Raw genomic sequence first — 43,293 nt, forward strand, 5'->3', positions numbered from 1 at the left:
CCAAAGCTGTTCCCACATGCAGATGCGCGTAGCTGGTTCACCGGCAGTCCAGCCTTTGCGGAAACGACTGCGCTGCGCAACAGCAGCTTGCAGGCGGGCTATCTGATTTTGGCCGCACGTTCACTGGGTCTGGATGCAGGTCCGATGTCCGGCTTCGATCCGGCAAAAGTGAATGAAGCATTTTTCGCAGGCACGAAGTATAAAGTTAACCTGCTGATTAACCTGGGCTACGGCGAGAGCAGCAAGCTACACGACCGTTTACCACGCCTGAGCTTTGATGAAGCAGCAAAATTTGCCTGATAAGTCGCTAAACCCGTTAGCGACTGCCTGACGGGGGAGAGGACCAACCCTATACAAGTGATAGGGTTGGTTGACCCGTTATGGCTTGAGCGTATGGAAACCGCTGTTGAAGTAAACCATTGGGTCCAGCTCACCGTCCAACAGATGAATGCCAACGATATGCGCCAGCAGAATGCTGTGGGTGCTCCACTCAACAATCTTTTCCAACTGACAGTCAAACGTGACCAGCGCATCTTTCAGCGCAGGTACGCCGGTTTTCAAGGCGTGCCATTCACCACTCTGAAAACGATCTGCACGGCGAGCAGACTGGCTGAACTGAGCACAGATATCATCATGATGGCTTGCCAGCACGTTAACGGCAAACACACCCGATCCCGTAATCGGATCATGGCTGGAAGAGCTCCGATTAACACACACCAGCAGGCTTGGTGGCTCAGCGGTCAGTGAGCTAACCGACGTTGCGATCAGGCCGTGTTTCTCGCCCTGGTGCTCAGTCGTGATCAGAGACACACCTGCGGTCAGGCGACGCATACCGTGACGAAACTCATCCAGAGAGATTGGTGGTAATTTTGAACCAGTTAAAACAGACATAGCAACTCCGCAAAATGCCACCCGTGCGTGACACTATTATCAATAAATTTCCCGTGAACGAGAATCATACACGACATCGAGCGCTACGGGGGAGACGATGAAAAAAACGCTAAGCTTTCCCGCATCGCGCAAATATTGGTAGGGTTTTGCTCATTGATTCTGAAAGTGAAGCGGATACAGGCGAGGGGGAGTGCAATCGCGCCAGAAAATTCTTACAATGCCGGTGATGATTTTCTGACCATTTTCACGGAGCGACAGATGGCTGGTCATTTTGTACGCTGGATGGGTAGCAACGACCTGCCTGGCGAGGCACTTAACATCCCGCAAACCGTAATCGACAGCGCCAACCGCCTACCCGACAAACGGCGCAGCCGTTTTCTTGCGGCCAGAATTTTGCTGGCACAGCTCATGCTGCGCATCTATGGCATTGATCAACTTCCGCCGTTAATCGTCACACACTGTGGCAAACCCGCCTTTGCTGACACGATGCTTCCGGATTTCAGTATTGCCTATGCGGGTAATGTTGTTGGCGTCTTGCTGGCAGATGAAGGGGGAAAGGCGGGCCTGGATATGGAGATCGTACGGGCGCACAGCCGTCAGTCGCAGGCCCAGCTGATGCAAAGCCTCACCTCGGGTGAAATTGCCTGGATCAACGCGCAACAGGATTTTATGGAAGCCGTGACGCAAATCTGGACCTTACGCCAGAGCATCCTGAAAATCGGCGGCGATCAGCAAAATGCTATGAATCTGCTGCGCTTGCATCCGGCTGCCGGTCGCCTGCGCTCCACCCTTAATCCCGATATTCAAGCCATTTGCGATGCTGAACCCATGCTGGTGTGGTCTTGTGCGCTGTCACCTGCGACGCAGTGGCTGCATTTATGGGAGTGGAGTCAGGAACGAGGATGGCAAGATCTGCGGGACGTGGAGATGACGCGGCCCAATATTGGACCGCGCGCCTTGCGGCTAACCAGCCTGCCACAGGAACTGTGAAGCTTTAGTGGGCGTCAATAAACACGATTTTCAGCACAAACAACAGCGCCACTAGCGCCACGCACGGGCTGATTTCACGCCAGCGGCCTGTCCCCAGCTTCATCACACACCATGCAATAAAGCCCAGCGCAATGCCTTCAGTAATCGAGAAACTGAACGGCATCATCACGGCGGTGACAAAGGCCGGCACCGCTTCAGTCAGGTCGTCCCAGCGCACGCGCGCCAGGCTGGCACTCATCAGTACGCCAACATAGATCAATGCGCCAGCCGCTGCATAGCCCGGCACCATTGCCGCCAGCGGTGACAGGAACATCACCAGCAGGAACAGCAGGCCGGTCACCACCGCCATCAGGCCAGTACGTCCACCGATCGCCACGCCAGAAGAACTTTCAATGTAAGCGGTGACAGAAGATGTGCCGACAAACGCGCCACCCACTGAACTCACGCTATCCACAAACAGCGCCTGTTTCATGCGTGGGAAGGTGCCTTTCTCATCGGTCAGACCGGCTTTATCGGTAACGCCAATCAGCGTGCCTGACGAGTCAAACAGATTGACCAGCATAAAGGAGAAAATGATCCCCGCCATGCTCACGTTCAGAGCCCCTTTCAGATCGGCCTGGCCCACAATGGAACCCACTGCCGGTGGCAGAGAAAACAGCCCGGTAAACTTCACATCGCCGATCATCCAGCCGATCGCGGTAGTCACCACCATCGAAATCAGTACCGCCGCATGAATCTGTCGGGAGGCGAGGATCGCAATAATAAAGAAGCCCAGAGCGCCCAGCAGGACACTGTGCGAAGTCAGATGGCCCACCGCAACGATAGTGTCAGGGTTTGGCACAATGATACCGGCATTCTTCAGCCCCATCATGGCGATAAACAGGCCAATACCGGCGGTGATACCCACGCGCAGGCTAAGCGGGATATTGGCAATCATCCAGTAGCGCACACGCAGCAGTGTCAGGATCAGCAGTCCCAGCGCCCCCCAGAAAATCGCACCCATGCCGATTTGCCATGAGTAGCCCATCGCCCCTACCACCACGAAAGCGAAGAAGGCATTCAGCCCCATGGCAGGTGCCAGCGCAACCGGCAGATTCGCCACAACGCCCATTAAAATACTGCCCGCCGCCGCGATCAGACAGGTTGTGACAAACACCGCCTGGGTATCCATCCCGGCGACGCCAAGGATTTGTGGATTGACGAAGACGATATACACCATCGTCAGGAAAGTCGTAAAACCGGCAATCACCTCGGTGCGCACGGTGGTGCCATGTTCCTGCAGCTTAAACAGGCGCTGCAACAGGCCAGGGGAGTGACTCATACCTTATTTCCGGTCGAAAAAATTAACGGCGCGTATCCTGACGACTTTACCCCCGCAATACAACGATTTTTCGCAACCGTTTACGCCGGTTCGCATTCGGTGCATAAAGAGTTAAGGTTAAGCGTCCATAAATTGATGAGGATAGCGTTGAATGTCTGTAGCCTGCGTATTTTTCGACTGTGACGGCACCCTGGTAGACAGCGAGCGTCTCTGCACCGAAGCCTATGTCACCACTTTTGCTGCCTATGGTATTACCCTTTCGCTGGAGGCGATGTTTGAAAAATACAAAGGGGTGAAGCTGTACGATATTATTCGTGATGTGGCGGCAGAGCATCAGCGCACCCTCCCCGTAGAGGAAGTTGAAACCACTTATCGTGCAGAAGTCGCACGGCTGTTTGATCTCAGTCTGGCTGAGATCCCTGGCGCAAAACAGCTGATTGCACAGATAAAAATCCCGATGTGCGTGGTTTCAAACGGCACGGTCAAGAAGATGCAACACTCACTGGGGTTAACCGGCCTGCTGCCGTGGTTTGAAGGTCGGTTGTTTAGCGGCTACGACATCAACCACTGGAAACCCGATCCCGAACTGATGTATCACGCGGCAGAAAAGATGGACGTTGCGATCGAGCAGTGCATTCTGGTGGATGACTCTGAGGCGGGTGCGCGTGCCGGGATCGCGGCCGGTATTCCGGTCTATTACTACTGCGCTGATGCGCATAATCCGGCGCTGGATCATCCGCTGGTGACGCGCTTTACCGATCTGGCTCAGCTACCAGCACTGTGGCGTCAACACGGTTGGGAGATTCTTTAATGCGCTGCCCGTTTCGCAACGGGCAGCCAGAGAACTCAGGCAGGTTTGCTGTGGCCGTCTTCACCGGCTAACAGCTGGTCCAGTTTGTCTCCGCCCACGTGACGGAAATCCTGGCCCTTAACGAAGTAGAAGATGATTTCGCAGATGTTCTGGCAGCGGTCACCAATGCGCTCAATGGCACGGGCGCAGAACAACGCGGTCAGAACACTAGGGATCGTGCGGGGATCTTCCATCATGTAGGTCATGAGCTGACGCACAATGCCTTCGTACTCCGCATCCACTTTTTTATCTTCGCGATAGATTTCGATGGCCGCATTCAGATCCATACGGGCAAACGCATCCAGCACATCGTGGAGCATCTGTACGGTGTGACGACCCAGGAACTCCAGGCTGACTAACAGCGGCTGATGCTGCTGGCTGAACTTCTCCAGCGCGGTGCGGCTGATTTTCTCTGCCACATCACCGATACGTTCCAGTTCAGAGATGGTTTTGATGATCGCCATCACCAGACGCAAGTCGACCGCCGTTGGCTGGCGCTTAGCAATGATGCGGACGCAGGCTTCATCAATTTCCACCTCCATCATGTTGACCTTCTGGTCACCTTCGATCACGCGCTTCGCCAGCTCAGCATCCATATTGTGCATTGCGGTGATGGCATCCGTCAGTTGCTGCTCCACCATTCCGCCCATGATCATCACCTGGGTGCGGATATGTTCCAGCTCGGCATTAAACTGGCCGGAGATGTGTTTATTCAGATTTAAATTATCCATGATTCTCTCCTGCCCAATCAGCCGTAACGGCCAGTGATGTAGTCTTCGGTCTGTTTTTGTGCCGGTTTGGTGAACAGGGTATCGGTATCGCTGAATTCAATCAGCTCACCAAGATACATAAACGCCGTGTGGTCGGAACAACGAGCAGCCTGCTGCATGTTGTGCGTCACAATAACCACGGTGTAGTCCTGTTTCAACTCGGTAATCAGTTCTTCAATGCGTCCGGTGGAGATCGGGTCAAGTGCTGAGCAAGGTTCGTCCAGTAACAGCACTTCAGGACGAATAGCGATGCCGCGCGCGATACACAGACGCTGTTGCTGACCGCCAGAGAGACTGTAGCCACTCTGATGAAGCTTGTCTTTGGTTTCATTCCACAAAGCCGCTTTGGTCAGCGCCCACTGCACACGCTCATCCATATCGGCACGTGAGAGTTTCTCAAACAGGCGGACGCCAAAGGCAATGTTGTCATAAATCGACATTGGAAACGGTGTTGGCTTCTGGAAAACCATGCCAACACGGGCGCGCAACAGGGCGATATCCTGGCTGGAGGCGAGAATATTTTCTCCATCCAGCAGAATTTCACCCTCTGCACGCTGCTCTGGGTAGAGCGAGTACATTTTGTTAAAGGTACGCAGCAGGGTGGATTTACCACAGCCAGAAGGGCCGATAAACGCCGTGACCTGATTTTTCGCGATATCCAGATTAATACTTTTCAGCGCATGGAATTTCCCGTAATGGAAGTTCAGATTGCGTACCTGAATTTTACCGGAAGATGTCGTTGCCATACTCTTTGCTCATCTCTGTTGGGCAGCGCCGCCAGGGCCGCGCCGCAAAAAATTAGTGTTTGCCTTTGGAGAACACAACGCGTGCCAAAATGTTCAGCAGTAACACGCACAGGGTGATAATCAGCACCCCCGCCCACGCCAGACTTTGCCACTCGGCAAACGGGCTCATCGCGAACTTGAAGATGGTGACCGGCAGGTTGGCAATCGGCTGCATCATGTCGGTGCTCCAGAACTGGTTCGACAGCGCAGTAAACAACAGCGGTGCGGTTTCACCGGCAATACGCGCAACCGCCAGCAGAACACCGGTAATAATTCCGGAGACCGAGGCTTTCAGCGTAATCGCAGAGATCATCTTCCATTTCGGTGTGCCTAAGGCATACGCCGCTTCACGCATACTGTCGGGCACCAGGCGCAACATATTTTCGGTGGTACGAATTACGATCGGGATCTGCAACAGCGCCAGCGCTACTACGCCCGCCCAGCCGGAGAAGTGCTGCATCTGCGCCACCACCAAGGTGTAGACGAACAGACCAACTACAATCGAAGGCGCTGAGAGCAGGATGTCATTGATGAAACGGATCACCTCAGCCAGCGCAGATTTGCGACCATACTCCGCCAGATACACACCCGCCATAATCCCCAACGGCGTACCAAAGAAGGTTGACCAGAAGATCAGCAAGCCGCTACCGGCCAGGGCATTCGCCAGACCACCGCCCGCCGTATTGGGCGGCGGAGTCGATTCGGTAAACAGCGACAGGCTCAGGCCATCAATACCTTTGGTGACGGTGGTAAAGAGGATCCATACCAGCCAGAACAGGCCAAAAGCCATAGTCAGCAGAGACAGCGTTAGCGCAATTTTGTTTTTGGTACTACGCCAGGACTGCATTTTACGGCGTGAAGCTTCCAGTTCCGCCCGCGCCTGTATCTCAATCGTTGTCATGAGCGCGCTCCTTCACTTTTCGCCAGGCGTAAAATCATCAGCTTCGAAATCGCCAGGACGATAAAGGTAATCACAAACAGGATCAGACCCAGTTCCATCAGCGCAGCTACGTGCACGCCGGATTCCGCTTCAGCAAACTCATTCGCCAGCGCAGAGGTAATACTGTTGCCTGGCATGTAGAGTGAAGCGTTATCGAGCTGGTAGGTGTTACCGATGATAAAGGTCACGGCCATGGTTTCACCCAACGCGCGGCCTAATCCCAGCATCACACCACCAATCACGCCATTCCTGGTGAACGGCAGGACGATGCGCCACATGACTTCCCAGGTAGTACAGCCGATGCCGTAAGCAGACTCCTTCATCATTACCGGGGTCTGCTCAAACACGTCACGCATAACCGAAGCGATGTACGGAATGATCATAATGGCCAGGATCACACCCGCCGCCAGAATGCCGATACCAAAGGCTGGGCCAGAAAACAGCGCGCCGATAAACGGGATATTGGACAGAAGATCCCCTACCGGCGTCTGAAAATATTGAGCAAACAGAGGCGCAAAGATAAACAGCCCCCACATGCCATAAACGATACTTGGAATCGCAGCCAGCAGCTCAATCGCCGTTCCCAGCGGGCGGCGCAGCCAGTTAGGGGCCAGCTCGGTCAGAAACAGCGCAATGCCAAAACTCACCGGCACAGCGATGATCAGCGCGATAACAGAGGTCACAATGGTGCCGTAAATTGGTACCAGCGCACCAAACTGCTCGTTGGGTGCATCCCAGGTTTTGTTCCACAGGAAAGAGAAGCCAAATTTGTGGATGCTCGGCCAGGAAGAGAAGATCAGGGAGACGATGATGCCACCCAGCAGCAACAACACAATCAGCGCAGAGAGTTTAACCAGTGCACCGAAGATAATGTCACCTTGCTTACCAGGCGCTTTGAACGTCGGCTTAGTCGCAGCCATAGGAGTCTCGGTATTCAAATGGTATCAGGGCGGCTTGGCAGCCGCCCGTAACAAGGCCAGCTAACGCTGGCCGGGTATGGCACTTACTGGAACAGTGCTTTACCTGAACTGTCTTTGATATTTGCTTTCCAGGCTTCACGGATTTGCTTAGTCACTGAGTCTGGCAGTGCTGCGTAATCCAGGCTGGTCGCTGTTTTCGCGCCATCTTTGTAGGCCCAGTCAAAGAACTTCAGCACTTCAGCGCCTTTGGCGGCATCAGCCTGCTCTTTGTACACCAGGATGAAGGTGGTAGAAGAGATTGGCCATGCATCGTTGCCTTTCTGGTACGTCAGGTCCTGGGCGAAAGACTCGCTCCAGTTAGCGCCTTTAGCGGCGTTGGCGAAGCTGGTTTCGCTTGGTGCTACGGCTTTACCGTCAGCATCAACCAGTTTGGTGTAAGTCAGGTTGTTTTGTTTCGCGTAGGCATACTCTACGTAGCCAATTGAACCCGGCAGACGCTGTACGAATGCGGCCACGCCATCGTTACCTTTACCGCCCAGACCGGTCGGCCAGTTAACGGTGTTGCCTTTACCAATTTTGCTGTTCCAGTCTACATTGACTTTAGACAGGTAGCTGGTGAAGACGAAAGAAGTACCGGAACCGTCAGCACGACGCACCACGTTGATGTTGGTGTCTGGCAGTTTCACGCCAGGGTTCAATTTGGTGATAGCAGGGTCATTCCACTTTTTGATGTTACCGAGGTAGATATCACCTACGGTTTTACCGTCCAGCGTCAGTTCACCTGATTTCACGCCAGGAATGTTGACTGCCAGTACCACACCACCGATGACGGTTGGGAACTGGAACAGGCCATTTTTCTGCAGATCTTCATCTTTCAGTGGTGCATCTGAAGCACCGAAATCGACAGTTTTAGCGATGATCTGTTTCACGCCACCAGAAGAACCAATGCCCTGATAGTTTACTTTGCTACCGGTCTTCTGCTGATAATCTGCTGCCCACTTGGCATAAACCGGCGCCGGGAAGGTGCCACCTGCGCCAGTCAGGTCGGTCGCGGCAAATGCAGAAACCGCGCTGAGAGACAGGGTGGCGGCAAGAATTTGGGCTACGGTGCTACGCATCAGTGTCATATTCCCTCCACGGGAGTTAATGTCAGGCTTCTGGCCTGTATAGTAGGAGTTAGTTCATTGCTGCTGGAGGGAAAATAGGACAGTTTGGTGACAGTAAAATGTCTGAAATATGACAGTTATATGACAGCTATTCTGGCGGTAATGCATATGCTATGTTTAAGTACGGGGAGCAAAGAGATTGCCTGTGAGCTCCCCTTCAACGGTTTAGTCATCATTTCGCTTAACCCGCGACAAAAAAACATAACTTATTATTTTTTATTTAATTTTTGACCGAAAAAATACGGCTACTCATTGCCAGTGATTTAGCGGCGGCTACCCAACGTCCATCTTCTTTGTGAAGATAAATTCACGCAAGGCAGGAGTATAATGAAAAAAATTCTGTTTGGATGCACGCTGCTCGGTTTGTTATCTGCTTCGTCAATGGCGATGACTATGACTCAACCCAACGTAGACTGTAGTCAGCCATCGGTCAGTAATATTCGGTCTAATACCATCGCCTGTTATCGCCAGACTCTGGCCAGCCAACCGCTCAGTTATCAATTAGTCAGTCAGGGAACGGTTCCGGGCGCGCCATTAGTACAGGTAAAACGTTACAGTATGGTGTCGCAAAACTGGTCACCCCAAAATCTGGTGACGCCAGCAGAGTGGGATCATGATGTTAACATTTACATTCCCGATCAGCCGAAGTCTTCGCTGGCTTTGGTCACCATCGATATGGATGAAACGTTGTTAGCCGGAGTGGCGCAGTCTACGCACACTATTGTGATCAATGTGACCCATATTCCCAGCGTTGCACTAACCTATCAGGGCGATTCCTCCCCGAGAAGTGAAGATGATAGTGTGGCGCGTAGCTGGGCTTTATACCTCCAACAACCCACCGGACGATCCTTGCTACCGCTACATGTCCCGATGGCAGCAGCGATATCGCAAACTATAAGGCTCGCAAAACTGGAGCTCACTCAATGGGATATCAATAAATTTGTGGTTTCAAGCGTTTCTAAGCGCGGCTGGGCCGCCTGGCTAACCGGTATTACCGACCCTTCCGTGGTGGCAATTGTGCCTTTTGTCGCTGATGTGCTGAATACAAAGCAAGTCGTTAAGCATATGTATAAAACCTGGGGCAATAACTGGCCTATCGCTTTCCAGCCTTATTACAACAATGATATCGACCTGCATATCAATGACAGCAGTTTTACCAAAATGATGGAAATCGAAGATCCATTACAGTACCGGAATTCAGCATGGCAATCTCGTTTGAGCATCCCGAAATATATCGTGAATGCCAGCGGGGATGATTTCTTTCCGCCTGATGATTCAAGCCTTTACTACGACCAGTTGCCGGGAACGAAGTCTTTACGCATCGTGCCGAACAGCGATCACAACGGGATCTTCAATTACGAACAGGCGGCATTACAGCAATTCCTGACTCGCTTACAAAATAATAAATCACTGCCGGTTTTGACCGAAACGGTCACTCAGGGCCTGCTCGGGAAGACGTTAACGGTTAAATTCTCAGAAAAACCGACCAAAGTGGTAGCCTGGCGAGCAATAGATCTCGTAGCGCGTGATTTCCGCTATGCCTGCGACATCCGTTACGCTCCCTCAATGGTTGCCGTAAGTAGCATAACGAATAGCTCAATCGTCTCTTTGTCTTACCTTCTGACGGGCTGGCAGGCACTGTTCGTAGAAGCAACATTCAGTGATGGCTACGTAGCCACGTCTAAAGTGTACATCACACCAGACAGCTTCCCTACCACCGCCCCTCCGGCAGGAAGTGCAGCCTGCCAGACCATTGCCGGGCGAACTCCCGCACTGTGACTGAATCTGGCCATCAAATGTTGATGGCCTTTTCTACTTTTCGTGAATCCTCCGTGGTTTGTTCAGGTCGTATAAAAAATTTCTCCGATAAGCATTAATTTTTAACTCTACAGTTTTGTGGGTGTTTAAAAAATATTCAGATTTGCTAATCATCAATTAACACTCGCACCACTGCGGTAAAAAAATAAATCCTCATCATTTCCTAAAGTTCGCCAAACACCAACGAATAGAAACTAAAACCCTTTCTAATCTGATTTTAAAAAATGTTGAACTCGCACCTGTATAAGTAACTTCCCAGGAAATAGTTTCTACGGAAATTCTTCAAAACGGCTAAAATATGCACAGTTGAACTCTAATTTATCAGATTGCTTTTGGGGTTAAATTCCACCACCATTTGATAAGAACTCAGCCAAAGCCGTTAGGTTGAGCCCTCATAGCCCATACTGTGGTGGTGACCCAAAAGTCAGAAAGCATAGACAGAGCAATGTGTTTATTGGATTTACAATGCCAACACCAGGAAATTTCCAGAATTATAATAAATCAACTATAAAAAACTCGATAAATCCTATTTAGCCATAAAGTAATACATGACTATTTGTGTAAAGACGTAAGAAAAAGAAATTCATCTTATTAATATTGAAGGAGGTAGACATCGAACCTGTTTCTTTAATAACATCCAACATCTTGAATAAGCATTGAAAATTATCACCACCTACTAACAAAAAAGTCATAGAATATTTATTGTTTCTGCCGGGGGAAGTTTATATGAAAGCCCTTTTGTTAATTATTACCAGTCTGGCTGCGGCTGGCCTGTACGCACAACCCGCCATGTCGTCAGAATGCAACGCACCTTCCGACGTCATCAGCTGCTATCGCCAGTCGCTGGCGGAGCGGCCACTTGACTATGTCATGGTCAGTAAAGAGACATTGCGCGATCAACCGCCACAAAAAGAGGGCGCGCAACCCGTCAGCGCGAAAGAACTGGAAGCGCAGCCGCACGTTGATGTCACGCGGTACCGGCTGATGTCACAATCCTGGTCGCCAGATGGGCTGGTAACGCCAATGGCATGGCAACATGACGTCAATATTTATATCCCTCCAAATCCACGTGGCGATCTGGCGTTAATCGCGGTGGATCTTGATGAGCGTACCAACGCTGAAACCGCCTATTACAGCCATACCATTGTGGTTTCGCTCAACAATGTCCCCAGCGTTGATTTGACCTATCAAGGCGATAAAGCACCTCGTGAAGAAGATGACAGCATTGCCCGCAGCTGGCAGCTGTACATGGATAAACCGGCATTAAGGGCTCGGCTGCCGCTGCATGTGCCAATGGCTGCGGCGATTTCACAAACGATCCGGTTGGCAAAAGCGGAGTTAAAGCAGCAGCATATCGATAAGTTTGTCGTGACGGGCGCTTCTAAACGCGGTTGGGCAACCTGGCTGGCGGGGATTTCCGATCCTGCGGTGGTCGCAATAGTGCCGTTTGTTGCCGATGTGCTGAATACCCAGAAAATGGTCCAGCACATGTATCAGACCTATGGGGGGAACTGGCCGATTGCCTTTGGCCCGTATTACCAAAACCATACGGATATGGAATACAAAACCGCACACTTTGCCGAATTGATGAAGATTGAAGACCCGATGCAGTACATGGGCACCGATCAGCAGCAGCGGCTTGCGATTCCGAAATACATTGTGAATGCCAGCGGTGATGATTTCTTCCCGCCGGATAACGCAAAGTTTTACTACAACGCGTTGCCTGGGGTGAAGTCGCTACGCATGGCACCAAACAGTGACCATATTGGTATCAACCGCTTCTTCCGCTCTTCGCTGGTGACTTTCCTCGATCGCTTACAGGAAAAACGGCCTTTACCGGTGATTAATGAAAGCCTGGAACAGCAATCGACCTCGAAGCTGCTGCGGCTGTCATTTTCTGAAAAACCGGTGAGAATTGAAGTGTGGCGTGCAGTGAACCCGACAGCGCGTGATTTCCGCCTGGCTTGCGGCATCCGCTACGGCTCTTCTGCGCTGGTGGTGCCTGCGGATAATAAAGTGGATGTTTCGCTGGCCTATTACGGTTCCGGCTGGCAGGCCATGTTTGTCGAGGCGACATTTGACGATGGCTATGTAGCCACCTCACAGGTGTATATCACCCCGGACGATCGCTATCCCACCGTTGCCCCCATGTCTCAGGGCGGTGCCTGTACGACATTGCCGGGGCGGAGTAATTCAGCGAGTTAAGGCATAAAAAAAGGGCCATCAGGCCCTTTTTTACGCTCAGGTATGATTACTCTACGGTGACGGACTTCGCCAGGTTACGTGGCTGGTCAACGTCAGTGCCCTTGATCAAGGCCACGTGGTAAGAGAGCAACTGCAATGGCACGGTGTAGAAGATTGGCGCAATTACCTCTTCTACATGCGGCAGAGAGATAATCTTCATGCCTTCGCTGTCACTGAATCCTGCATCCTGATCGGCAAACACATACAGCAGACCGCCGCGCGCGCGTACCTCTTCGATATTGGATTTCAGCTTCTCCAGCAGTTCATTGTTTGGCGCTACCACAATCACTGGCATATCGGCATCAATCAGCGCCAGCGGGCCATGCTTCAGCTCACCGGCCGCATAGGCCTCGGCGTGAATGTAGGAGATCTCTTTCAGCTTCAGCGCACCTTCCATCGCGATCGGATACTGATCGCCACGGCCAAGGAACAGGGCGTGATGCTTGTCAGAGAAGCCTTCGGCAAGCGTTTCAATCACGCTGTCCTGCGCCAGCATCTGTTCGATACGGCTAGGCAATGCCTGCAGGGCATGCACAATCTCATGCTCTTTTTCCGCTGACATTCCGTGTAAACGACCTAACTTCGCCACCAGCATCAGCAATACCGCCAACTGAGTGGTAAAGGCTTTGGTGGAGGCAACACCGATTTCGGTACCGGCCTTGGTCATTAACGCCAGGTCAGATTCACGCACCAGCGAAGAGCCAGCAACGTTACAGATAGCCAAAGAACCGAGGTAGCCCAACTCTTTAGACAGACGCAGTGCTGCCAGGGTGTCCGCCGTTTCACCAGACTGGGACAGGGTGATCAGCAGGCTGTTTTTACGTACTGCTGATTTGCGGTAGCGGAATTCCGAAGCAATTTCGACATCACACGGAATGTTAGCCAGCGATTCAAACCAGTAGCGCGACACCATGCCGGAATTATAAGAGGTACCGCAGGCAATGATCTGGATGTGCTCAACCTGACTTAGCAGCTGTTCCGCTTTTTCACCCAGTTCACTGAGATCAATCACACCATGATTAAAACGTCCGGTGATGGTGTTTTTAATCGCGTTTGGCTGCTCGTAGATCTCTTTCTGCATGTAATGGCGATAAGTTCCCTTATCACCCGCATCGTACTGCGCGGTTGATTCGATTTCCGCGCGTTTAGCAGGCTTGCCATCACGGTCGATAATGGTGAATTCACGACGGGTAATCTCCGCGATATCACCCTCTTCCAGATAGATAAAGCGACGAGTGACCGGCAATAAAGCCAGCTGATCAGAGGCAATGAAGTTTTCACCCACGCCACGACCAATCACTAATGGGCTGCCGGAACGCGCTGCAACCAGTACGGAAGGATCGCGACTGTCCATGATCACCATGCCATAGGCACCGCGCAGCTGTGGGATCACACGCAGTACGACTTCACGCAGCGTCCCGCCCTGTTTTTGCTCCCAGTGCACCAGATGTGCAACGACTTCGGTGTCTGTTTCGGAGGCAAAGTGGTAACCACGTTCGAGCATTAACTCACGCAGCGGCTCATGGTTTTCAATGATGCCGTTGTGCACGATGATAATGTGCTCTGAGACATGCGGGTGCGCATTGGCCTCAGAAGGTTCGCCATGGGTCGCCCAACGGGTGTGCGCAATACCGGTGCCGCCAATCAGTGGCTGCCCCTCTGCGGCTTCCGCCAGGTTCTGAACTTTGCCTACACGTCGCAGGCGCGTCATATGCCCCTGACGATCGACTACCGCTAAACCTGCGGAGTCATAACCACGATATTCGAGACGACGTAATCCCTCTAACAGGATTTCAGCGATATCGCGCTGTGCTACTGCACCAACAATTCCACACATAATGTTTTCCTGACTTCATGGCTGATCGCCATTTTCATTGTCATCTGACCTGATCGTTCCCCGAGCCTTGTAGAGAGTGGGGATTATTATCGTTACTGCTCGGCCAGTCTTTGCCAGCCGTTAAAAATTAGTTTTTCTTCACAGGCCGCTGCCAGCCAGATTTTTGGTTCTGCTCTTTACGGTTATAAACCAGGTCCGCCGCAGTGACGTCTTTCATGATCGTGGTGCCAGCGGCAATAGTTGCGCCGCTCGCGACAGAAACCGGAGCCACCAATTGCGTATCAGAACCGACAAACACATCGTCACCAATGATGGTTTTCGATTTGTTCACTCCATCATAGTTGCAGGTGATGGTTCCTGCGCCGATATTCACGTTTGCCCCAATCTCGGCATCGCCCAGATAGGAGAGGTGACCGGCTTTTGAACCTTTGCCCAGCGTCGCTTTTTTCATCTCAACGAAATTGCCAACATGCGCCTGCTCAGCCAACGAGGTGCCAGGACGCAGGCGTGCAAAGGGCCCTACGGTACACTCGGCGGCCAGATTCGCATCCTCGATCACCGAATAGGGGCTGATGATGCAGTCATCGGCAATGACACTGTTTTTAATGATACAGCCCGCGCCAATCATCACCCGACTACCGAGTTGAACATCGCCTTCAATAATGACATTGACGTCGATCTCAATGTCGCGACCGTGCTGTAGGGTGCCGCGCAGATCGAAACGAGCGGGATCGCGTAGCATTACGCCAGCTAACAACAGCTTTTCTGCCTGCTCAGCCTGATACGTGCGCTCTAGTGTGGCGAGCTGCAAACGGTTGTTCACGCCATCGGTCTCGCTGGCGCGCTCAGGGTGCACGGCGTTAATTACCCGACCTTCCTGGTGGGCGAGGGCAATGATATCCGTGATGTAATATTCGCCCTGGGCGTTGTTATTGGTGAGTTGCGCCAGCCAGCGTTTAAGATCGCCGCCATTGGCAATCAGAATGCCGGTGTTGATTTCGGTAATAGCCAGTTGCTCGGCAGAAGCATCTTTCTGCTCGATAATCCCGGTAATGGTGCCGTTTTCACGTAAGATACGGCCATAGCCGCTGGGATTATCCAGGACGACAGTGAGCAGGCCAATACCCCCTTCAGGCTTGGCTGCACGCAATTGACGCAGTGTATGCTGCCCAATCAGCGGCACATCGCCATACAGCATCAGAATGTCTTCATCATCAGCAAAGAAAGGGGCAGCCTGCTGCATGGCATGGCCGGTACCTAGCTGTTCGGCCTGCAATACCCAGTTGAGTTCCGGGTTATTCAGTGCAGCTTTGAGCCGCTCGCCACCGTGACCATAAACCAGATGGACCTGTTGAGCTCCCACCCCAAGGGCGGCGTCGATCACATGCTGAACCAGCGGTTTTCCTGCCAAAGTATGCAAAACTTTTGGCAGATCGGAATACATACGGGTGCCTTTGCCGGCGGCCAGGATCACCACACTCATCGCGCTGTTGGACATAACCTTCCTGTCTGATTTTATAACTGTCGCAAGTTAAACGGTTTATCCCTGAGATTACTACATTTTTCTCAGTTCGAAATTAGCCATTTTCTGGCATCGCGCGCAGCAGGCAAAAAAAAATGCCAGCCCGAGGGCTGGCATTTCATGACGCATAAAGCCTGATTACATCGCTTTTTTGGTCAGTTCGATCACGCGCAGTTTCGCAATGGCTTTCGCCAGCTCAGCAGAGGCCTGTGCGTAGTCCACGTCGCCGTGGCTTCCGCTCATGTGCTCTTCTGCTTTGCGTTTTGCTTCCAGAGCACGTGCTTCATCCAGGTCTTCACCGCGAATCGCGGTGTCGGCCAGAACGGTCACGTTACCCGGCTGCACTTCCAGCACGCCGCCAGAGAGGTAGATATACTCCTCTTCGCCGTGCTGTTTAACGATGCGAACCATCCCAGGCTTAATGGCAGTCAGCAGCGGAGCGTGGCCAGGGAAAACACCCAGCTCACCTTCGCTACCTGACACCTGGATTTTCTGTACCAGGCCGGAGAACATTTGCTGTTCTGCGCTGACAACATCCAGATGATAAGTCATAGCCATAACTATCCTCCCGGGAAACTGTTATTACAGTTTCTTCGCTCTCTCGACCGCTTCTTCGACGGCACCAACCATGTAGAACGCCTGCTCTGGCAGATGGTCGAATTCACCTTCCATAATGCCTTTGAAGCCACGGATAGTGTCTTTCAGCGATACGTATTTGCCCGGAGCACCGGTAAATACTTCTGCTACGAAGAACGGCTGAGACAGGAAGCGCTGAATCTTACGCGCACGTGCCACCAACAGTTTGTCGTCTTCAGACAGCTCGTCCATACCAAGGATGGCGATGATGTCTTTCAGTTCCTGGTAACGCTGCAGCAGAGACTGTACGCCACGCGCGGTGTCGTAGTGCTCTTGACCAACAACCAGTGGATCCAGCTGACGGCTGGTTGAGTCCAGTGGATCAACGGCTGGGTAGATACCCAGAGACGCGATCTGACGGCTCAGTGTCACGGTTGAGTCTAAGTGAGCAAAGGTGGTTGCTGGTGACGGGTCAGTCAAGTCATCCGCAGGTACGTAAACGGCCTGTACGGAGGTGATTGAACCAGTCTTAGTGGAGGTAATACGCTCCTGCAACACACCCATCTCTTCTGCCAGAGTCGGCTGGTAACCTACTGCTGAAGGCATACGGCCCAACAGTGCGGATACTTCAGTACCGGCCAGGGTATAACGATAGATGTTATCAACGAACAGCAGAACGTCACGGCCTTCATCACGGAATTTTTCCGCCATGGTCAGACCGGTCAGCGCAACGCGCAGACGGTTTCCTGGTGGCTCGTTCATCTGACCGTAGACCAATGCTACTTTGTCGATAACGTTAGAGTCGGTCATCTCGTGGTAGAAGTCGTTACCTTCACGGGTACGCTCACCAACACCGGCAAATACGGAGAAACCTGAGTGCTCGATCGCGATGTTACGGATCAGCTCCATCATGTTTACGGTTTTACCAACACCCGCACCACCGAACAGACCTACTTTACCGCCTTTCGCAAACGGACAGATCAGGTCGATAACTTTGATACCGGTTTCCAGCAGTTCCTGAGAGCTAGCCAGCTCTTCGTAAGAAGGTGCTGCGCGGTGAATAGAGTTAATCTCTACTGCGCTGCCATCTTCATTCTGCAGGTCGCCTTTCATGTCGATTGGCTCACCCAGCACGTTCATGATACGGCCGAGAGTCGCTTGACCGACTGGTACCTGAATTGGTTTCTGCAGGTCGGCAACTTCCAGACCGCGCTTCAGGCCGTCAGAAGTACCCATGGCGATGGTACGAACCACGCCACCACCCAGCTGCTGCTGAACTTCCAGCACCAGGCGAGCATCACCGTTTTTAACCTCAAGGGCGTTGTACACTTGCGGTACCGCGTCCTGAGGGAACTCGACGTCAACTACGGCGCCGATAATCTGGACAATCTTTCCAGCTGCCATCTTGAATCCTCTACCTAATTCTTAACCTGGTTAAACCGCGGAGGCCCCCGAGACGATCTCGGTAAGTTCCTGGGTGATGCTGGCCTGACGAGCTTTGTTGTAAACCAACTGCAGCTCTTTGACCAGGTTTCCGCCATTATCGGTTGCGGCTTTCATCGCGACCATACGTGCGGCCTGTTCACTGGCCAGGTTTTCCACCACACCCTGATAAACCTGCGATTCGACATAACGACGCAGCAGGGTATCCAGCAGCGCTTTCGGATCGGGTTCGTACAGGTAATCCCAGGTCTTCGCCTTCATCTCTTGTTCACCTTCCGCAGCCGGTAATGGCAGCAGTTGGGTAACTGTCGGAGTCTGAGACATGGTGTTGATAAACTTGTTGCTGACAATAAACAGCTTGTCGATGCGGCCTTCATCATAAGCCTGCAACATCACTTTTACTGGACCAATCAGGTCAGACAGCGCAGGCTTATCGCCCATTCCGCTTACCTGGGCCACGATGTTGCCACCCACAGAGCCGAAGAATGACAGACCTTTGGAACCGACAATCGCCAGATCGCTCTGTACGCCTTTATCGGACCAGGCTTTCATTTCTGCCAGCAATTTTTTGAACAGGTTAGTGTTCAAACCACCACAAAGCCCGCGGTCAGTTGAAACGACCAGGTAGCCGACGCGCTTGACGTCACGCTCTTCCAGGTAAGGGTGCTTGTATTCCAGATTCCCTAACGCAAGGTGACCAATCACTTTACGCATGGTATCTGCATACGGACGGCTGGCTGCCATACGTTCCTGCGTTTTACGCATTTTGGACGCGGCGACCATTTCCATCGCTTTGGTGATCTTCTGCGTATTCTTAACGCTTCCGATCTTGCTACGTATTTCTTTTGCGCCGGCCATTAGCTGCTCCTCAAAGCCTTGCGGCTTGTCTCTTCAGACAAGCCGCCAGACATTACCAGGACTGGGTTGCTTTAAACGTTTCGAGGATGCCTTTCAGCTTCGCTTCGATATCGTTGTTGTAGTTACCAGTTTGGTTGATTTCCTGCATCAGCTCAGCGTGTTCGCGGTCTGCGAACGCCAGCAGTGCGGCTTCGAAGCTGCCAATTTTGGCCAGTTCAACGTCGTTCAGGAAGCCACGCTCGGCAGCGAACAGTACCAGACCCTGTTGTGCAACAGACATCGGTGCATACTGTTTCTGCTTCAGCAGCTCGGTCACTTTCTGACCGTGGCTCAGCTGTTTGCGGGTTGCTTCATCCAGATCGGAAGCGAACTGCGAGAACGCAGCCAGTTCACGATACTGTGCCAGAGCGGTACGGATACCACCGGACAGTTTCTTAACGATCTTGGTCTGAGCAGCACCACCAACACGGGATACAGAGATACCCGGGTTAACCGCAGGACGGATGCCTGAGTTAAACAGGTTAGATTCCAGGAAGATCTGACCATCGGTGATTGAGATCACGTTGGTCGGAACGAACGCAGAAACGTCACCCGCCTGAGTTTCAATGATCGGCAGAGCGGTCAGTGAACCAGTTTGGCCTTTAACGGCACCGTTAGTGAAACGCTCAACATAGTCAGCGCTTACACGTGATGCACGTTCCAGCAGACGAGAGTGGAGATAGAACACGTCGCCTGGGAATGCTTCACGGCCCGGTGGACGGCGCAGCAGCAAGGAGATTTGACGGTAAGCGATTGCCTGCTTAGACAGGTCATCGTATACGATCAGGGCATCTTCACCACGGTCACGGAAGTATTCACCCATTGCGCAGCCAGCGTACGGAGCCAGGTACTGCAGAGCAGCAGACTCAGAAGCAGAAGCAACAACAACGATGGTGTTAGACAGTGCACCGTGCTCTTCCAGCTTACGTACAACGTTAGCGATGGTAGAAGCTTTCTGACCGATAGCAACGTAAACACATTTGATGCCAGAGTCGCGCTGGTTGATGATGGCGTCGATAGCCATAGCAGTCTTACCAGTCTGACGGTCACCGATGATCAGCTCACGCTGGCCACGGCCGATTGGAATCATCGCATCGACAGATTTGTAACCGGTCTGAACAGGCTGGTCAACGGACTGACGGTCGATAACACCTGGTGCGATAACTTCGATTGGTGAGAAACCGTCGTTGTCGACAGCGCCTTTACCATCAATCGGGTTACCCAGGGTGTTGAGTACACGACCCAGCAGGCCACGGCCAACCGGTACTTCAAGGATACGGCCAGTACACTTAACCTTCATGCCTTCGGCGAGGTCAGCGTATGGGCCCATCACTACTGCACCAACCGAGTCGCGCTCGAGGTTCAGTGCGATAGCGTAACGGTTACCCGGCAGGGCAATCATCTCACCCTGCATGACATCGGCCAGGCCGTGTACGCGGATGATACCGTCACTTACAGAAACAATAGTACCTTCGTTGTGAGCTTCGCTCACTACATTGAACTGAGCAATGCGCTGCTTGATCAGTTCGCTGATTTCGGTGGAATTCAGTTGCATATGCTCCAGTCCCCTTAAGACTGCAAGACGTCTGCCAGACGCTCAAGACGGCCGCGCACGCTGCCATCAATTACCATGTCACCCGAACGGATGATCACGCCTGCGACTACAGACTTATCGATTTTGCAATTCAGCTTAACTTTGCGTGACAGACGTTTTTCCATAGCAGTGCTGATTTTGGTCAGCTGCTCGTCACTCAGCGCACCGGCAGAGATCACATCAACTTCAGCAGTCGCGTTGTACGCGTCACGCAGTTGAATGAACTGGTCCAGTACCGCTGGAAGCGCGGTCAAACGTTTGTTTTCCGCCATCACCTTAATCAGGTTTTGGGCGTGCTCATCCAGTTGATCACCACAGACTGCATTAAAAGATGCAGACAAAGCATCTGGTGCTACAGCACCAGAAAGGAGATCAGCTATCTGTTCATTACGAGACACTTCAGCCGCAAACGCCAGCATCTGCTGCCAACGTTCAATGCCCTGGTGCTCAACAGCAAAGTCAAAAGCTGCTTTGGCGTAGGGGCGAGCTACGGTAGTTAAATCAGACATCAGCCCCTCCCTCCTTACAGTTCAGCGACAAGTTTATCAACGATGTCGCTGTTAGCAGCTTCATCCACGGAACGTTCGATGATCTTCTCGGCGCCAGCGATAGCCAGCAACGCGACCTGCTTACGCAGCTCTTCACGTGCACGAGAACGCTCTGCTTCGATTTCAGCCTGAGCCTGTGCAAGGATGCGGTTACGTTCGTTTTCAGCTTCGGCTTTCACTTCATCCAAAATCTGAGTACGGCGCTTATTAGCCTGCTCGATGATAACCTGAGCTTCTTCTTTGGCTTTTTTCAGCTGGTCGGTCGCATTAGCCTGCGCGAGATCCAAATCTTTCTTCGCACGTTCAGCAGAAGCAAGGCCTTCAGCAATTTCTTTCTGGCGCTTTTCGATGGCAGCCATGATCGGTGGCCATACGTACTTCATGCAGAACGCAACAAACAGGATGAACGCGATGGCCTGGCCGAGGATTGTTGCATTAATGTTCACAGCACAATGCCTCTTCTTAAGTATTTATCGTATCTGCCGCGACCAAGAGTGATACGCGGCAGACTCTGTTCTCCACGAACACCTTACAGGTGCCGTGGATGAACTTACGGCAGGCTTTAGGCGACAGCGAACATCACGTAGAGGCCCAGACCAACTGCGATCATTGGGATTGCATCCACCAGACCCATTACAACAAAGAACTGCGTACGCAGCAGAGGAATCAGATCCGGCTGACGCGCTGCGCCTTCCAGGAATTTGCCCCCGAGGATGCCGATACCGATCGCAGCACCGATTGCCGCCAGACCCATCATCACAGCGGCAGCCATGTACAGCAGATCCATATTCAGGTTTTCCATGACAGTCTCCAGTTTGTTTCAGTTAAAAGCTTAGTGTTGAGATAAAAAATCAGTGTTCTTCTGATGCCATCGACAGATAGACGATCGTAAGAACCATGAAAATGAAAGCCTGCAGCGAAATGATCAGGATGTGGAAAATGGCCCATGGCACACTCAGAACCCACTGCGACCACCACGGTAACAGACCTGCAATCAGGATAAAGATCAGCTCACCCGCATACATGTTGCCGAACAGTCGCAGACCGAGAGATACCGGTTTAGACAGCAGGCTCACACCTTCAAGAATCAGGTTGATAGGGATGAAGATCGGGTGATTGAAAGGCTGCAGTGTCAGCTCTTTAGCAAAGCCCCCTACCCCTTTCATTTTGATGCTGTAGAACAGAATCAAAATAAATACGCCCAACGCCATGGACAGCGTTACGTTCACATCGGCAGAAGGCACGATGCGCAGTGCTGGCAGACCTAACCAGTGCTCACCGATATACGGCAGCAGATCGATAGGCAGCAGATCCATGAAGTTCATCAGGAAGACCCAGACAAAAACTGTCAGAGCCAACGGGGCGATAAGTTTGCTTTTACCGTGGTACATGTCGCGGACGTTGCCATCAACGAAGCCGACAACCAGCTCGATAGCCGCCTGCAATTTCCCTGGTACACCGCTGGTGACGCTTTTAGCCACTTTGCGGAAGATTACAAGGAACACCAGTCCCAGTAACACAGAGAAAAACATGGAGTCCAGGTTAATTGTCCAGAACGTCGCTGGCGCGTCGTGTGCATTCACCAGCTCGAAGGTACGCAGGTCCATCTGAAGATGTGTCAGGTGGTGTCCTATGTACTCCTGCGGCGTTGAGATCTCTCCTGCGGCCATGATGCCTCTTACCCTTTGTTGTTAATTACAGCCGGTGCCAACATTTGCACCACCAGCACCGATAACCAGGTTATCCCGAGAGGCCAAAAAGCCGCCCTGAATACACCCAACGCCACAACGAGAAAAATAATGGTGGCAAACACCTTTAGAACTTCACCAAGCGCGAAGCCCCAGGCTACACGCCCTTTTGCAGGTGCTTGCGCCTGCAGGCGCCAGGCTAAAAACATAAACAACACATTTGGCAGCCAGGCTGCCATGCCACCCGCAATTGCAGAGGCGCCGAGTTTCATGTCTTTTACTGCAAACACACACCCGATGATGACAAGCGCTACCAGTTGAACCAGCAACACGGCACGAGCGAGTTTTACATCGTAAAGAGACACTGACATGACGCTGATACTCCCCTGCTTTGCTTGAGGTAGGACGCGTTGCCTTACCAGACTGCCTCACTCAAATGAGTCAAGCAGTAAAAGCCGTGCAAATTATACGGGCCACACCTGCGATTTCAATCGTTAACTCATGAAAAAGTGAACAATTATTTAAATTTCTTTCCAGGAGGTTATTTTCTCAAACTTTGTTTGATGAAATTCAGCAGCCAGACTGATGAAATTCAGTTAAAAACCGACAGTTAAAGCGTGCGGCAGATCACACATTACACAGACAAATATGCTCAGGGGGGTGGTTTGAGAGAATTTTCTTGTGAACACCATGATATTTAACAGAGCTAAAACAATGGTTTAAAAATAGACACTCCCCTGCCCTACTCTATTTTCGATAAAAACTCGCTATTGACAGTAGCGCTCTGAGCTAAAAGGGGAAAATGATATTACGCACCTGCATTTATTACTCCCACATATTTTCCAGCGTGACTATTTATTATGGTGAGCAGTGGTTTAAAAGTGATCTCTTTGATAATCAAATGTGAAATAAAGGTTAAATGTAACCGGGAATTTCGGAACATTTCCGACAGGAGAAAAAGGCGATGTCAGGACAAATTCACCGGCCTGACACCATTTACTCAATTTAGTCGCGACGAATAACGACCAGATGACGCTCGCCTTCCAACTGTGGGACGATCAGCGATTCGATGCGTTCTACGCTAAATCCGGCCGGTAAGGCATCAATCTCATCCTGCGGATGCTGGCCTTTCAACGCAAAAAAGCGGCCATCTGCTGCGGGCAGATGATGACACCAGCTAACCATATCATTGAGTGAAGCAAATGCCCGGCTAATTACGCCATCAAACGGCGGCTCAGACGGGAACTCTTCTACGCGGCTTTGCACAGGAGCGATATTCGTTAATCCCAGTTCATGTTGCACCTGGCGCAGAAAACGCACGCGTTTACCCAGGCTGTCCAGCAACGTAAAATGCGCATCGGGCATGACGATCGCTAAAGGAACGCCCGGCAGCCCAGGACCTGTTCCCACATCAATAAAACGACTTCCGCGTAAATGCGGAGCCACCACGATACTGTCCATAATATGGCGGACCAACATTTGCTGTGGATCGCGTACTGAAGTCAGGTTGTACGCTTTGTTCCACTTGTCCAGCAAGCCAACGTAGCCCAGCAACTGTTGTTTTTGTTGATCGGAGAGGGAAATTTTGGCTGCGGCAAGCAGCGAAGTCAGTTTGTTGATCACGGCGTGGGTCCAGTCAATTGGGGCGATGTGACTCGCCCCGGTTTACATCAGGCGCTTTTACGCAGCAGCCCTTGTTTTTTCAGGTAAATAAGCAGAATTGAGATCGCTGCTGGCGTGACACCCGAAATGCGTGATGCCTGACCAATTGACGCAGGTTTATGGTCATTTAGTTTAGCGATCACTTCATTCGACAGACCAGAAACCTGGCTGTAATTCAAATCGGCAGGCAGCACCGTATTTTCGTTACGCAGCTGGCGTTCAATTTCATCCTGCTGGCGAGCAATATAACCGGCATACTTCACCTGGATTTCAACCTGTTCAGCAGCTTGTTCATCCGCCAGAGCAGGAGCGAACACGCTCAGGCTGGTCAGTTGCTGGTAGGTCATTTCCGGGCGACGCAGCAGATCTTCACCGCTGGCCTCTTTGGTCAGCTCTGCGCTCAGTACGCCGTTAATTTCTTCCACGCTGTCTGATTTTGGGTGTACCCAGATATCACGCAGACGCTGACGCTCAAGTTCGATAGCTTCCAGCTTTTCGTTGAAGCGAGCCCAACGGGCATCGTCTACCAGGCCCAGCTCACGACCAGTCTCGGTCAGGCGCAGGTCGGCATTGTCTTCACGCAGCATCAGGCGATATTCGGCGCGTGAAGTAAACATACGGTAGGGTTCTTTGGTCCCCAGAGTGCAGAGATCGTCAACCAACACGCCCATATAAGCCTGATCGCGACGCGGAGCCCATCCCTCTTTGTCCGCAGCCTGACGTGCGGCGTTTAAACCCGCCAGCAGGCCTTGTGCTGCGGCTTCTTCGTAACCGGTGGTGCCGTTGATCTGTCCAGCAAAGAACAGGCCCTGAATATATTTGCTTTCCAGGGTCATTTTCAGATCGCGAGGATCGAAGAAGTCATACTCAATGGCGTAGCCTGGACGCACGATCTTCGCATTCTCCATCCCCTTCATGGAACGGACGATCTGCATCTGCACGTCAAACGGTAAGCTGGTAGAGATACCATTTGGATACACTTCGTTGCTGGTCAGCCCTTCGGGTTCAAGGAAGATCTGATGCGCGTTACGATCGGCAAAGCGCATCACTTTGTCTTCGATCGATGGGCAGTAACGTGGGCCGATCCCTTCGATGATCCCGGCATACATTGGGCTACGATCGAGGTTATTGCGGATCACGTCATGGGTTTTCTCATTGGTGTAAGTGATCCAGCATGGCACCTGTTGTGGGTGCTGCTCTGCACTGCCCATGAACGAGAAAACAGGCATTGGGTTATCACCATGCTGTGGAGACAGCACGCTGAAGTCGATGGTACGTGCATCAATACGCGGTGGTGTACCGGTTTTAAGGCGGCTAACACGCAGTGGCAGCGCACGCAGGCGTTTTGCTAACGGGATGGAAGGCGGATCACCCGCACGGCCACCGCTGTAGTTGTCCAACCCGATGTGAATTTTGCCATCGAGGAAGGTACCGACGGTAAGAACCACGGTTTTCGCGCGGAATTTCAGTCCCATTTGGGTTACTGCACCCACAACGCGATCGTTTTCCACGATGAGATCGTCAACAGCCTGCTGGAAGATCATCAGGTTGGGTTGATTTTCCAGTGCAGTACGTACAGCCTGGCGATACAGCACACGGTCAGCCTGAGCACGGGTCGCACGTACCGCAGGGCCTTTGCTGCTGTTTAGTATCCTAAACTGAATTCCGCCTTTGTCGATCGCGGTTGCCATCAGGCCACCGAGAGCATCCACTTCTTTTACCAGGTGTCCTTTCCCGATCCCGCCAATGGCTGGGTTGCACGACATCTGCCCCAGCGTATCGATGTTGTGGGTGAGCAACAGAGTTTGTTGACCCATTCGGGCTGCAGCCATTGCGGCTTCGGTGCCCGCATGACCACCACCGATTACGATGACGTCAAAAGGATCTGGATAAAACATGAAGTGGTACCTCGTTAAGAAAGTCGGACAGGGATCTTTGCCCTGGGCGGTGGATTCTACTCAAATTCTGCCCGGGGTAAAAGTGGTGGGATCTAGTGGTTTAAAAGAAAGGATCATTATTCTGTATATGATCTTCCTGTTAGATCTCTTATTAGGATCCACGATATCTGTGGATAAGCGTAGAAACAGGCTATTTATCATAAGCCTGCTTTGGATCACATGCTGTGAATGATCGGTGATCCAGATCCGTATAACCTGAGATCAAAATGGCTACTTATGCACAGCCTGAAAAAGCAGCAAGGGTTATTATTGGGATAACTACCGGTTATACGCAGTAATTCAGGGTACTTATCCACAATTGATCGCGCAGTTCTTGAGCGAAAACAGCAAAAAAACTGAGGATCGAGACAAAAACCCGATCCCCTGTGGTGTTGGATCGGAGGATTAGATCAGGTTTTTCCAGGTTTCAACCCACTCGCCCGCCGGATCTTCCGGAATTTCGTGTTCAAGCACGTCGATCTCAAGGCGTGATCCTATCAGTGTCGCGCCACGTGCCAGCAACAGCGTTTCCAACTGGCGGATGGCACCACAAAACAGGTCATATTCATGGTTGCCAATGCCCACAGCGCCAAAACGGACGGCAGAAAGATCCGGCTGCTGTTCTTCAATAGCATTATAGAAAGATTGCAAATTCTCTGGGATCTCGCCGGCACCATGCGTTGAGCTGACTAACAGCCAAATGCCTTCAGGCGCGACTTCCTCAAGCTCAGGACCATGCAGCATTTCCGTAGAGAAGCCTGCTTCCTGCAGTTTTTCTTCGAGATGTTCAGCGACATACTCTGCGCTGCCCAGGGTACTGCCACTGATTAAGGTGATATCGGCCATGCTGCTCTCCTGCAATAAAGGCGAGCATTGTACGCTGTGATCAAGCAGTGATCCACCTGTGGAAAACAGGGTTAATAAAAGAAAGCACTGGGCGGCAAATCGCGTTATGTATGCGATCCGCCCGGGATAAGGTTATACACAGGAAAGGACGATCATGGCTTGATGGTACGCATGATCGGGTTTTGCAGTGAGATCAGGGTCTCGGTGGATTGTATTTCATCGATGGTCTGGATCTTGTTGATCAACACCTGTTGCAACGCGTCAATTGAGCGACACATGACTTTGATGAAGATACTGTAGTGGCCGGTGGTGTACCAGGCTTCAACCACCTCATCCAGCGCTTCCAGCTTGCTGAGTGCTGCCGGGTAATCACGGGCGCTTTTTAAAATAATGCCGATAAAACAGCAGACATCAAAGCCTAACTGGCGTGGATCAATGTCCACTCGGGTACCAAGAATGATCCCCGCTTGTTTCATTTTTTCTACCCGGACATGAATCGTGCCGGGGCTTACGTTGAACTGCTTAGCCAGTTCCGCATAGGCGGTGCGAGCGTTTTCCAGCAGTGCATTGAGTATGCCGCGATCAAGATTATCCAGTTGCAGTTGTTCGGCCATGTCCGTCCTCGGGTCAGCACTGTTTTCTAATTTAAGGTGAATGTGCAGTAAAACAGCGCATCAGGCAAGGGAGCTTCGGGGATCAACGCTGCCAGCGCCGCAGTAAGCGGCTTTTCAGACCGGTATCAAAGCGCCAGATATGGTCAAAGATACGCAGAATGCCGGGCTTGCCGTGGGAGGACATCGCCACGGCGTGAAAACGTTGCTGCTGCTGCAACTGGCGGGCTTTAATGGCCGCTGTCACGCCATCAGGCAGGCGCTGGGCAATAAAGTCAGACACCACGACCGCATCTGCATCCTGCCATTGCGGCCCCTCCATTCGCTGTACTACGGCATCAAGGCAACCAGCCAAATCGGTGCCGCCACGAAAACGCTGGCTGAGGAAGCGGATTGCCTGCTCCAGGCCGTTGTCTGCGGTGAGCTCGTAGCCTACGACGTCATGAGCAAACAGCATAATGTAGCAGCGCCGCCGATCCGCCAAAGCGACTTTCAGCAGCGCGAGGCAGAATGCTTTGGCGCAGCGCTCATTGAACCCGCCCATTGATCCGGAAGTATCCACGCAGACGATAAAAGGCCCACGCGGCTGTTCTTCATGCTGCTGGTGAGTCACCGGACGCTGCGTAACTTTCTCATGCCATGCATCCCCCTGAAGCCGGTAGGTCAGCAGACGTTTTTCTACCAGACGACGATAAAATTCCAGCTCCAGTTCACTGATGCTGAGCGCGGCCAGTTCCGGAGGCAGTAAACGCAGTACATCATCCCCCTGATGAATGCCATTGACCTCTTCCGGCACGTTATCGGGTTCACGAACTAGCTGACGAAACGTCTCCAGCGGTGCATCTTGCGTAGGCACTGATTTAGCCTCACGGCTACGCCCCAACTGCTGCGCCAGCTTCATTAATTCGGGCTGCTGCGCCAGATAATCACCGTATTTAACGATCAGCTCATAGTCGCCGTGCTGTAATGAGGACTTGCTCATATCCCACAAACGGCCGGCTGAGGTTTCATCTTCTTCACTCAGCACTGGTGCGAGCTGCCCACTCAACGCCATACGCTGCTGCAACTCTGCTAACAGTTCCTCGCGTTGCTGCGCCAGCAACTCTTCGTTTAACGTCAGAGTTTGCAGTGTCAGACTTAGCCGCCAGCGTTGCAGGAACAGCGTATGTTGGGCGGCACTGAGCTGCTGGGGATCGGTGTGATTGAGCTGATTTTCCGCTTCTTCAAGAAACGGCGAGTTGAGCTGCGTCAGCGTCAGCATTAGCGCGGGCAATTCACGGGTAAAATGACTTAACGACAGTAATTGCAAACGCTGAAATAGCTGGAACTCTTCATCGAGGGCCGCAGGAACCGGTGTATTGCGCATTCCCTCGCTGATTTCCGCTTTCCAGCGCGGCATATCCCGCAGCATGGCTTGCTTCAGGCTGGGAAATTTTTCAAAAAAGGCCGCCAGCTGTGGAGAAGCCAGTACTGCAAGGATCATATCCTCGATCAGTTCGGCCTCTCCGACAGAAAGCAAAGCGCTGAGTGTCTCCAGCGAGATCATTTACGTGCCTGTTTAAGCTGTTCGGCCACATCCTGTAGCGACGTTTCGATCCGCGCCAGCCAGTCATCGCTAATAAACAGGCAGCGTTGGTGCTGGCCAAACTGATAGCGCTGCGCGCGTAGCTGCTCTTCAAGTGTGGCGTACTCGGCCACGATCTCTTCCGGCAATTCTTGATTGTCGTGAGTACCTGGCAGGTTGAGACGCGTTGATTGCAGGCTCACATCACGCAGTGCCAGGCAGTTCTGATTATCAATGTGCAAATCCAGCGTCTGCGCGAAGCCAATCCCGTTCAGCTTGCCGCGAATATCGCCGCCCTTCTGCAACCAGTTTTCCAACGCTTCGCGTTCAATCAGAAGATGAGAGACTTGCATATCATGCAGCATCAACGGCTGCTGAAGCAGTAAGGTCAGGTGCGCTTCATTCAGACTGGCAGGCAGATCGTAATGGGGTTTGCGGCTAAACATCGCACTGTGTTTTTCGAGCGTAAGCGCCTGCGCAATGCTCTGCTGCTGCTGTAGCACCAGGCGGCGAGCTTTGATCTGCTGTAAGCGCATTAACATGCTTTGCTGCTGCCAGGCGTGTTGCAACATCAGCTGTTCGATCTCTCTATCCAGCAGCTTCATTGAGTTTACATCGTGCCACAGGCAATCTTTCAGCAGGATCAGATCGATAGGCGCTATTGCGCTGCGGCCACTGTAAAATGCGCTGGCCTGCAGGAGATGGATAGCTTTTTTCCAGCGACGATCGGAAATGTACGGGGCATCCGGCTGGTTCTCCAACTGCTGGCGCAGCTGGTAGATGAGCTCAAATACATTCTCTGGCAGGGCAATCTGCGTGATGCTCTGCTGCCACTGAAGGTACTCTTCATCGCTAATGCGCAGTGATTCTGCTACCGGGTTGGCGGACTCATCTTGCTGATGGGTCAGCATATTGCGGAAGTTCTGCTTCTCATGCACGTTATCCAGCCAGAGGCGAATGAGCATGCGGTCATACAGGGCTTCCAGGCCGCTATCGGCTTCCGGGAGCTCGTTTGAGGCGGTCACCAGTAGCCTCATCGGAATTTTTTCTTCGATATCGCCGTTACGAAAACGCCGTTCGTTAATCGCGGTAAGCAGGGTATTCAGAATGGCCGGGCCTGCTTTCCATATCTCATCAAGAAAGACGATTTCGGCATCAGGCAGATACCCCTTAGTCAGGCGCTGGTAGCGGCCTTCATCTTTCAGTGCCTGAATGGAGAGGGGGCCAAAGACCTCTTCTGGCGTTGAGAAACGGGTCATCAGGTATTCAAATGCGCGGGCATGCTGGAAAGCATACTTGAGGCGGCGGGCAATCAGGCTTTTCGCAATCCCTGGCGGCCCAAGCAGGAAGACACTTTCACCACTTAATGCTGCCAGCAGGCAAAGACGGATGGCGTGATGCCGTTCATACAGGCCTTTTTCCAGGGCATTGCTGAGGCGAGAAATCCTCTCTGCCAAAAGATGGGGTTGAGCCATAATCACTGCTTTGTCCTTCCGGTTTTAGTGTTGCCGCTTTTTGGCAATGGCTTAAGATAACGATAATCATGCGTAATTGCGTTGATTGCTGTCAGCTTTTTTGTTTCAGATGTTACAAGCCGCGCCGGTTGTGGCATCAGCGCCCATTTTGCCCTGAAAATACCCCCATAATTCGGCGGGCTGTAACGCTTTTAAGGTGGGTTTTTTTGTCGATATGTGCATACTGTCGGCTTTTTGATGGCCGTCTTCAGAGGGCTCCTCCTCATGGTCTACAACAAAAGATAACTCTATGAGCTCGGATAAAAAGCAATCCCTTGGTGCGCTTACCATTGCTGCTATCGGTGTCGTTTATGGCGATATCGGAACCAGTCCTCTATATACATTGCGTGAATGTCTGTCAGGCCAGTTTGGTTTTGGTGTTGAACCGGAAGCGGTATTTGGCTTTCTGTCGCTGATTTTCTGGCTGTTGGTACTGGTCGTGTCATTTAAATACATCAGCTACGTCATGCGTGCAGATAATGCTGGCGAAGGGGGGATCTTAACCCTGATGTCCCTCGCCGGAAGAAATACCTCAGCGAGATCGACCGCCATACTGGTGATCATGGGCCTGGTGGGCGGCAGCTTCTTTTATGGAGAAGTCGTCATCACCCCGGCGGTTTCGGTCCTGTCAGCCATTGAGGGGCTGGAGATTGCGGCACCGTCACTGGATACCTATATCGTTCCTATCGCTATTACCGTCCTGACTGCGCTGTTTGTGATTCAGAAACACGGTACGGGCATTGTCGGTAAGATGTTTGCGCCTGTGATGCTGCTGTGGTTCCTGGTGCTTGCGGTGCTGGGTATCGGTGGCATCATGAAAAATCCCGAGGTGCTACAAGCGCTGAATCCGGTGCATGCGGTGCGTTTCTTCCTGACGTATAAATCAGTCTCCTTCTTTGCACTGGGCGCGGTGGTGTTAGCGATTACCGGCGTTGAGGCACTGTATGCAGATATGGGGCATTTCGGTAAGTTGCCGATCCGCATTGCGTGGTTTAGCGTCGTGCTGCCTGCGCTGGTTCTGAACTATTTCGGTCAAGGGGCATTGCTGCTCAGCGATCCGAAAGCGATCAAAAACCCGTTCTTCCTGTTGGCGCCTGATTGGGCGTTGATTCCGATGTTAGTGCTCGCGACGTTAGCGACGGTTATTGCCTCTCAGGCAGTGATATCTGGGGTATTTTCACTCACTCGCCAGGCTGTGCGTCTTGGCTACTTGCCGGGCATGCGTATCATCCACACGTCTGAGGAAGAGTCCGGGCAAATTTATGTCCCTGTGGTGAACTGGGTGCTCTATTTTGCTGTGGTGCTGGTGATTATTAGCTTTGAGCACTCCAGCAACCTGGCGGCAGCGTATGGCATCGCGGTGACTGGCACCATGATCCTCACGTCGATCCTCTCCTGCACCGTTGCCGTTAAAAACTGGCACTGGCAGAAGTTAGTCGTGTCGTTGATTCTGGTGGTGTTGCTCTGTATTGATGTGCCACTGTTCAGCGCAAACCTGATCAAAATTTTCTCCGGTGGCTGGCTGCCACTCTGCCTGGCATTGGTGATGTTCACCATTATGACCACCTGGAAAAGCGAGCGTTTCCGCCTGCTTCGGCGTATGCACGAACACGGTAATTCTCTTGAGGCGATGATTGCTTCGCTGGAGAAGTCGCCTCCGGTGCGGGTTTCAGGAACGGCGGTTTACATGTCGCGAGCGTTGAATGTCATCCCGTTTGCGCTGTTGCATAACCTTAAACATAACAAAGTGTTGCATGAGCGAGTGGTACTGTTAACGCTGCGTACCGAAGATGCACCTTACGTGCACAACGTTCGTCGCGTCACTATTGAGCAACTGTCGCCGACCTTCTGGCGTGTGGTGGCCAGCTATGGCTGGCGCGAAACGCCGAATGTTGAAGAGGTGTTCCACCGCTGCGGGCTGGAAGGGCTTAACTGCCGTATGATGGAGACGTCGTTCTTTATGTCCCATGAGTCGCTGATCATTGGCAAACGACCCTGGTATCTGCGACTGCGCGGTAAGTTGTTCCTGGCGCTGCAGCGTAATGCATTGAGAGCTCCCGATCAGTTTGAAATCCCGCCTAACAGGGTTATCGAACTGGGGACGCAGGTCGAGATTTAATCCTGCGCGCGTCACCAGCTCAGGGTGACGCGCAATCCACCTTCAGTACGACGAGTGAATACCAGATGTATGGCGTGTAGCTGGGCGATATTTTTAACTATCGATAACCCTAAACCGCTGCCGATTTGCGCTTGTCCTGGTGGTCGCCAGAAACGTTCCCCCAGCCGCGCCAACTGCTCATCGTTCAGCCCTGGCCCATTGTCTTCAATAATTAAAGACCGGGCATTGATGTGTAACTGAATAAAACTGTCTGGGGGGGAATAGCGTAGAGCGTTATCCAGCAGGTTGCGTACCATAAGGCTGAGCAATAGATGATGACCGTACATCACCGGTTCTGCTTGAGTATCAAGCTGTACTTCGGTTTGCTTAGCGTCCGCCTTCACTATGTGTTCAATCAGCAAGTTTTGCAGTAGCGGCACCAGCGGCACCGGTTGGAATTCGTTCCGTAAATCATCAGTTTCGACGCGAGATAGCGTGAGTAATTGATCGATGAGTCGGGTCGCTCGCTCAATGCCGCTGTCTAACTGCTGCAATGCGTGTTTGCGTATCGTTTCATCGTCTTCTGCCAGTTGGATAACTTCACTTTGCACCCGTAATGCTGCCAGCGGGCTGCGTAGCTCATGTGCTGCATCAGAGGTAAAACGCCGTTCGCGCTGAACGAGCGCCATTGTACGATCAAATAGCCCGTTGAGTGCTGCCACTAATGGCTGAACTTCTTTAGGTAGACGCGTTTCGGAGAGTGGTCGGGTATCATCGGGTGAGCGTTGATTAAGTGAAAAGGTCAGGCGTTTTAGCGGCTTTAATTCAAACCAAACCAGCGCCAGCAATAGCAGCAGCATAAAGGGCATCGTGATAAACCACGGAAGCAGGCTACTCATCGCCAGGTCGTGCGTCATATCATCGCGATACTCCCACTCCTGGCCGACGACTACCCGGTAGCGCTTATCTGGTGAAGTCAGCCACAGTAAGCGCCAACTGTCATCGTCATCACGCAGCCTGCCATCGCGAAAGCCATCACGTTGGTTATCAAACGGTATGTCGCGACCATTTTCTCCGTCGTTAAGCAAAGGATGCCCTTCCTGACTAAACAGGGCAAAGGCCATTGCATCATCATCCTGATTCCCACGATGGTGATGCAGCAAGGTTTTTGTTTTTGGCAGCGAGCGGTTCTCCAGCATGAGCGGATCCAGTGCCAGTAGACGTTTCGCAAATAGCATTTGCTGGGTATCAAACAGTTCATTAACGGTTTCACGTGTTTGCTGCCAACTGCTTATGGTCGCAGCTCCTCCGCAGAGGAGAGTCAACAGCGTAAAGCCAATGGCCACACGCAAAAACAGGCTCATTTCGGCTCTCCCAGCATATATCCCACGCCATGTAGGGTGCGAATAAAGTGGCTGCCGAGCTTTTTCCGCAAATGGTGGATGTGGACTTCGACGGCGTTACTGGAAACGTCATCATCCCAGCTATACAGCTTATCTTCCAGCTGACTTCGGGTGAGTACTCGCTCAGGATTGCGCATAAACAGCTCAAGCAGCGCCAGCTCACGGCTTTTAAGGGATATGGTTACGCCTGCGCACTGCACACTATGATTACCCGGAGAAAGAACGACATTGCCATGCGTCAGTTCAGGCTGTAGCTGGCCGTGGCGGCGTCGAATCAATGCCTGCAAGCGCGCAGCGACCTCCGCCAGTGCAAATGGTTTACAGAGATAGTCGTCGGCACCCAACTGTAATCCCTGAATGCGTTGGCTAAGTGCATCACGTGCGGTCAGAATCAGCACCGGAACATCCACCCCCTGCTGACGCCAGTGTTGTAGAATTTCCAGTCCATCGCGATCTGGCAATGAAAGATCGAGGATCACGGCATCCCACGGAGCCGCTGCCAGCGCCTGAAACCCCTCTTCACCTGAGATAAACCAGTCCACGGTAAAGCCGAGTTTGGTTAAACCCACTTTGATTCCGTCACCAATCAGTCTGTCATCCTCAATCAGTAAAATGCGCATGATACCTCCGATATCCCTGTGGGAGTTATACGAAGCAATATCGACCTTGTATAGTGTAAATCATGAATTTTGGCCTGTTTTTCACGCATTATGAAAAAAACGCCGCCTTAAGATTCTGTTAAGAACCCTGTGATGAAATGGCTTCTGTACTCCACATATTTCATGGAACAGAGGTGACTCGATGATGAAAAAATCAGCTACTTTATTAACCCTTTTAGTCTTCGCCGCTTCGCCAGTTTTCGCTGCACAGCAGGGAGGATTTATTGATCCTGACTCCCCTGTCGTTCAGGCCAAACGTGGTGGATATCAGGCTGAAAGCCAGGTTGTGACGGTGAAACAGGCTGGTGAAATGAAGGACGACAGTTGGATTACCGTGCGCGGCAAGCTGGAGAAGCAAACGGGGGATGAAGATTATCTGTTTCGCGATGCCAGCGGCACAATGAAGGTTGAAATTGATCATAAACGCTGGAATGGATTGACCATTACACCCAAAGATACGGTTGAATTAACCGGCGAGCTGGATAAAGATTTTAATGCCGTGGAGTTGGATGTAAAACAGGTGCGTAAACTGCCATAATTCCTCTTGATGAGCCGCACCAGCGGCTCTCTGCTATCACTTATCACAAATTTCTTAACGCTTAAGCGAAACGTTTCGATAGCGATCACACTTCTGTCATTACCTCGTTGTATTACTGTCTGCATTTCATACACTGCCGTCAGCGAAACGTTTCGCTGTGGAGTAGAAAAATGAAAAAAGGTCGCTTACTAAACGCTGAAGTTTCTCATGTGATTGCCCGCCTGGGGCATACGGATACGCTGACAATTGCAGATGCAGGTTTGCCTGTTCCTGCGGGTCCGCAACGTATCGATCTGGCTCTCACGCCGGGTATCCCCGATTTTTTGCAGGTGGTCAATGTGGTCACGCAGGAGATGCAGGTAGAAAGCGCGCTGATTGCGGAAGAAATCCAGCAGCACAACCCGCAACTGCACAGCGAGCTGCTCGCGCTGCTCGATGCTTTGCAACAACACCAGGGAAATACCATAGACGTTCTTTACACCAGTCATGAAGCATTCAAACAACAAACACAACGCAGTCAGGCCGTCATTCGCAGCGGAGAGTGTTCTCCGTATGCGAATGTCATCCTGCGTGCTGGTGTGACTTTCTGAGGCTTCTCATGCAACCGTTATTGCAACTCAAGGGCATTGAAAAATCGTTTCCCGGTGTGAAAGCCCTGAATGGCGCTTCACTGGCTGTTTATCCTGGCCGGGTAATGGCACTGGTAGGGGAAAACGGCGCCGGAAAATCCACCATGATGAAGGTGTTGACGGGCATTTATACCATGGATGCCGGTTCATTCCAGTGGCTGGGAAAAGAGATCCGCTTCAATGGGCCGAAGGCGTCGCAGGAAGCGGGCATTGGCATTATCCATCAGGAACTCAATCTTATTCCGCAATTGACCGTCGCCGAAAATATCTTTTTGGGGCGGGAGTTTGTTAACCGTATTGGGCGTATTGACTGGAAAAGGATGTACACCGAAGCAGATGCTCTGTTACAGCGTCTGAATCTGCGCTTTAACAGCCATAAGCTGGTGGGGGATTTGTCGATTGGTGACCAACAGATGGTCGAGATTGCCAAAGTGCTCAGCTTCCAGTCGCAAGTCATCATTATGGATGAGCCAACGGATGCGCTGACCGATACCGAAACGTTGTCATTGTTCCGTGTTATCAACGAGCTGAAAGCGCAGGGCTGCGGCATTGTCTATATCTCACATCGTATGAAAGAGATTTTCGAGATCTGCGATGACGTCACGGTGTTCCGCGATGGTCAGTTTATTGCCGAGCGCGAAGTTTCTTCCCTGAGCGAAGAGAGCCTGATCGAGATGATGGTGGGACGCAAGCTGGAAGAGCAGTATCCCCATCTGAACCAACAACCGGGTGATATTCGCCTGAAAGTGGAAAATCTCAGCGGACCAGGCGTAGACCAGGTGAGCTTCAACCTACGCGCAGGTGAGATCCTCGGTGTCTCCGGTCTGATGGGCGCTGGGCGTACTGAATTAATGAAGGTTCTCTATGGCGCATTGCCACGCACCGCAGGCCAGGTTTGGCTGGATGGCAAACCTGTAGCGCCACGCGCACCGCAGGATGGGCTGGAAAATGGCATCGTCTATATCTCTGAAGATCGTAAACGTGATGGGCTGGTGCTTGGCATGTCGGTAAAAGAGAACATGTCATTGACGGCGCTGCGCTACTTCAGTCGTCACGGCGGTGGCCTGAAACATGCTGATGAGCAGTTGGCTGTCGGGGATTTTATTCGTCTATTTAATATTAAAACCCCTTCGATGAATCAGCCAATCGGTCTGCTTTCTGGCGGAAATCAGCAGAAAGTGGCCATTGCGCGTGGCTTGATGACGCGGCCAAAAGTCCTGATCCTCGATGAGCCCACTCGTGGTGTAGATGTCGGGGCAAAAAAAGAGATTTATCAGTTAATAAACGAATTTAAAGCCGATGGTCTCAGCATCATCCTGGTGTCATCGGAAATGCCTGAAGTGATTGGCATGAGCGATCGCATTCTGGTTATGCATGAAGGTCATTTAAGCGGCGAATTTACCCGTGAGCAGGCGACGCAGGAAAACCTGATGGCGGCAGCGGTCGGTAAGCAACACAGTGAGGATTTAGTTATATGAGTACCCAAACCCTGGCGAACGAACGTCGCTGGTTCAGTAAAGCCTGGCTGTTGGAACAGAAATCGCTGATTGCACTCATTGTGTTGATCGTGGTTGTTGCCAGCCAAAGTCCGAACTTCTTCACTGTGGCGAACCTGTTCAATATTCTGCAGCAGACTTCCGTCAATGCCATCATGGCGGTGGGCATGACGTTAGTGATTCTGACCTCCGGGATTGATTTATCGGTGGGTTCACTGCTGGCGCTAACCGGGGCGGTAGCGGCTTCGATTGTCGGCCATGAGGTGAATGCGCTGGTGGCCGTGGTGGCTTCATTGGCACTCGGCGCTGCAATCGGCGGTGTTACCGGAATTATTGTGGCTCGTGGCAAGGTGCAGGCGTTTATCGCCACCTTAGTTATGATGCTACTGCTGCGCGGTGCCACGATGGTGTATACCGACGGCAGCCCGATCAGTACCGGTTTTAGTGACAATGCCGATCTGTTTGGCTGGTTTGGTATTGGCCGTCCTTTGGGAATCCCAACGCCGGTCTGGTTGATGGTGATTGTCTTTGCCCTCGCCTGGTACATGCTGCATCACACCCGCCTTGGCCGCTACATTTATGCTCTGGGTGGTAACGAAGCGGCTACCCGTCTTTCTGGCATTAACGTCAATCGCGTCAAGATCGTCGTTTATTCACTGTGTGGCCTGCTGGCTGCGTTGGCCAGCACCATTGAAGTCGCTCGTCTCTCTTCCGCTCAGCCTACGGCGGGCACCGGTTATGAACTGGATGCCATCGCGGCGGTGGTATTAGGCGGAACCAGCCTGGCGGGAGGTAAAGGACGCATCATGGGCACGTTGATTGGTGCGCTTATCCTTGGCTTCCTGAATAACGGACTGAATTTGCTGGGTGTATCCTCTTATTACCAGATGATCGTCAAAGCAGTGGTTATCCTGCTTGCGGTACTGGTAGATAACAAAAGCAGTAAATAACTCTGAACCTACACAGGATATAAGCAATGAAAAAGTTAACTGCACTGGCTCTGATTCTTGGTACCACGCTGAGCGCCAGCGCTATGGCGAAAGACACCATCGCATTAGTCGTTTCTACCCTGAACAACCCATTCTTTGTCTCACTGAAAGAGGGTGCGCAGAAAGAAGCCGATAAACTGGGATACAACCTGGTTGTGCTGGACTCGCAAAATAACCCAGCTAAAGAACTGGCTAACGTGCAGGACTTAACGGTACGTGGCACTAAGCTGCTGTTGATCAACCCAACGGACTCTGATGCTGTAGGTAACGCAGTGAAGTTGGCAAATCAGGCCAATATTCCGGTAATCACCCTGGACCGCGTTGCGGCGCAGGGCAAAGTGGTTAGCCACGTTGCTTCTGATAACCGCTTTGGCGGCAAGATGGCGGGTGACTTCATTGCGAAGAAACTGGGTGATGGTGCCAAAATTATCGAATTGCAGGGGATTGCCGGCACTTCTGCTGCGCGCGAGCGTGGCGAAGGTTTCAAGCAGGCCGCCGATGCGCACAAGTTTAATATCCTGGCCAGCCAGCCTGCAGATTTTGACCGCACTAAAGGCCTGAACGTCATGCAGAACCTGCTGCAAGCGCACCCTGATGTGCAGGCGGTATTTGCTCAGAATGACGAAATGGCATTAGGTGCACTGCGTGCACTGCAAACCGCAGGTAAAACTGACGTGATTGTCGTAGGTTTCGACGGTACAGCAGATGGCGTGAAGGCGGTACAAGGCGGTAAACTCACCGCTACAGTCGCTCAGATGCCTGATAAAATCGGCGTCATTGGTGTCGATACCGCGGATAAAGTCCTGAAGGGTGAGAAAGTTCAGGCTGTGAATCCAGTTGACCTGAAGCTGGTCGATAAATAACAAAGAAAAGCAGAGCAACGCGCCACCGTAAAGGTGGCGCATTTTTTGGATGATACCTATGAGTAAAAGCGCAAAGCTGGCGGTTCTCGGCAGCATCAACGTTGATCAGATCCTCAATCTCGCCCATTTTCCGCGTCCCGGTGAAACGGTGATTGGCAAGCAGTACCAGATTGCGTTTGGGGGTAAAGGAGCTAATCAAGCGGTTGCTGCGGGCCGTGCTGGAGCAAATCTGGTTTTTGTTGCCTGTGTTGGCGCTGATGATGTTGGTCAGCGCATTCGTGAGCAGCTTGCCACTGACAACATTGATACCTCTTCAGTTGAAGCGATTGACGGTGAGTCCACGGGTGTAGCGATGATCTTTGTTAATGGTGAGGGGGAAAATACCATTGGCATTTATGCTGGCGCGAATGCCAGCGTTACGCCTGAGTATGTTGCCCGGCATCGTGAAGCCATTGTAACGGCCGATGCGCTCCTCATGCAGCTTGAATCTCCGCTGGAAAGCGTACTGGCTGCGGCAAAGCTGGCGCGCGAAAACCAGACGCAGGTAATTCTCAACCCGGCTCCAGCGGTACCTTTGGCGGATGAGCTGTTAGCACTGATTGATATCATCACCCCGAACGAGACGGAAGCAGAAATCCTTACCGGAATCACCGTCAACAGTGAAGAAGATGCTGCACGCGCTGCTGCGGTACTTCACCACAAAGGCATCAAGACCGTATTGATTACCTTGGGAAGCCGTGGTGTCTGGCTTAGCGAGCAGGGTGCAGGGCAGCGTATCCCCGGTTTTAAAGTGAATGCCATTGATACTATCGCAGCAGGCGACACGTTTAATGGGGCATTCATTACCGCTCGTTTAGAAGGCGTTGCTATGAATGAAGCCGTACGTTTTGCTCATGCCGCTGCTGCTATCGCCGTGACACGATCTGGGGCACAGCCTTCAGTACCGTGGCGTCGTGAAATTGATGATTTTCTGCAACTGCAGGGTTAATGCCATTGGCTACCATGAAGGATGTTGCTCGCCTGGCGGGCGTTTCAACCTCAACCGTTTCTCACGTTATCAATAACAATCGCTTTGTTAGCGATAGCGTAAAAGAAAAGGTTGAACAGGCGATTAAGGCTCTCAACTATGCGCCGTCAGCTTTAGCACGCAGCCTGAAGTTAAAGCAGACGCGTACCATTGGTATGCTGGTTACGACCAGTAGCAACCCCTTTTATGCTGAAGTCGTGCGTGGTGTAGAAGACAGTTGTTATGAACGTGGTTATAGCCTGATTTTATGTAACACCGCTGGTGATGAAGAACGTATGAACCGCAGCCTCGAAACGCTGATGCAAAAGCGGGTCGATGGTTTGCTAATGATGTGTACCGAAACACACTTACCCTCGGCGGATATCCTCAGCCGCTACCCTTCCGTGCCGATGGTCATGATGGACTGGGCACCTTTTGAAGGGCGTGGTGACATCATTCAGGAAAATGCGCAGTTGGGCGGTGAATTAGCCACGCGACACTTAATTGAGCGTGGATATAAGCACATTGCCTGTATTACCGGGCCTTTGGATAAAAGCCCGGCGCAAATGCGTTTAGAGGGGTTTCATAAGGCGATGGCCGATGCCGGACTGCCGGTACCCGCAAACTATGTGGTGAATGGCGACTTCGAATTTGAAGGCGGATTTAACGCGATGAATGCGTTGCTGGTGCTGGCGACCCCACCGGAAGCCGTATTTGCCAGTAATGATGCTATGGCGGTAGGGGTTTACCATGCCTTGTATCAGGCTGGCCTCCGCATCCCACAGGATGTTGCGGTGATGGGATATGATGATATCGAGCTGGCGCGCTATCTTACTCCGCCGTTGAGCACGGTACATCAGCCTAAAGATGCACTCGGCCAGCTCGCTATCGATACTCTCATCTATCGTTTAAACGAAGACCCTGACGCCAGTCAGGTGACTCTGGTTTTAACACCAGAGCTTATGCCGCGTGGTTCCAGTTAAGCTTTCTTCTTTTTATCGCTGTTGTTTATCAGGTTACGTCCATCCCCATTACGCAACAGCATAAAAGTAAACGCAGAAATCGCGGTGACCACGCCCATCGTCAGGAAAGTGTCCTGGAACTGCTGCACAGTTCCAGACTCTATCTCCTGATAGAAGCGCAGTACGGCAGCACTTACGGCTACCCCAAAGCTGATTGAGAGTTGCTGTGTTACCGCCAATACGCTATTTCCGCCACTGGCATTCTCATCTGTCAGGTCGGCCAGGGTGATGGTGTTCATGGCGGTAAATTGTGTCGACATCGCCATACCCAGAATAAACAGTGGGACGAGCAGTAAGATAATGCTCTCCTGAGCGGAGTGCAGTGAGAATGATGCGATCAGGCAGCCGATAATCAACGTGATGCCTACCAGTGTCTTACGGTATCCCAACCAACGCAGCACATTGGTCACCATCGATTTCGCGAGAATAGAGCCGAACGCGGTGGGAGCCATCATGCAGCCGGCAATAATAGCGGAATAACCAAAGCCTACCTGTAGCAACAGCGGGATGAGAAAAGGAATACAACCTGTACCAAGACGGGATGCAATGTTACCGATGATGCCGACGGAGAAGGTCCGGGTCTTAAACATCTGCAAGTTAATTAAAGGAGCAGCGCTGCGACGTGCATGTACTATATAGAGGAGTAACATTGCTACACCCGCCAGCAGCGTGACGATTCCCACCCAACCCGCAACAATACGTTCGCCAAAAAACTCCAACCCGATGGACATCAGAACCAACCCTAGACCAAACAACAGAAAGCCTGGAAAGTCGAAGCGCCGTTTGGGAGTGGTGAAGTCAGGCATGTATTTTCTGGCATAGACGATGCCCAGGATGCCAATTGGAATATTAATCAGGAAGATCCAGTGCCAGGTGGTATAGGTGACCAGGATACCGCCGAGCAATGGACCGAGTATTGGGCCTACCAGTCCGGGCATGGTGACAAAATTCAGTACCGGAAGAAGTTCACTGCGGGGATAGGCGCGCAATAACGCTAACCGTGCGACGGGCATCATCATTGCCCCTCCAACCCCCTGTACAACACGTGAGGCTACCAGAACAGCCAGTGAGCCAGAAAGGGCGCAGGCCAGTGAGCCGAGGGTAAACAGTGATACAGCAATAATAAAGATCTTACGGGTGCCAAAGCGGTCTGCCAGCCAGCCGCTCACAGGAATCAGCATTGCCACCGTGAGCGTGTAGCTAATAATCGCTGATTGCATGGCTAAAGGAGAACGTTCGAGGCTGGTGGCGATGGCAGGTAAAGCGGTATTAAGGATGGTGGCGTCCAGGGATTGCATAAAAAAGGCCATAGCAGCTATCCATGGCAAGCCGGCCATACTGCGCGCGGAGCGTATCATTTACATTCCTTCTTATCATTTTCCCTCATCAGGCCTCACAGAATAGCACTGGCTGATGTTTGCGATATGCCGATTATGGCCTTTTGAGGGGGCTTTCTGTTGGTTTTCTGGGCGATAAAGCGTGGTTTTTACCCCTTTTGTATAAAAAAAAGGCGAACGGAAAATTATTTAAAATAACCCCTTGTCAGACTGAATAAACTCCCTATAATGCGCCACCACTGAGACGGCAAAGCGGAAACGCAAACGACTCAGCAGGGAGTGAAGTGATTCATCCCGCCAGAGAAAAATACTGAAAAAA

40 protein-coding genes (1 of these 40 only partly in view) are annotated in these 43,293 nt (G+C 52.0%); 13 read left to right on the forward strand and 27 right to left on the reverse strand.

Annotated features, from left to right (window positions below):
* Window positions 1–300, forward strand: the 3' portion of a protein-coding gene (locus tag B880_RS0120580; RefSeq protein WP_017349352.1) for a malonic semialdehyde reductase. It extends 291 nt beyond the left edge of the window; only the last 300 of its 591 coding nucleotides appear in the window; the start codon falls outside the window, past its left edge; its stop codon occupies window positions 298–300.
* A 78-nt stretch (window positions 301–378) separates the two neighbouring features.
* On the opposite strand, the gene B880_RS0120585 is transcribed toward B880_RS0120580, so the two are convergent.
* Window positions 379–891, reverse strand: coding sequence for a flavin reductase family protein (locus tag B880_RS0120585; RefSeq protein WP_017349353.1), 513 nt, complete (start codon window positions 889–891; stop codon window positions 379–381).
* Window positions 892–1,149: 258 nt separating this feature from the next.
* On the opposite strand from B880_RS0120585, the gene B880_RS0120590 reads away from it, so the two are divergent.
* Complete coding sequence (locus B880_RS0120590; RefSeq protein WP_017349354.1) at window positions 1,150–1,881, forward strand: 4'-phosphopantetheinyl transferase family protein; 732 nt, start codon at window positions 1,150–1,152, stop codon at window positions 1,879–1,881.
* 4 nt (window positions 1,882–1,885) lie between these two features.
* Here the strand turns inward: B880_RS0120590 and B880_RS0120595 are convergent, their stop codons facing one another.
* Window positions 1,886–3,202: an NCS2 family permease gene (locus B880_RS0120595; protein WP_017349355.1), complete on the reverse strand. Its 1,317-nt coding sequence runs from the start codon at window positions 3,200–3,202 to the stop codon at window positions 1,886–1,888.
* 151 nt (window positions 3,203–3,353) lie between these two features.
* Between B880_RS0120595 and yieH the strand changes: the two genes are divergently transcribed.
* Window positions 3,354–4,013 (forward strand): 6-phosphogluconate phosphatase, encoded by a 660-nt coding sequence (gene yieH / locus B880_RS0120600; protein WP_017349356.1) that lies wholly within the window; start codon window positions 3,354–3,356, stop codon window positions 4,011–4,013.
* Between the two features lie 35 nt (window positions 4,014–4,048).
* Here the strand turns inward: yieH and phoU are convergent, their stop codons facing one another.
* The 5 genes from phoU to pstS all read right to left on the reverse strand — a co-directional run bounded on the left by phoU (window position 4,049) and on the right by pstS (window position 8,594).
* Window positions 4,049–4,783 carry a phosphate signaling complex protein PhoU gene (gene phoU / locus B880_RS0120605; RefSeq protein ID WP_017349357.1) on the reverse strand — a complete coding sequence of 245 codons (735 nt, stop codon included), beginning with the start codon at window positions 4,781–4,783 and terminating at the stop codon, window positions 4,049–4,051.
* A 17-nt stretch (window positions 4,784–4,800) separates the two neighbouring features.
* Window positions 4,801–5,568: a phosphate ABC transporter ATP-binding protein PstB gene (gene pstB, locus B880_RS0120610; protein ID WP_017349358.1), complete on the reverse strand. Its 768-nt coding sequence runs from the start codon at window positions 5,566–5,568 to the stop codon at window positions 4,801–4,803.
* A 52-nt stretch (window positions 5,569–5,620) separates the two neighbouring features.
* Window positions 5,621–6,508 (reverse strand): phosphate ABC transporter permease PstA, encoded by an 888-nt coding sequence (pstA, locus tag B880_RS0120615; protein ID WP_017349359.1) that lies wholly within the window; start codon window positions 6,506–6,508, stop codon window positions 5,621–5,623.
* Window positions 6,505–7,467, reverse strand: coding sequence for a phosphate ABC transporter permease PstC (pstC, locus tag B880_RS0120620; RefSeq protein ID WP_017349360.1), 963 nt, complete (start codon window positions 7,465–7,467; stop codon window positions 6,505–6,507). Before pstC ends, pstA begins: the two co-directional genes overlap by 4 nt.
* An 83-nt stretch (window positions 7,468–7,550) precedes the next feature.
* The gene (gene pstS, locus B880_RS0120625; RefSeq protein WP_017349361.1) at window positions 7,551–8,594 is read right to left on the reverse strand and encodes a phosphate ABC transporter substrate-binding protein PstS; all 1,044 of its coding nucleotides are present in this window, start codon (window positions 8,592–8,594) and stop codon (window positions 7,551–7,553) included.
* Between the two features lie 366 nt (window positions 8,595–8,960).
* Between pstS and B880_RS0120630 the strand changes: the two genes are divergently transcribed.
* Both B880_RS0120630 and B880_RS0120635 read left to right on the forward strand, forming a co-directional pair.
* The gene (locus tag B880_RS0120630) at window positions 8,961–10,412 is read left to right on the forward strand and encodes a PhoPQ-activated protein PqaA family protein (protein ID WP_017349362.1); all 1,452 of its coding nucleotides are present in this window, start codon (window positions 8,961–8,963) and stop codon (window positions 10,410–10,412) included.
* A 765-nt stretch (window positions 10,413–11,177) separates the two neighbouring features.
* On the forward strand, window positions 11,178–12,656 hold the full coding sequence (locus tag B880_RS0120635) for a PhoPQ-activated protein PqaA family protein (RefSeq protein WP_017349363.1): 1,479 nt from the start codon (window positions 11,178–11,180) through the stop codon (window positions 12,654–12,656).
* 46 nt (window positions 12,657–12,702) lie between these two features.
* On the opposite strand, the gene glmS is transcribed toward B880_RS0120635, so the two are convergent.
* The 17 genes from glmS to ravA form a co-directional block, all read right to left on the reverse strand.
* Window positions 12,703–14,532, reverse strand: a complete 1,830-nt coding sequence (gene glmS, locus B880_RS0120640) for a glutamine--fructose-6-phosphate transaminase (isomerizing) (protein ID WP_017349364.1) — start codon at window positions 14,530–14,532, stop codon at window positions 12,703–12,705.
* Window positions 14,533–14,659: 127 nt separating this feature from the next.
* Window positions 14,660–16,030, reverse strand: coding sequence for a bifunctional UDP-N-acetylglucosamine diphosphorylase/glucosamine-1-phosphate N-acetyltransferase GlmU (gene glmU / locus B880_RS0120645; protein ID WP_017349365.1), 1,371 nt, complete (start codon window positions 16,028–16,030; stop codon window positions 14,660–14,662).
* Window positions 16,031–16,192: 162 nt separating this feature from the next.
* Window positions 16,193–16,612 (reverse strand): F0F1 ATP synthase subunit epsilon, encoded by a 420-nt coding sequence (locus B880_RS0120650; protein WP_017349366.1) that lies wholly within the window; start codon window positions 16,610–16,612, stop codon window positions 16,193–16,195.
* A 24-nt stretch (window positions 16,613–16,636) separates the two neighbouring features.
* On the reverse strand, window positions 16,637–18,034 hold the full coding sequence (gene atpD / locus B880_RS0120655) for a F0F1 ATP synthase subunit beta (RefSeq protein WP_017349367.1): 1,398 nt from the start codon (window positions 18,032–18,034) through the stop codon (window positions 16,637–16,639).
* Between the two features lie 30 nt (window positions 18,035–18,064).
* Window positions 18,065–18,931: a F0F1 ATP synthase subunit gamma gene (gene atpG / locus B880_RS0120660; protein ID WP_017349368.1), complete on the reverse strand. Its 867-nt coding sequence runs from the start codon at window positions 18,929–18,931 to the stop codon at window positions 18,065–18,067.
* A gap of 52 nt (window positions 18,932–18,983) precedes the next feature.
* Window positions 18,984–20,525 carry a F0F1 ATP synthase subunit alpha gene (gene atpA, locus B880_RS0120665; protein WP_017349369.1) on the reverse strand — a complete coding sequence of 514 codons (1,542 nt, stop codon included), beginning with the start codon at window positions 20,523–20,525 and terminating at the stop codon, window positions 18,984–18,986.
* Window positions 20,526–20,539: 14 nt separating this feature from the next.
* A complete protein-coding gene (gene atpH, locus B880_RS0120670) occupies window positions 20,540–21,073 on the reverse strand; it encodes a F0F1 ATP synthase subunit delta (RefSeq protein WP_017349370.1) in 534 nt (177 codons plus the stop codon).
* Between the two features lie 14 nt (window positions 21,074–21,087).
* The gene (atpF, locus tag B880_RS0120675) at window positions 21,088–21,558 is read right to left on the reverse strand and encodes a F0F1 ATP synthase subunit B (RefSeq protein WP_017349371.1); all 471 of its coding nucleotides are present in this window, start codon (window positions 21,556–21,558) and stop codon (window positions 21,088–21,090) included.
* A 116-nt stretch (window positions 21,559–21,674) separates the two neighbouring features.
* Window positions 21,675–21,914, reverse strand: coding sequence for a F0F1 ATP synthase subunit C (gene atpE / locus B880_RS0120680; protein WP_003849523.1), 240 nt, complete (start codon window positions 21,912–21,914; stop codon window positions 21,675–21,677).
* Window positions 21,915–21,963: 49 nt separating this feature from the next.
* Complete coding sequence (gene atpB / locus B880_RS0120685; RefSeq protein WP_036646557.1) at window positions 21,964–22,782, reverse strand: F0F1 ATP synthase subunit A; 819 nt, start codon at window positions 22,780–22,782, stop codon at window positions 21,964–21,966.
* 8 nt (window positions 22,783–22,790) lie between these two features.
* On the reverse strand, window positions 22,791–23,171 hold the full coding sequence (gene atpI / locus B880_RS0120690; protein ID WP_017349373.1) for a F0F1 ATP synthase subunit I: 381 nt from the start codon (window positions 23,169–23,171) through the stop codon (window positions 22,791–22,793).
* A 634-nt stretch (window positions 23,172–23,805) separates the two neighbouring features.
* A complete protein-coding gene (gene rsmG / locus B880_RS0120695; RefSeq protein WP_017349374.1) occupies window positions 23,806–24,423 on the reverse strand; it encodes a 16S rRNA (guanine(527)-N(7))-methyltransferase RsmG in 618 nt (205 codons plus the stop codon).
* 47 nt (window positions 24,424–24,470) lie between these two features.
* Window positions 24,471–26,360: a tRNA uridine-5-carboxymethylaminomethyl(34) synthesis enzyme MnmG gene (gene mnmG / locus B880_RS0120700; protein WP_017349375.1), complete on the reverse strand. Its 1,890-nt coding sequence runs from the start codon at window positions 26,358–26,360 to the stop codon at window positions 24,471–24,473.
* Between the two features lie 444 nt (window positions 26,361–26,804).
* Window positions 26,805–27,245: an FMN-binding protein MioC gene (mioC, locus tag B880_RS0120710; RefSeq protein WP_017349377.1), complete on the reverse strand. Its 441-nt coding sequence runs from the start codon at window positions 27,243–27,245 to the stop codon at window positions 26,805–26,807.
* Between the two features lie 152 nt (window positions 27,246–27,397).
* Window positions 27,398–27,859 (reverse strand): transcriptional regulator AsnC, encoded by a 462-nt coding sequence (gene asnC / locus B880_RS0120715; protein ID WP_017349378.1) that lies wholly within the window; start codon window positions 27,857–27,859, stop codon window positions 27,398–27,400.
* A gap of 82 nt (window positions 27,860–27,941) precedes the next feature.
* Window positions 27,942–29,402 (reverse strand): ATPase RavA stimulator ViaA, encoded by a 1,461-nt coding sequence (gene viaA / locus B880_RS0120720; RefSeq protein ID WP_017349379.1) that lies wholly within the window; start codon window positions 29,400–29,402, stop codon window positions 27,942–27,944.
* Complete coding sequence (ravA, locus tag B880_RS0120725) at window positions 29,399–30,895, reverse strand: ATPase RavA (RefSeq protein ID WP_017349380.1); 1,497 nt, start codon at window positions 30,893–30,895, stop codon at window positions 29,399–29,401. Before ravA ends, viaA begins: the two co-directional genes overlap by 4 nt.
* 289 nt (window positions 30,896–31,184) lie before the next feature.
* On the opposite strand from ravA, the gene kup reads away from it, so the two are divergent.
* Entirely contained in the window at window positions 31,185–33,053 is a 1,869-nt protein-coding gene (gene kup / locus B880_RS0120730; RefSeq protein ID WP_017349381.1) for a low affinity potassium transporter Kup, read from the forward strand.
* Between the two features lie 11 nt (window positions 33,054–33,064).
* Here the strand turns inward: kup and qseC are convergent, their stop codons facing one another.
* A complete protein-coding gene (qseC, locus tag B880_RS0120735) occupies window positions 33,065–34,396 on the reverse strand; it encodes a quorum sensing histidine kinase QseC (protein ID WP_017349382.1) in 1,332 nt (443 codons plus the stop codon).
* Window positions 34,393–35,055 (reverse strand): quorum sensing response regulator transcription factor QseB, encoded by a 663-nt coding sequence (gene qseB, locus B880_RS0120740; protein WP_017349383.1) that lies wholly within the window; start codon window positions 35,053–35,055, stop codon window positions 34,393–34,395. Before qseB ends, qseC begins: the two co-directional genes overlap by 4 nt.
* A 184-nt stretch (window positions 35,056–35,239) precedes the next feature.
* On the opposite strand from qseB, the gene B880_RS0120745 reads away from it, so the two are divergent.
* The 7 genes from B880_RS0120745 (at window position 35,240) to rbsR (ending at window position 41,598) form a co-directional block, all read left to right on the forward strand.
* Window positions 35,240–35,632 (forward strand): YgiW/YdeI family stress tolerance OB fold protein, encoded by a 393-nt coding sequence (locus B880_RS0120745; RefSeq protein WP_026042812.1) that lies wholly within the window; start codon window positions 35,240–35,242, stop codon window positions 35,630–35,632.
* A 170-nt stretch (window positions 35,633–35,802) separates the two neighbouring features.
* Window positions 35,803–36,222: a D-ribose pyranase gene (rbsD, locus tag B880_RS0120750; RefSeq protein ID WP_017349385.1), complete on the forward strand. Its 420-nt coding sequence runs from the start codon at window positions 35,803–35,805 to the stop codon at window positions 36,220–36,222.
* 8 nt (window positions 36,223–36,230) lie between these two features.
* Entirely contained in the window at window positions 36,231–37,739 is a 1,509-nt protein-coding gene (rbsA, locus tag B880_RS0120755; RefSeq protein ID WP_017349386.1) for a ribose ABC transporter ATP-binding protein RbsA, read from the forward strand.
* On the forward strand, window positions 37,736–38,707 hold the full coding sequence (gene rbsC / locus B880_RS0120760) for a ribose ABC transporter permease (protein WP_017349387.1): 972 nt from the start codon (window positions 37,736–37,738) through the stop codon (window positions 38,705–38,707). Before rbsA ends, rbsC begins: the two co-directional genes overlap by 4 nt.
* 26 nt (window positions 38,708–38,733) lie before the next feature.
* Window positions 38,734–39,609 (forward strand): ribose ABC transporter substrate-binding protein RbsB, encoded by an 876-nt coding sequence (rbsB, locus tag B880_RS0120765; RefSeq protein WP_017349388.1) that lies wholly within the window; start codon window positions 38,734–38,736, stop codon window positions 39,607–39,609.
* Between the two features lie 58 nt (window positions 39,610–39,667).
* Window positions 39,668–40,597, forward strand: a complete 930-nt coding sequence (gene rbsK / locus B880_RS0120770) for a ribokinase (protein ID WP_017349389.1) — start codon at window positions 39,668–39,670, stop codon at window positions 40,595–40,597.
* Between the two features lie 5 nt (window positions 40,598–40,602).
* Window positions 40,603–41,598, forward strand: coding sequence for a ribose operon transcriptional repressor RbsR (gene rbsR, locus B880_RS0120775; protein WP_443146819.1), 996 nt, complete (start codon window positions 40,603–40,605; stop codon window positions 41,596–41,598).
* On the opposite strand, the gene mdtD is transcribed toward rbsR, so the two are convergent.
* Complete coding sequence (gene mdtD / locus B880_RS0120780; protein WP_017349391.1) at window positions 41,595–42,995, reverse strand: multidrug transporter subunit MdtD; 1,401 nt, start codon at window positions 42,993–42,995, stop codon at window positions 41,595–41,597. The two genes, rbsR and mdtD, sit on opposite strands and share 4 nt — an antisense overlap.
* Between the last annotated feature and the right edge of the window lie 298 nt (window positions 42,996–43,293).

This window comes from Pantoea sp. A4 (assembly GCF_000295955.2).
Classification (GTDB): domain Bacteria; phylum Pseudomonadota; class Gammaproteobacteria; order Enterobacterales; family Enterobacteriaceae; genus Pantoea; species Pantoea multigeneris.

What these genes read in the sequence shown, in the direction of transcription:
- atpA (WP_017349369.1), bottom strand. Translation starts at nt 20,525, where the DNA reads ATGCAACTGAATTCCACCGAAATCAGCGAACTGATCAAGCAGCGCATT.
- pstB (WP_017349358.1), bottom strand. Translation starts at nt 5,568, where the DNA reads ATGGCAACGACATCTTCCGGTAAAATTCAGGTACGCAATCTGAACTTC.
- rbsK (WP_017349389.1), top strand. Translation starts at nt 39,668, where the DNA reads ATGAGTAAAAGCGCAAAGCTGGCGGTTCTCGGCAGCATCAACGTTGAT.
- yieH (WP_017349356.1), top strand. Translation starts at nt 3,354, where the DNA reads ATGTCTGTAGCCTGCGTATTTTTCGACTGTGACGGCACCCTGGTAGAC.
- atpB (WP_036646557.1), bottom strand. Translation starts at nt 22,782, where the DNA reads ATGGCCGCAGGAGAGATCTCAACGCCGCAGGAGTACATAGGACACCAC.
- ravA (WP_017349380.1), bottom strand. Translation starts at nt 30,895, where the DNA reads ATGGCTCAACCCCATCTTTTGGCAGAGAGGATTTCTCGCCTCAGCAAT.
- B880_RS0120630 (WP_017349362.1), top strand. Translation starts at nt 8,961, where the DNA reads ATGAAAAAAATTCTGTTTGGATGCACGCTGCTCGGTTTGTTATCTGCT.
- pstS (WP_017349361.1), bottom strand. Translation starts at nt 8,594, where the DNA reads ATGACACTGATGCGTAGCACCGTAGCCCAAATTCTTGCCGCCACCCTG.
- B880_RS0120595 (WP_017349355.1), bottom strand. Translation starts at nt 3,202, where the DNA reads ATGAGTCACTCCCCTGGCCTGTTGCAGCGCCTGTTTAAGCTGCAGGAA.
- B880_RS0120585 (WP_017349353.1), bottom strand. Translation starts at nt 891, where the DNA reads ATGTCTGTTTTAACTGGTTCAAAATTACCACCAATCTCTCTGGATGAG.
- phoU (WP_017349357.1), bottom strand. Translation starts at nt 4,783, where the DNA reads ATGGATAATTTAAATCTGAATAAACACATCTCCGGCCAGTTTAATGCC.
- rbsA (WP_017349386.1), top strand. Translation starts at nt 36,231, where the DNA reads ATGCAACCGTTATTGCAACTCAAGGGCATTGAAAAATCGTTTCCCGGT.
- asnC (WP_017349378.1), bottom strand. Translation starts at nt 27,859, where the DNA reads ATGGCCGAACAACTGCAACTGGATAATCTTGATCGCGGCATACTCAAT.
- atpG (WP_017349368.1), bottom strand. Translation starts at nt 18,931, where the DNA reads ATGGCCGGCGCAAAAGAAATACGTAGCAAGATCGGAAGCGTTAAGAAT.
- mioC (WP_017349377.1), bottom strand. Translation starts at nt 27,245, where the DNA reads ATGGCCGATATCACCTTAATCAGTGGCAGTACCCTGGGCAGCGCAGAG.
- atpI (WP_017349373.1), bottom strand. Translation starts at nt 23,171, where the DNA reads ATGTCAGTGTCTCTTTACGATGTAAAACTCGCTCGTGCCGTGTTGCTG.
- rbsC (WP_017349387.1), top strand. Translation starts at nt 37,736, where the DNA reads ATGAGTACCCAAACCCTGGCGAACGAACGTCGCTGGTTCAGTAAAGCC.
- qseC (WP_017349382.1), bottom strand. Translation starts at nt 34,396, where the DNA reads ATGAGCCTGTTTTTGCGTGTGGCCATTGGCTTTACGCTGTTGACTCTC.
- pstC (WP_017349360.1), bottom strand. Translation starts at nt 7,467, where the DNA reads ATGGCTGCGACTAAGCCGACGTTCAAAGCGCCTGGTAAGCAAGGTGAC.
- rbsB (WP_017349388.1), top strand. Translation starts at nt 38,734, where the DNA reads ATGAAAAAGTTAACTGCACTGGCTCTGATTCTTGGTACCACGCTGAGC.
- B880_RS0120650 (WP_017349366.1), bottom strand. Translation starts at nt 16,612, where the DNA reads ATGGCTATGACTTATCATCTGGATGTTGTCAGCGCAGAACAGCAAATG.
- qseB (WP_017349383.1), bottom strand. Translation starts at nt 35,055, where the DNA reads ATGCGCATTTTACTGATTGAGGATGACAGACTGATTGGTGACGGAATC.
- atpD (WP_017349367.1), bottom strand. Translation starts at nt 18,034, where the DNA reads ATGGCAGCTGGAAAGATTGTCCAGATTATCGGCGCCGTAGTTGACGTC.
- glmU (WP_017349365.1), bottom strand. Translation starts at nt 16,030, where the DNA reads ATGTCCAACAGCGCGATGAGTGTGGTGATCCTGGCCGCCGGCAAAGGC.
- mnmG (WP_017349375.1), bottom strand. Translation starts at nt 26,360, where the DNA reads ATGTTTTATCCAGATCCTTTTGACGTCATCGTAATCGGTGGTGGTCAT.
- atpE (WP_003849523.1), bottom strand. Translation starts at nt 21,914, where the DNA reads ATGGAAAACCTGAATATGGATCTGCTGTACATGGCTGCCGCTGTGATG.
- viaA (WP_017349379.1), bottom strand. Translation starts at nt 29,402, where the DNA reads ATGATCTCGCTGGAGACACTCAGCGCTTTGCTTTCTGTCGGAGAGGCC.
- rbsD (WP_017349385.1), top strand. Translation starts at nt 35,803, where the DNA reads ATGAAAAAAGGTCGCTTACTAAACGCTGAAGTTTCTCATGTGATTGCC.
- mdtD (WP_017349391.1), bottom strand. Translation starts at nt 42,995, where the DNA reads ATGATACGCTCCGCGCGCAGTATGGCCGGCTTGCCATGGATAGCTGCT.
- B880_RS0120590 (WP_017349354.1), top strand. Translation starts at nt 1,150, where the DNA reads ATGGCTGGTCATTTTGTACGCTGGATGGGTAGCAACGACCTGCCTGGC.
- pstA (WP_017349359.1), bottom strand. Translation starts at nt 6,508, where the DNA reads ATGACAACGATTGAGATACAGGCGCGGGCGGAACTGGAAGCTTCACGC.
- B880_RS0120745 (WP_026042812.1), top strand. Translation starts at nt 35,240, where the DNA reads ATGAAAAAATCAGCTACTTTATTAACCCTTTTAGTCTTCGCCGCTTCG.
- B880_RS0120635 (WP_017349363.1), top strand. Translation starts at nt 11,178, where the DNA reads ATGAAAGCCCTTTTGTTAATTATTACCAGTCTGGCTGCGGCTGGCCTG.
- glmS (WP_017349364.1), bottom strand. Translation starts at nt 14,532, where the DNA reads ATGTGTGGAATTGTTGGTGCAGTAGCACAGCGCGATATCGCTGAAATC.
- atpH (WP_017349370.1), bottom strand. Translation starts at nt 21,073, where the DNA reads ATGTCTGATTTAACTACCGTAGCTCGCCCCTACGCCAAAGCAGCTTTT.
- kup (WP_017349381.1), top strand. Translation starts at nt 31,185, where the DNA reads ATGAGCTCGGATAAAAAGCAATCCCTTGGTGCGCTTACCATTGCTGCT.